Here is a 57671-nt window from a genome sequence, read left to right as displayed (position 1 = left end):
CTGATCCGTGGCGCGGGCGGGCGCCCGTGGCGACCCCGGATCCAGGCGTACGATGCACCGTTCTCGCTCCGCCGGGCCGACTCGTTTCCCCTGCACATCGACGGTAAGGCGAGCTGGATACGCGGGCAGGCCGCAGTGCCTGTGTTCAGCGACGCCCGCAGCTACTACGCCGAGGACCCGGTCAGCGGAATGCGGTACGGCGTCAAGGTGCCCCAGCACGGTGTGCATATCCGAGTGCTGACGGAGGTCGGCACCTCGATGCGAATCCGGGTCACCAGCGGATGAGGACGATGAGGTCGGCGACCTCAATGAACCTTTTTCAACCTCCCCTTGCGGTCCGACGGACCGCAGGGTCGGAGGCGGTGCCTCAGCGCCACGCGGTTCAGGTTGAAAAAGGTTCAATGATCGGGGACACCGACGTCAGTCGCACCCGGTCGACCGCGGCAACGCGGACAGCAACGCGGCCACCCGACCAGCGGCGGTCTCGTTGTCGACCTGGCGGAAGAGTTCGTACGCGGTGGCCCACGCCGCCGCAGCCGCGGCCGTCTCGCCACAGTGTGCGTACGCCTTTCCGAGCGTGCTGAGCGCACGTGCTCGCAGAAACGGGAATCGTAGTTCCCCGAGTAGCTGGATGGCTCGTCGCAGCGACGCGACGGCGTGTTGCGGGCGGTCGTTGGCGAGCTCCAGCTCGCCGATCCCGGACAGGGCGAGGGCTTCCCCGTAGGCGAGGCCGTCGGTCCGGCTGCGATCCAGTGCGACACCCAGCATGTGCCGCGCCACGGCTCGGTCGAGGGTGACGTAGACCTGGCCGAGCCGGGCCAGCGCGTACGTCTCCTGCACCCGGTCGCCGGTTTCGCGAGCCACCGCCAACGCCCGTTCAAGGTGTGCCTTACCGGACGCGGGTTCGCCCAACTCCAGGTGGATCAACCCCAGCAGGGCCAGCGCCATGCCCTCGTCGCGGCGGAAGGCCATCTTGCGAGCGAGGACGAGGTACCGCTCCGCCATCTCCCGTGCGACGGCGTCGCGTCCCTGCTCCCGGACCACGAAGGCCTGCTGAGCCAACGCGTGACACTCACCCAGTTCATAGTTGACGGAGGTGGAGATGGAGAGCGCCTCGGTGGCGAGCGCCAGCGCCTGCTTGTGACGACCGCAACTGCGATGTACATCGGCGCAGAGGTACAGGGCGTCAGCGAGGCCGCGCTTCTCACCGATCTCCCGGAAAATGTCCAGCGCCGCCTCGGCGGCGTCGAGCTTGTCCTGTGGCTCGGCGCCCCGACGGGACGTCCACAGGTCAGCGAGATTGCGTAGCATGACCGCCTCGCCCAGCCGGTCACCAGCCCGCCGGGTCGCCCGCAACGCGGCCTGGTGCGTCCGTTGTGCGTCGTCGTGCAATCCGCCCAGTTCGTAGTATGCCTGCGCGGAGGCGGCCAGTTCCCAGGCCAGGTCGGCCATACCCAGGCCGGCGGCCTGGTGGATGGACGCGGCCAGGGCGACATGCTCCCGGACAAACCAGGCGACCGGGTTCGTGGCGGACGGACGGGGCGCCGGCGAGCGCCAGCGGGTCGCCTGGCCGCGTATCGACGCCACGGTGCTGCCCGGCAGCCTGGCACTGGCGTCCTCCGCCATGCTCAGCCAGGCACCGAACGCCCGCCGGAGCGCCAGGCGCCCGATCTGCTCGCCCTCCTCTTCAGCGGCCTTTTCCCGCGCGAACAGCCGGACCAGGTCGTGCATCCCGTATCGGGCCTCGCCGTCGGCTCCGGGCAGGATGTCGAGCAGGCACGCGTCCGCCAGACTCTCCAGCAGGCCCTCGGCGTCGCGCGGCGCGGCATCGAGCATCGCGGCACCGGCCCAGGCCGGCACATCCGGTGCGTCGAGGAGACTCAGCAGCCGCAGCAGTCTGCGGGCGGGTTCGGGCAGCGCCCGGTAACTGAGGCCGAGGCTTGCCCGCACCTCCAGGCCGTCGGTTGCCAGTTCATCGAGGCGGACCAGTTCGTCACGCAGTCGCTCGGCGAGTAGCGCGGCCCGCCAATGTGGGCGGGCGGCGAGCCGGGCACCCGCAATCCGGATGGCGAGCGGCAGGTGTCCGCACAGCTCTGTGATTTCCGCCAGCGCCTCCCGCTCGGTGTCGGCGCGTGGTGGACCGACGATCCGGACAAGCAGACTGAGGCTTTCCTCCGGCTCGAACGTCCGCAGGGCAAGATGGACGGCCCCCTCCAGCCCGGTCAACCAGTGCCGGCTGGTGATGATGACCGCGCAGGAGGCGCTACCCGGCAGCAACGCGCGGACGTGGGCAGCGGAGACGGCATCATCGATCGCCACGAGCATGGACTTGTCGGCGACGGCGTCACGGAACTGTGCAGAGCGCTCCTCGACGCTGTCGCCCTGTGCGGCGTCCTGCACGCCGACCGCCCGGAGGAGGCGCTTGAGCGCGGTGAACGGTCCGACCGCCTCCGACCAGGTGCCGCGTAGGTCCACGTAGACCTGGCCGTCGGGAAACGCCGGGCGCAGCCGGTGCGCGGCGTACCACGCCAGGCTGGACTTGCCCACACCGGCGGGCCCGGACACCGAGACCACACGCAACTGCGTGGCCGGTCCGGTAAGGATCGCTTCCAGCCGCTCGACCGTGCACTGACGCCCGGTGAAGTCTGCGACCACCGGCGGCAACTGGCGCGGTACCGGTGGGGTCTCCTGGCGGATCATCGTCGCGGGCGTGGACGGTTGGTTCAGGGCGGCGTCGTTGCGCAGGATCGCAGTGTGCAGCCTACGTAGCTCAGGACCCGGATCGAGGCCGATCTCATCGGCGAGCAGGGTGCGCAGCCGCTGGTAGGTGGCGAGCGCCTCGAACTGGCGCCCGGACCGGTACAGCGCCAGCATGAGCTGCCCCACCAGCCGCTCGTTACGCGGATACTCGGCCGTCACCCGGGTCAGCTCGCCGATGATTTCGCGGTGCCGGCTACCGGCAAGCTCGGCCGCGATCAGGTCCTCGACCGCGGTCATGCGTAGCTCGTCCAACTCACCCCCGATCCGCTCGCGCAGCCGTGGCGTGGCGACGTCGGCAAGGAACGGACCACGCCAGAGCGAGAGCGCACGCCGGAGCAGATCCGCCCGCGGCTGCGGCTCGGTCGCCTGCTTCGCCTCATGGACCAGGTCTCGGAAGCGAAGTACATCGACCACATGCCGCTCGACGTGAGCGACGTAGCCGCCCTGGACCGTGCGGAACGTGACCGCCTCGGCGGTCCCGGCGGGGCACAGCCGGCTACGCAGTCGGGACATCGCGGTATGCAGGGTCGCCCGTGCGGAGGGTGGGGCCTCCCCATCCCAGAGCAGGTCGATGAGCCGGTCGGTCGACATGACCACGCCGGGCTGTACCAGTAACAGGCCGAGCAGGCATCGTTCCCGTCGGCGTCCAGGCTCCAGCCGGCGACCGTCGTGGTCAACCTCGACCTGGCCGAGCAGCCGTACCTCCACAGCTTTCACCTCCCTGCGCCGCGGGAATGCACTGGCTGTCGGGTCGGGATGGAGCTTGGCGCGGGCTGGTATGGCTCTGGTAAGGCATCTGGCAAGGAGACCGCCTCATCCTAGGGATGGTCACCTATCGATGGCGGGTTTTCAATGACCCGGCTGCCCTGCGGACGGTCGCGGACGCCGCCGTCGAGCACGCCGACCGCGTTGATGTCGGGGACAAACGGTGACAGGCGCGGCCCGTACCCCGGTGAACAGCTCAAGGTGGGAGAGGATGCACACGAACCGAGCCCCGACGCAGACGCTTTCGTACCCGGTCCCGCCAACCGACGGGTGCGCGGACCCCAGCTTGACGTTTTTCATTCTTGGCCCGTTGCACATGAACCTCGGCCCACGCAAGCTACCCAGGTGTACGCCACGGCAACGGATCGTGCTCGCCGCGCTACTGCTCGAGCGCAACCGCATCCTGTCGACCGAGCGCCTTATCGACGCGTTGTGGCCGATGGACCCGCCGGCGACCGCACGGGCGCAGGTCCACATCTGCGTGTCGGCGCTGCGTCGGATGCTCGCCGACGGCACCGCACGGGAGCGGATCCACACCGTCGCACCGGGCTACCTGCTGGAGGTGCCCGAGGGGCGGGTCGACCTCGACGTGTTCAACCGCCTCATCGCGGCCGCGCGAGCCGATCGGGAGAGAGGGCAGCAGGTCAGTGCGGTGAGCAAGCTTCATTCCGCGTTGCGTCTGTGGCGCGGCCAGCCATTCACCGACGTCGGCAGTGACGTAATCCAGGCGGCGGTCGTCGGGCTCTGCGATACGCGGCTGTCCGCCCTCGAGGAGTGCATGGACCTGGATCTGGCGCTCGGTCGACACGAGGCGGTGGCGCATGCGGCGGCCGGCCTGGTCACCGAACATCCGCTACGCGAGCGGCTGCGCGCCCAGCAGATTCTCGCACTCTACCGGTCAGGCCGCACCGCAGATGCCTTGGCCGCCTATCGTCGTACCCGCGACGACTTTGTCCGCGAGCTGGGCATCGAACCCGGTATGCGGCTGCGCGAACTCGAGCGGGCGATCCTGAACCACGATCCGGCTCTCGCACCGTCCGTCAACCCTGCCCACCAGAAGCCGCATCGGCGGGACGTCCCGGAGACTGTACCGAAGGATCACGAGCTCAGTGGGCGGTCACCGAATCAACTGAACTTCGGCTGGGGACGGCCATCATCCGGGTGAGCCCGTCCCGATCTCCCGGCCGGGCGAACCACCAGCCCCGGGCATTGTCGAAGCCCATCGGGCGCAGCAGTCGGGCCTGCTGCTGGATCTCCGCGCCCTCCGCCGTGCCGGTCAGCGGGGCTACCGGAAGGTCCGGCCGCCACTCCTTTTGATCTTGCGCGCCCGAAGGGATTCGAACCCCTAACCTTCTGATCCGTAGTCCGAAGGGGATTTCCAGTCTCCTCCATACTGCACTCTATCAGAAATCCGTCCGACCGCAACCACTTCAGTCCCGACAAGTCCCATCCCGTCCACGCAGGTCCAGGGCCTGCGGATGTCAGACACAGAGGTCGATCGATAGCTCGGTCCACCTCGCGAACGGCCGAAATCCCGTCGCGTCCCGGAGCGTCCGTGTCAGTTCCCCGACGTCCGAGCACCCACGGAGCACCGTGCGACACGAAGGCGCATGGGAAGGAGTGCGCAACATCGAGGAGGTTCGGCTGATGCCGGAGGTGTAGTTCCAGGCCCGTGTCGATGGCCTGTCCCCAGCCTGACGTGCGTCGCGGGTAACTGCGGGGTGCGGAGCTCAGGTGGTCAAGCCCAAGGGCGCCTGCTCCATCCGGGAGCCACAGGCGAAGGGGAAGACCGAAAGGACGAATGGCGTGAACCCTTGTTGATGCCTCGTGACGTGGAACCCCGCCGATGGGATGCGGTAGCGGGGTTGACAGACAGCCGCTGGAACTGCGGCAGGCGCCGGTGTGGAGAGGTGCTCCAGGCCGGGACGACACCGCCGTCTGCGGGGTAGAGAGGGCGTCCGGCCCGGTCGTGTCTCACTCATGCGCAACGTGACAACCCCGATGGGGTCCACGGCGACGCCGTGGTAAGCCGACCGTGAGGAAGGCCCAATCCCCCAGCGGGCACAGGACGGTTCCAGAAGCGAACGCCAGTGGCCGAAAGGCGACGGGAAACCGGGGCGATCATGGTCGGCTCCTCCGCCGGCCGCCTCGGATAACCGGCCGGATACGGCATGCTGCCGAGCCTGAAAGGGCGCTGACGGGAATCGGGTGAGCCTGTGAACGAAACGGTGACCGCACCGCAGGAACGGAAGGGCAAGTTGGACGCCACGACGACACCGGACACAGGCGCGGCGCACGCCGCCACGGTGGCCGACGCCGAGGTGAACGGACCTTTCGACGAGATTCTCGACTGGCCGTCGATCGACTGGCGGCAGGCCGAGGACACCGTACGGCGGCTGCGGCAACGGATCTTCACGGCGAGTAAGGCAGGCGACCTCAAAAAGGTCCGCAATCTACAGAAGTTGATGCTCCGCTGCCGCGCGAACGCCCTGGTGAGCGTGCGGCGGGTCACGGAGATCAACGCTGGCCGAACGACCCCCGGGATCGACGGCAGGCTGGCGCTGCACTCCGAGGAGAAGGCCGCTCTGGCCGGATGGATGCAGCACCACGCCCAGCCGTGGACACCCCGGCCGGTCAAACGGGTGTATATCAGCAAGGCCAACGGGCGACGCCGCCCGCTCGGCATCCCGGTGATCGCCGACAGGGCATTGCAGGCCCTGACGGTCAACGCGCTGGAGCCGGAGTGGGAAGCCCGGTTCGAGCCGCGATCCTACGGATTCGTGCGCCACGAGGTGCGTGGCATCGAGGGAGGTGGGAGACCTTCCCGCCGCATCGTCGCAGCGGTGCGGTGCAGCTGGGGGCAGCCTGAGCCGGGGAACGCCGGGAAGGGCGGGAAGCAGCCCCGACAACGCCGGGACGGCCTGGTACTGCCAGACGGGCTGGGTTCGGCAAGCGAGATCAGAAGGTGGAACGAGAGTGAACCAGTGGTTGAAGCCCCGTAAGAAGAGTGCCGGCTCAAATCTGGTGGATATGGGCCGGGGTGCAGTGCGTGACCCGTGGGTTGTTGACGCGGGTCAACTCCGAAGCCGAGTGAATCCGTCGGTGGGGAGGCCACGCTGAAGGTCTGCGGCGTAGGCGTGGCGATGCTGTCGGGGTAGAGCTGGCCACCGACTTGGTCAATCGATGTCACGTGAACGTGGGAACTATCCGCGGTCGCCCGTTCCGCTGTCCGTCCAGGACGGTGGTGGGCAGGCTCGTTGCCGGCTGATGGCTGTCGGGTAGGGCGGAGGCTCCGTAGTAGTCCGGGCGCGCGAGAGGCGCGTACATGGCGAAGGGGGCCAGCAAGTCGGCAGGGTGGACGCTGGAATGTCGGGAGGTTCGTCGGTGAATACCGATGAGTTGGAGTCGGCGCTGTTACGCGCCGAGCTTCGGGTACTGAAGATCCAGACCAAGCTGCACCGTTGGGCCGGTGATGGTTCTCATCGCAGGTTCGATGATTTGTTCAATCTCGTCGCCGATCCCGCCTTCCTGTTGGTGGCGTGGGATCGGGTGCGGGGCAACAAAGGGGCACGCACGGCCGGGGTGGATGGGCAAACCGCTGTATCCATCCAGGTCGGGTTGGGTGTCGAGGAGTTCCTCGACGGGCTGCGGACCTCGTTGAAGGACCGCAGTTTCCGCCCGTTGCCGGTGCGGGAGCGGATGATCCCCAAGACCGGCGGCAAGCTGCGTCGGCTGGGGATCGCCACCATCACCGACCGGGTGGTCCAAGCGTCTCTGAAGCTGGTGCTGGAGCCGATTTTCGAGGCGGAGTTCCTCCCGTGTAGTTACGGGTTCCGTCCCGGACGCCGGGCTCACGACGCGATCGCCGAGACGGTCATGTTCGTCAACAACACCTACGAGTGGATTGTCGAAGGTGACATCACGGCATGCTTCGACGAGATCGCGCACGCTCCTCTGCTGGAGCGGGTGCGTCATCGGATCGGAGACAGACGTGTCCTGGCCTTGGTGAAGGCGTTCCTCAAGGCGGGCATCCTCGGTGAGGACGGCGCGCTACGGGACAGTCGCACCGGCGCCCCGCAAGGGGGCATTCTTTCGCCGTTGCTATCGAACGTGGCCCTGTCGGTGCTGGACGAGCACATCGCCCAGCTTCCCGGCGGCCCACGTTCCAACACGGTCGAGCGGGCCAAACGCAAACGTCACGGGCTGAGCAACTACCGTCTGATCAGGTACGCAGACGACTGGCTGCTCCTCGTGACCGGCGGCCGTGAGCATGCGATCAGCGTGCGCGACCAGGTGGCGGAGATACTCGTGCCGATGGGCCTGCGCCTGTCGGTGGAGAAAACGAAGATCACCCACATCGACAAGGGTGTCGACTTTCTGGGGTGGCGCATCCAGCGGCACCGCAAGCGCGGCACCAACCGGCGCTACATCTACTGGTATCCATCCCGGAAGGCCGTCAAGGCCATCACGGGCAAGGTGAAGATGCTGTGCCGGCGAATGGACACGAACGAACCGCTGGATGCCCTGTTACGCCAGCTCAATGCGGCGCTTCGGGGCTGGTGCACCTACTTCCGGCCCGGGCAGTCCGCGCGCACCTTCTGCTATCTCAGCGCCTACCTATGGCAACGAGTGATCGGATGGCTGCGTCGCAAGCACCGCCGGATCACCTGGAAGGAACTCCGTCGCCGCTACTGCGGCGGCAGATGGTGGCCATCCGGCAAGGAACTGGGGATGTTCAACCCCGCCAAGGTGCGCACCACGCGCTACCTCTATCGGGGCGTGATCGGCATCCCCTCGCCCTGGCCGGCTGCGGGATGAGGACCACAACCACCGAGCCCGCAACGGGACTTGTGGAGAGCCCGCTGCGTCGACGAGGCGCACGGCGGGTTCGGGAGGCGGCTCGGGGAAACGGGCTGGTCGAAAGGCCAGCACCGCGCCCCGAGTCGACCTCACCGGCCCGGACGCGGCTGCCACGACGCGATCGCGGCGATCTACAACACCGCCAGCGGCAAGACCGCTAAACGGCTGTGGGTCCTCGACGCGGACCTGGCGGCGGCGTTCGACCAGCTCGACCACACCCACCTGCTCAACCAGCTCGGCGGCTTCCCCGGCCGGGGACTGGTCGCCGGTTGGCTGCGCGCCGGCGCGGTCGAGCGTGGTCGGTTCACCCCCACCGGGCGGGGCAGCCCGCAGGGCGGGGTGATCAGCCCACTGCTGATGAACGTGGCCTTGCACGGCATGGAACAGGCCGCCGGGGTCCGCTACTACGCTGGTGCCCCCACCAACGAGACAGCACGCGGTGCACCGGTCCTGGTCCGCTACGCCGACGACCTGCTCGCCCTGTGCCACAGCCGGCAGCAGGCCGAACAGGTCAAGACGCGGCTCGCCGCCTGGCTCGCGCCCAGGGGTCTGGCCTTCAACGACGACAAGACGGCGATCCGTCACCTCGACACCGAAGGCTGCGACTTCCTCGGCTACAGCATCCGCCGCCACCGCGGCAAACTGCTGATCAAACCGAGCACCACGGCCACACGACGGATCCGGAAACGGCTCACCACCGAGGTCAAGGCCCTACGCGGCGCCAACGCCTCTGCGGTGATCGGCACGCTCAACCCGATCATCCGGGGATGGGCGGCCTACTACCGGAACGTGGTCTCCAGCAGAGCGTTCGCCCTGCTCGACGACCACCTGTGGCGGCTGACCTACAAGTGGGCCGGCCGTCGCCACGCGAACAAGCCGAAGTACTGGGTCACCGCCCGCTACTTCGGCCGGTTCCACCCGTCCCGGCAGGACCACTGGGTCTTCGGCGACCGCGACAGCGGCGCCTACCTGGCCAAGTTCTCCTGGACAAAGATCGTCCGACACACCCTGGTCAACGCCGACGCCTCACCCGACGACCCGGCGCTGGCCGACTACTGGGCACAACGGCGTCGCAGGAACCCACCCCGCCTGGACCGCACCACCCTGCGCCAACTCCTGACGCAACAGGGCCGGTGCCACGCCTGCGGAGGACTGCTCCTGCACGCCGACCACGAACCACACAGCCCACACGAATGGGAACAATGGTTCAAAGTCATCCGCAAAGCGATCCGCCACCAAGCGATCCTCACGGATGCCGGCCCCAGCCCGGACGACCCCGTCGTACCCCGCCTCATACACGCCCACTGCCAGCAACACCCACCGGCAAGGGCCCAGCACCACAGATCGCCTTACCCGCCATCAGGGCTTGCTTGAGCCGTGTGCGGTTGGCGCCGCACGCACGGTTCTGAGGGAGCGGGAGCGCAGCAATGCGCTCCCGCTACCCGACCACCATCGCCGCTCCCGGTGGGCAGCCCAACGACCTACTCCAGACTGTCAGGTTCGTAGCGTGCCGCTGCGGCGACCGCGCGCCGGCACCTTTTGCCTCCAGCCGCAGGTCTTCGATCTCGAATCGGCTGGGGAGGTCGGCGCGGGAGCGTAGCAGCGCCAGTGCCAGCCGTCCTTGACATAGAGCCGTAGGTCAACCATGACGCTTCCGCACTTGCCGCACCTGGGCGGCGGCGCCGCAAGGTCGTTGGCGCGCTCGTGTTCAAGCAGTTTCCGAGCGAAGTGGCTGCCCTTCATTACGAGCATGACTTCGCGACTCTGTTTCTGCGAGAGCACGTTGAGGCTGCCAAGAAGCACGGTGTGCTCGTCGATGACGACGATCTTCTGGTGCATTTCGTGGATCTCGACAACTCGCTGCACCGTGGCGCGGAGTGCTGCCAGGTACTGCTGCGACTGTGCCTTGCCCTGTTGATGGTCGGTGGGGTCGCGGACGAAGACGACCACCGTGACGCCCCGTTTGACCGCCACCTCGAGTTCGGGCAAAACTTTCTGCATACGGGTTGCGGTCCAGGTCGCCCAGATCCAGATCGTTCGGCGTGCTGACCGCAGGTGCTCGGCGAACGTCACGTAGAACTGCCGCTCGTCTTGGATGTCTGTGACGGTGACCTGCTGGGCAAGCAGGTCAGCGAGTTCGCTGCCGAAGGGGCCGAGTAGTGGCCGGTCAGGCTCCGGGACGGACGGCGCGGTGATCAGACTTCGGGCGGAGACGGTCCTGATTGTGCTGCCGAGCAGGCGCCTGAGGTGTGCGAACGGTGTGCCGGGTTTGGCGGTGCTGATGCGGGTACGGCTGCCGATCAGGTACAGGCGGTTCTTGGTACGGGTGACCGCGACGTTGAACAGGCGGACACCTTCGCGTGTGAATGAGGTCCCGTCTAGGGTGGCTTGCGCCATCCACCGTCGCCCCAGATGGTCTTCCACGAGGTCGAAGACGACGATGTCGAACTCGCGGCCCTGGAACCGGTGGGCGGTGCCGACCTCGGTCGGTAGGGTGTCCGAGTTCTCCTGGTCGCGCAGCGCTTCCAGCGTTGCCTCGGCCTGGTCGCTGTAAGGCGTGACGACTCCGACGTCTTCGCTGCGTGCGTGGTGGTAGTCGGCGAGGGCTCGGCTGAGTAGGGCTCCGGCCGGCCACCAGCCCTTGGTCGCGCCGGTTGATCGCACGGTCGCGAGGTCGCCGAGGCCGTCGGTATCTATCAGGACGATCTCCGGATCCTCGTTCGAGTCTCGTGGTCGGATGCCGGGACCGGCGGTCAGCAGCCCGTCGTAGGCGATTGCGTTGGCGAGGCCCATCACGTCATGACCGAACCGGTGTTGCTCGTCCAGGGCGGTGCAGCCGGGGTGGGCTCGTGCGTGGGCGGCGGTGGTGATGCCGCACAGCTCGAACACGTCGGTGTTCAGCCACCGTCGCACGTCGGGGCGGTCAATCTCCTTGACTGCCTTGGGTAGCACTGGCCCGAGTTGCATGAAGTCACCGAGCAGGACTGCGGTGCTTCGGGCTCGGGACACCGCCAGCAACGCCTCGGGGACGGTGGCGGCGCCGACCTCGTCGATGAGCACGACGTCGTACGGACCGTCGAGTAGGACCTTAGCGGTGCGTAGCCGGGCCAGGGTGGTGGCGACCGCTCGGGCGTTACGAATGATTTCGCCTTCGGCGTCTCTACGGAGTTTGTCGAACTCGTCCTGCACCTTCGCGTGTTCTCGTTCTAGCTGAGCACGCGCCGGGGCTTCCGCAGCCACGCGGGCGCGCAACGACAGCACCGATCGGTGCTTCACCAGCAGGTCACGCCGCTCGACACGGTCGACCAGAGCTCGTTGCTGGTCGGTAAGGCGGGGTGCCCCCTCAGCAGCTAGCAGGCTCTTCTGCAGGTTCTCCTGGCCGGTTAGGGCATCGGCCAGTCTGCCGGCAGATGCGGCGTGCGTTCGTTGAGCGGCGGCCGCCATGGTCTCGCGGGCGGTAATCTGCTCACGGGTGAAACTAACCCGCGTGGACAGGGCTGCGGTCTGGGTGTCGACGGCGCGCCGGAACCGCTCGACCAGCTCGCGGTCGCTACGTTCGCGTTGCTCTAGCTCCGCCACGCCGTGCTCTGCCGTGCCCAGCTCGACCTGTAGTCGCTTGACCGTACGGCGGTTGCGTAGCCGCGTCATTCCTGTGGCAGCTTCGGCGGCACGGAGCTCGTCGTTGATCCGGTTTCGCTCGTCGCGGCGGGCCAGCAGCTGCGCGCCGGTGCGATCGACGGCGTCCGCTGCGGCTGCGGCTTCCTTGTGTAGCCGGTCGATTTCGTCGAGCGCAGTGCGGGACCTGGCGGTTTCGCCGAGCGCGGCGCGGGCGGTCGTGGCCGCAGCGGCAGCTCGATCTGCTTCCTCCCGGCAGGCATGCACATGCTTCCCGGCGGTGTCCAGCCGCGCGGCGAGCTGCGGAATCCGATCTGCCTCGTCGATCAGCTTTCGCGCCCGCGCATACTCGTCCGGGTCGAACCCCGTGACCAGATCCTCAAGTGTGGCGAGTTCATCGAGCGTGTCCCGCATTGTGACCAGCCGTTGCTCCAGCGCCTGCCGCCGCTGCTTCACCTCGGCCAACCGGCTGCTCGCCAGGTGTGTCAAGCTCACGGCTGGGTCTTCTGCGATCTGCCGTAGGTGAGGTGTGCCGACTCGGACGAGATCGCCTGGGCGGTGCCGGCGGTGCCGCACGACGCCGGCGAGGGCGTTGTCCACGGCGATGTTCGTCGAGGACGCCAACAGGACACGCTTGCCGGCCGTAACCAGGTCGGCGATCGCTTCGCTGAGCACCCGCGTCTTGCCGGTGCCGGGCGGTCCCCAGATCAGCCGCACCCCTCGGGTGAAACAGGAGTCGTACGCCTCACGTTGGGCCGGGGTGAACCCGGCAATGTCCGCGACGTGGCGCGGCTTCGGCGCAAGTCGTCCCGCCGCCAGATCGTGCGCCAGGCTGGCATCGGCCACCGCCGCGAGCCCTTCGCACAGCTTTGTCAACAGATGCGTCGCCGACTGCTTGTACTGCCACAGGTGGGCGTCGGCGATGTCGACGAACTCCGGGACGCGCACCCGCAGTAGCTGTCCTTCCTGCAGCACCTCTAGCAGCGGGTAGCCGTCATCCGCGCCCGGCTCGCGCGAGCCGGATATGCGCAGGTTGTCAATCTGGTCCGGGTCGGTTCGTGAACCACGGGTGTCAACGGAGTACCAGCCCCGCTCCCCCTCAGCACGTGCGGGCCCTACACAGACCCACCCCGCGCGACCAGACCGCCCCTCGGCGCTGATCCAAAGGTTCACCGCAGCGCAGACTTCATCACGCCAGTCCGGCAACACGACCCCCAGCCGCCACCACAGCCGTTGCAACGGAGAGCCTATCGTCCACGACTGCCCGTGACGAGGCCCTGATCGCTGCCCCTATTAGCCAGGGCAGCCAAAGCCCGGCCTCGCGGGGAATCGCTGGCAACACTGGCGGGCTCATGCGTCTAACAGGACGTCGAGTGCGGTGGCTTCCGGCATATCGGCGCGGAGCCGACGGGCGGAATGACGCCATGCGACAGCACAGGAGGAGGTGCCAGCAAGAGGACAGGGCGTGGCAGGCCGTTCAGTGCTGTTTGACTCCCTGGGGCCACAGCCGACTTCACTCACTGAACTTCGTTCGGCCTACGCCGCCGGCTGCACAGCGCGGTGGCGCACTGGCAGCGGGCGGCGCGGCGGCTGGCTGGTCATAGGGCTCCTTGTAGTGACCTCCATGCCCGGGTGATCACCGGTTCTGGTGTCCATCGCCCATCGACGTCGCTCTGGTGCATCACGTCGAGCATCTGCAGGATTCCTGCGGTGCGCTCCGGATCGGTGCCTGCTTCAGCGCACAGCTGGACCAGTTCCTCCGAGGTGACGGGATCGTCGTATTCAACCAGAAGTTGGAAGGCGGCTTCGACGCGTGAGTCCGTCCGCAGCCCGGTAGCAGCGACAAGTTCACTGGCGCCATCCACCGTCGCAAGAGACGCGGTGATGTGATCACAGATCCGTCGTGGTCGGCTGATCTCACGTGCCTTATCAGCGACATGGTCGAGCAGTAGCAGCCACCCTCCGGTTGCCGCCATCAACTCCGTGTGACTGGCGACGTCGCTAAATGGCGCCAGCAGGTCGTTGTCCGACAACCAGGACCGCAGGCCGACACCCGACACCCGACGCAAGGTCATCACATCGTCGCTGTTGATTGAAGTGCCCGGGCCGGTCAGGGCGTCGAGGATTCCCTCCGCAGTGGCGTCGACGACCACCACCACGGTTCGGGTTGTCCCGGCAGCGGGCTGCATTCGCACCGCCTTGGCAATGGAGTCGATCACCGTTTCGACCTTCGCGGTGGTCAGCGGGCTCAGGACAACGCGGTGCACGCCGCCCGGCTCACCGATCCGTAAGGCGCGCTGGTAGGCGGACGGTCTGTTCGAGACGGCGAGGTCGAACCGCGCGCCGAATCCCTTGTGGGCCTCCTCCAACAACGTACGGACCCGTTCGACGCCAGTGGCGGGAGTACCGACGACGACCCGCACGGAGTTGCCGCTAACGCGGCCCACAAGGCGGGAGATTTGCTGCTCAGTGCACGGCGAGATGAGCCCGCCGTCGAGCCGGCGCCGCGCCTGTTCTGCCGACAGTTTCGTGACCGTGGTGCGCCACTGCGGGCTGCACAGCTCTTCCCAAATTTCGGTCGCCGAACCGAGCAGCCGCAGGACGTTGCTGGACCGTAGCCGCCACTGCCAGCCCGCCGTGACGGCCAGGACACCAAGGTCACGCATCTCCTCCAACAGGGACCTGAACTCATCGGCCCCTTGGCCGGCAAACCCCTCCGGCCACCAGCCCTGACATTCTTCCCGCAGCTTTGACGTGCTCATGGTGCGGTCGGCGCCGTGCTCGAGCGCGGCAAGCGCGACGACGAGGGCGATGAGCTTGTACCGAGAATCGAGGTCGAGAGTCAGATGGACCGTCTGCCGCACACGCCACTGTAGGTCCTCCGATCCGATCACCTGGTCGAGATCATCCTCGCTGATCTCGTAGGGGGGACCACCACGGCGGCGCGACAGCGCCGAGGCCACCAGGGCCTGGCCGACCAGCTGGAGCAATTTCGGCTGATAGTTGCAGTAAGCCAGCACGCGGTGAATCAGTTTGTCGGCAGCGAACCGGATACCCAGAGTCTCCAACGGGATGAACAACAACTGATAGGCGGGCTCCGGACTCAGCGGGCCGATCGCGATCTGCTCGCCTAGGTGCGCGCCGGCCAGTGGCTGGTTGGGCAGGTGCGCGAACCGCTGGACTTGGTGCAAACCGGCGAATACCGGCTTGAACCGGCGGTCGGTACGATCCCGGAGATCGCGCAGCTGCGCGACATGCAGGAATCCTGTCGCAGCATCGGCATCGAAGAACCCGTCGCATTCGTCGATGAGCAGGAGCATCCGGCGGGTGGCATCACCGTCAAGCCAGGCGGTCACCGCTGTGGTAACGTCCTTGGCGGGGTCATGGGTCTTACGTGGTCGCATAATCTTGAGTTCGGTCAGCTTCTCCGCAATCTTCTCCCACAAGACGACGGGGTTGACACGGGTACCGATAGCGTTGGGCAGGGACACGTAGACCGCTACCTGCTTGTCGACGCGCTCGAAACGGCGGGCGGCGTCCTGCAGCAGAGCCGTCTTGCCGAGCTGCCGTCCGCCGTAAAGCAGGTTCGGGCCGTTCGAGGCAATGATCCGGTTACGTTCCGATTTGCGGCCGAAGAACATCTCCGACGGCAGGGCCCCGAGACCTTCCGGGGAATACGGATTCGTGGCAGCGAACGGCAGCAGGATCCGGGCCGTGGCGGTGAACTGGAGGCCACCGTGCATCACAAGATACACCAGGGCGATGTCGTCGAGGACGATGACGGGTTTCTCGCTGCGCTGCGCGCACTCGACCGCCAGCGTGGTGCGCTGGGCGGCCGTCATCGGGGCGAACATCAACACGATGACCGGGTGATCGGTACCGGGGTCCTGAGCGATCCAGCCGAACATGGCACGCACGTCAGGGTCACCCCAGCAGAGCATGATGCGCTGGCGGTCGGCAGCCGCCGACCCGAACTGCGGCACCAGCGTTTCGCCGATGCGACGGACGCCGGTCAAATCCCACCACGCCCGCCGAGAACTGGCCGGTGGGTCCTGCAACTGCCGCAGGGTAAAGAACTCGATCCCGGCCAGACGCAGCGCTGCGGCCAGTGCGCTCTTCTGGACTTTGCTATGGCGAACATCGCGCATGTCGAGCCACACCTGCAGGCCCTCGGCGGCACCAGCTCGTTGCGTGGACGACAGCACGGCGAGGTCAAGTCCGGCGAAGGGTTTCCCTGCGCGGACAGCAGCGATCAGTTCGCGGGTGATCCCACCGGGCATCTGTTCGATCAGCCGAATGAAGTGGCCGAGATCTGCGGAGGGTTCCGCCGTGGGCGGCGCTTCCCCGTGCACGGCCGCGAGCAGGTACTCCTCGGCGGTGGCCAGATCACCAGCATCGATGCGCTCACGGATGGCGGCCAGCAGACCCTCGCTCTCCTCGTCGACAGTCACCTCGTTGTCGACGCGCTTGTGTAGAGCTTCCTGGGCCTCCTGCAGGTACTTCGGCAGGCTCGCGCGAACGTCGAGCAGGTGACCCCTGAGCACTCCGAGGTTCTGGGTCTCCGGCGGGCCGGCAAGCTGGGCGACGTTGGCGGCCTCCAGCAGGCTGCCCACCGTGCTGCTAGCGGTCTCGTTGAGCTGCCCGAGACGGGCGGCCCGGGCAACTTCACCGGCGACGTCGCGGTGCAGCGCCTCCAACTCGGTGTTGGTCCGAGCGGCCGCGGTCGTGAGCCGATCATGCAGGGCACGGGCGCGAGCCGGATCGGTGACAGCGTCGATTATCAAGCCCGCGGTGGCGTACTCTTCGCCGGCCAATCGCCCCTCGAGTGCCTCCTCCCAGCGAGTGGCAGCCGCCGTCCGGACGTCGTCGACGGTGATCGGACGTGCTGGCGTGCCGGCGCTGGTGAACGCTAAGGCCGTGCAGCGCAGAAGATCCTGGTGGAGCACGACGTCGGGATCACGGTCGGCGCCGGCCAGCTCGATTCCATCGAGCATGTCGACGGTGCGCTGCATGTTGTCGCGGCATGCTTGCGCTGCCTCGGCACGCAGCATCGACGGCCCTCCGGACGCTATTTCGAGCAGTTCCTGCTCGGCGGCGGGCCACTGTGCTTTTACCTCCTGGCGCAACGCGGACAGGTGGGCCGGCACGGGCCCCTGGCCGTCGCGGGTCCGCTGGTTGGCACGGACGGCGTCAACCCACTCGCGGACGACGTTCACGGAGGTGTATGCCATCTCCCTCAGCTTGCGCCGGACCTGGCCCTGCAGCGGTCGGCTGCTGTGCGCGCGCAGCCGCGCGTCCTCGCGGGTCAGCAGGTCGTCCAGGTGCTGGCGCTTGGCAAATTTGCGTAGTTCCTCGGTCACCGATTCGAGCTCGGCTCTGCGGTCGTGGGCAGCCGCGTCCAACAGCCGCCCGATGAGGCCGGTACGCGACCACCACATCTCCGCGATATGGTTCGCTGGTACGAACTCCAGTGTGCGGCGGCGGTCCCGTTCGTACTTCGCCGCATCGACTGTCGCAGCGATGTCGTTGTCCGCGCCGGCGAGCGGTGCAAGCGCGGTGAGCACCGCCGGGTCGGACAGCCATCCGTGCGCCGAGGCGTTGCCGATCGTGGCGCACATCGTGGCGAGGCTGGGAAACTGGGGCAGCACCCGGATGAGGGCCAGGACGATTTCTCCGCTGAACGCCTCGGCGGTCACCAGGCACGCCCGGACGGCTCCGGCGAGTAGCAGCAACTGGGCTGCCGGATCGCCGGACGGGATGTTGTTCTGTTCGGTCTCTAGTGCGGTTCGGAGGGCGCCGGCCGTGGGCGCTGTCTCGCTGCGGACGGCGTCGGCGAGGGCCAGAATGCGGAGGGCGTCGGCACGCCGGCGGTCCCCGCATGCAGCTGCGGCGTGGAAGGCGAGGCTCAACCGACCTGCGCCGAGTAGCTCCCGGACCAACTCGCGGCCGGCGGCGTGGTCGATGGTGTCGGCCTGCCCGTCGTCGGGCTCGGCATCGTTCGGTTGAGCGCTGTCGGTATGCCCGTTACCCGCATGCGACTCGGGTGCCGGCGCCAGCGGCTGCGGCGGTCCGCCGGTCACCGATGGGGCCCGTACGGTAACGGATGTGGGGGCGGGTGCGGGTGCCGGATCCGGGGGTGTGAGCGGTTCATTAGTCCGGGTGATGACGGGCGCGTCTGCTGGATCGCTTGCGGGATCCGGTGCCGACACGATCTCCTGTTGAGGTAGGTTTGCCGGGCTGGGCTCGATCACGCCAACGGTGCCGAGCGGTCCGACATGTAGCTGGCCGACCAGGGCCGCGAACCGCAGCTTTTCGAGGTTGTCCGGCAGGTTCTGCTCGGCAGCGGTGAGGGCGGTAGCCAGCGCTTGCGAGTCCTTGGCAGCGACCGCAGCGACCAGGTCCAGTAACGCTTGTAGACCTGCAGCGTACTGCTGTTGCTCGGTAGTCCATGTCGGGGCTGCCGTCAGCGCGGTGGCCAGTGCGGCCGCGTCAGCGAGGCGGGTACGTTCGGTCTCAGGTCCGGTGAGAGCGGCGAACGCGGCGATCCGGGCGCGCTGGTCGCTGAGCTGGAGGGCGTTGGCGGCGGCGGTGAGTTCGCTAAGCAGGTGTTCGACGGTGAGCGGGCCGGGTACGGACCGACCCGTCTGGATGAGCAGGTCCCGCACCGCGTAGGCCGCATGTATGAACGTGGTGATCGGCCGTAGTGTGTCCAGGTCGGGCACTTTTCCGCTGCTGATCGAGGCCGCGAGGGTGGTGGCCGCCTGCCGTGCGGCGTACTGCTGCTCGGTTAGGGCCGTAGCGGCGTCGGTCAACTCCTGTTCTTTTGTTGCGGCACTCTCACTGGGGGCGCTGTCGCTGGGTTCGTGGGTAGGTTGACTGGACACGTTGGCGGGTCCTTGGGGTGTCGGCGCAGCGCTGGTGGTGGGCGACGCTAGCGAGTCGGGGTTGCTGGTGTTCTCGCGGACCGGGTTGTCGTCGAGGTTTTCGTCAAAGGATGATGGCTCACGGGTGTCCTGGTGGAGAGCGGCGGCGACGTGTGCCCAAACGTCTTCCAGCTGACGACATGCAGCGGTTATGCCGCTCAGTACCGCCTGGGGCCAGCTTGGTAGGGCTAGGCCGTTGTCGATGCCAAGGCGCAGCGCGACGGTCATGGCCCAGGAGTCGTGGCCGTATGACAGTAACGCCAGGCGCATCGCGGTGGCCTGGTTTGGGTCTTGTGTCACGGCCGCCTGCACGGCGTGTTCCCGGTCCTGTTCGTCCTGCGCGGCGTGCCACGCGGCTTCAATGCCGTTGGCGACGATGGCGGTCAGGAATCGTCCCGCCCGGACTCGATTGGCCTCCGGCCATCTGCACAGCTTCGCCAGGCCCATTCGGGCCGCAACGGTCGTGGGCCGTTTCACTGCGGGAACGCCCAGATCGGTCAGGAATTTGGTGCGGTCGGGGTTGGGTGTCTGCCATACCAGGCCGGTGAACTCCTCGCTCGTGAGGGATTCGAATATCTCGGCTATCGGATCGCCGAGATTTGCCAGCTCATCGTTGAGATTCTTGATTGCGGCGCTGCGGGCGGCGACTAGTTCGGGCTCCAGGTTTCCAGAGCAGGCCGGGCAGTCGTCGTGGTGGGGGCGCTGGCGTCGACGGTGACGCCGCCCGGAGGCAACCATCGTGTGTGGCCTCGCTCTCGGTACTCGGGCTCGGCACGGGCGGTGCGAGCAGACGGGCATCTGCGTATGCCTGGTCGGCTAACGGCTGCCACCTCAGGGTTGCGGTGCCGTATCAGCGAGCCGGAGCAGGCTGTGCTGGTCCGAGGAGCCCCGCAAGGCGCCGCGTACGAACGTGTAACCCTCGATCAGGGTGGTGTCCGCATCCGGTCCCCGGATTTTGGTGATCCACTCGGCGTATGCCTGCCGGGCTTGGTCACTGGCCTGATGCCCGGCCGGCAGGGTTCGGAGGAACGGCGGTACCCAGTACTCGCGGACGTGGCCAACCAGCACCTGGCGCCGGTGGGCGGCGGCGCTGTGTTGCTCGGCCTGCCGGCGCGCGGTGTGGTTGGGCCACCAGACGTAGGTGTCCGGGCCGCCGCTTCCGGGCCGGTCCGGGTCGCCGACGTTGCGTTCGCATGTTAGCCGTCCGGCATCGACTAGTCGGTCGCATGTGTAGATCACCTCCCACATCAGGGGCGGCGCCACGAGATCGGGGCCGAAGAGCGCGGCGAAAAGCTGCGGGCCGGTGAGGCGACGCGCTCCGAACGCTCCTGTCGTGCCGTGTCGGCGCAGCGCGGCGATGACCAGACCGCGCAGTTGGGTGACGCCTCGGTGCCGATCCGGAACGGATGCCTGCGGTACGTCGTCCGGTTCCGCCGGTCGCGGAATGGCGTCGTCCGGCTCCTCAGCGCCAAGAGCGGCGGCGAGTATACGCAGGTTGGCGTCCCATCGGTACTGGTCGCCAAAGGTTAAGGGTTGCTCGAGCAGGGTGGTGGTGGCCGCGATGCGGGTCGCGTCCCGGGTTACCGCCACGGTGACCTTGATCCCGGGGTAGAAGCTCCATGGCCAGTCGACACCGTGCAGGACGATGCCGTCGCGGACAACGTGCTGGACCTGTTCGGCGTCGTCCAGGGGTTCACCGTCGTGGTGCAGTTCGAGAATCAGCGGTCCACTGGTGGCCAGAACGGCGGCCGCGGGCTCTGCCAGCGGGAGTTCGCCAGAGTCCCAGTGGGTTTCGTTTAGGGCGATCGTGTAGACGACGAGGCTGTCGTGGACCACCGTTAATTCGGTCAGGTCAAGGGTGTTCGCCGCCTGGGTCTGCTCGTTGTGCTGAGGTGGTTCGTCTGGCTCTGGTGCCGCCTGGCGATGGGCGTGCGGCTCGGGTTGGAACTCATCGTCGCGGTCATTGGACGGCGGTGTTCGCATGGCTTGCTGGTAGCCCAGGCCGAGCGGTGTGCGTGGGTCGGTTGTCTGCACAGTGGCGGGCAGCGGGCAGCGTTGAGCTCGCCACAGCCCGCCGGCTTGCCAGGTGTCGTCGATACGCAGGTGGGTGCCGCCGGGCAGTACGCCGTCCGTGGCGTCGGCAGCGAGGTCCGCCGCGACCAGATTGGCGTGGAGCACGATGTCAGCGGCGCCGACCTGGTCGAGTGGATCTTCGTCGGCGTCATTCCTGCTGTCGGCGCGGGTGGACAGCAGCGGCCAGACGCCGGTATAGCGCGGCTGGTCAGCGGTACGGCTGAGGGTGTGGACGATGTCATCGATGTCGATGTCGGTGGTGGGCGAGCCGGCCCGGCGGTACTGGTCGAACCGTGATCGCGGGGTGGCGTACTCGTGCCAGCGACGCAGCGTGTCGGCACGGTCGAGCAGGGTGTTGATGGTGTCCATTGCCTGCTGCAGGGCGGCGGCAAGCACCTGGTTGTCGTCGGCGTTGGTGAGCAGACCGCCGAGTGGCCCGCCGAGCAGCAATGCTCGTGCCGGGCCGAGCAGGTACTGCGTGTAAAGAGCCATGTCGTCGCGGCTGTCCGGGCCGTGAGGTGGATACTGGACCAGCCCGGTGAGGTGGCCCCGCCGATCCAGCAGCGTCCCTCGCCGCTTTAGACGGTACAGCTCGGTGTACTCGGCGGGTGTGAGTGGGGCACCGAAGGCCTCCACATCGACGATGATCCGCTCCGGCACGACCCGGCCGCCGTCGCCGTCGGCGCTTGGCTGCCCGGGTGGGGCGCCGGAGAGTGCGGCGGGGGCCCACCCGTCGTCGTCTATCGCGGGGTCGGCGCCGTAACGGGCGACGACCTCGGCCCATAAGGAGCGCCGGCCGCCGCGGTCGATGCGTACGAACGTGCCGACAGGCAGTACGGGCAGCTGCTGCCCGGCGCTCAGGAGTACGAATAGCTCCGGGTCCAGGACCTCGGCCCGGTAGCCGTGCGTCTGTAGGTCGAAGCCGAAGTACAGGGCGTTGAAGGCGGTGCAGGTGTGCAACGGCGCGCGGCGGGCCCCGGCCACCTGCGTGAGGTAGTCGACGATCCGGGCACTCAGGCCGTCGGGGACGACGCCGGGCCCCAGCAGCAGTTCCGGCACGAACAGCGGCTCGTCGTGGAAGGGCCGCCACACCTTGGCTGCGGTCACTGTCACGGGGCCACCGTCCGATTCGCCGTTGCGCGGGCCGCGTCGCGTTCGACGTGGCGGCGCAGCCGCCACACTCTGCCGTTCGCCACGAGCTCGCTGCGGGCGGCGAGTTGCGTGACGGCTTCTTCTACGTGGCCGATTTGGATGCCGGGGTCGACGCCGCGCAGGCGGTGATAGAGCAGGCTTGGCCACAGGGGCCGGCGGCGGCCAGATTGCGCCGATAGGTAGGTCTCGTCGCCGTGCAGCACCCGGTGGATCATGCCGACGGTCAGCCCGCGGTGGTTGTCCCACAGCAGGGACCGCACGTACCGCTGGACCGCGTCGCGGTAGGGGGCGGCGTCACGGCGTGCTGTGGGCCGCGGCCGTGGCGTGTTCAGGGCGGCGAGCAGTGCCGGGGTAGCGTTCTGTTCGCTGCTGGTCGACCAACAGCTGGAGCAGCGGCAGGCTGTGGTGGAGCAGACGCCGTCGGACAGCGACGGCGCGCCTGTAAGCGAGAAGTAGGCGGCGAAGCCGGTGTTGGCGCAGTCGGTCGCGGCGTACCAGGTGCGCAGATCTTGTAAGTCGTGGATCAGGCGGTCGCGGTGGCCGGTCATCCGGCGGTAGTAGTCGTCCGGCAGCGTCGCGGTGCCGCGGCGTGGCTGGACGGAGATCAGGGTGCGGTTGTTGCCGGCCTGGGAGATGTCCGCGATACCGAAGTCGTGCAGGGTGGCCAGCACCGCCCAGGTCTGTGCCGGGTCGTCGGCGACGAGTCGGTAGCCGGGCACCTGGTTGGTGAGCCGGAGGTGCAGGTCGACGACCCGGTGCCGGCCCGGCTGCTCGGCCGCCAAGCCGGTAACCGTGGACGCGGCGGCGGTCAGGATGTGCTCGTCGCAGCGGGCCGGATCGTCGATCGGCGTCAGCACCACCGTCGCGGGAAAGTCGCCATTGTCGTCGACGACTCCGAGGTCGGCGAGGACGGTCAGTGCCCGGATGACAGTGGCCCGGTATTGCGACACGGTCGCCGGGCGTCGCGCGGCGTCGCGGGTAAGCCGCCTGGCGGCGAAGTCTGCGCCGATGCAGGCGTCGGTGACACGATCAGGGTCCAGGACACCGCCGGCGCGGGCCGCTGTCAACACGGCTCTGCCGATCGCGCGCAGGCTCGCCGCCGGTAGCCCTTGGGCAGCCATCCACGCCACGGTCCGGAACCCGCGGCCGGTGCCCAGGGCCAGTCCGTAGGACGCGGCGGTGAGCTGCGCGGGGTGACGGCCGGCCTGGTCTCGGCCGGCCCGACCGAGCTGCTGGTAGAGGGCGGCCAGATCGGTGGGCGGCGATACCACGAACACGCAGCGGATATCGCGGCGGTTGACGCCCAGGCCGAAGGCGCTGGTCGCGATGATCAGCAACGGCGCGTATCCCTCTTCGTGTTTGGCTGGGGCGTCACGGAACTCGGTGAGCACTGCGGCTTTCTCGGTCTCGGAGAGCCGGCCGTGAAAGCGGCGCACCCGGTGTGTTCCGTCGCCGACGAACTCGCGCAAGTGGGCGTAGACCGCGTCGACCTCCTTGACGGTGAGGCAGTAGAAGATGGCGTGTTCGTCGCAGGCGGACGCGATCGCTTCGGTCAGCCCTGCGACCGCGTTCGGGCCGGCGGCCTGCAGGGTGCGTCGGTAGATCGCCAGTTCGGGCCGCAGCGGGTCCGCGGCGACCGTAACCAAGGTTTCGTCGGAGCTGGGCGTGGCGGGCAAGCCGAGCAGGCCGACCCGCAGCCCTTCCCGCACTGCTCGGTTCGCGGTGGCGGTTACTGCGGTGACGCGCACGCCGTGTCGGGTGCGCAGCTCGGCTAGCAGCTGCGCCGCCCGCCGGAAGCTGGGCCGGAAGTCGTCGCCCCACTGTACGAAGGTGTGCGCCTCGTCGACCGCGACCCGCTTCACGATCCCGGCGGCAGCGGCCGTCCGCAACAGTTCCTGGAAACGCCGGTTACCCAGCCGCTCCGGCGACACGTAAACAATCTTGATACCGCGCTCGGCGGTGCCGGTGAGTTCCTCGGCGACCTCGGTCTTGCCGCGCCGGCTGTTCGACTCGGTCATCGGGCCCACCAGTGCCCGGACCGCGCCTCCGATGGTGGCGTTGAGTTCCAGCGCCTGATCGGCCATCAACGCGACCAGCGGTGACACGACCACGGTGACACCTGGCAGCGCCAGGGCCGGCAGTTGGAACGTGTAGGACTTGCCGAAGCCGGTTGGCAGCAGCGCCAGCACATCGTGTCCGGCGGCGACGGCACGGACGACTTGCTCCTGTTGTGGCCGCAATGACAGCGGAGCGTCACGGAACCGCAGGTAGCCGCCGATCGCGGCGCAGCGGTCCACGAGTAGCTGCGGCAGTGTGCCGTCGGCACGAGCTGCCTCCTCCTGCTCCGGGCTCAGCTGCGCCTGCCGGATCTTTCGGGTAGCTGGCAGCAGCGTGTGCTCGGCTAACGCTTCGGGCTGGCACAGCCGGCTCACGCGATCGGCGGACAACACGCCACCGTCGCCGAGGAACTGCCAGATCCGGGCCCAGCCGTCGGCCATCGTCGTCAGGTTCGCGCCAGCGGCTTCGCCGGTATCCGGGTCGGGGAGCAGCAGCGCCGGGTCGAGTGACTCAAGGAAGACGCGCCGGTAGCTGCGACGCAGCGCGGTCCGGCCGGCCAGCTTCCGATCGCTGATCACGATCACGCCGCGGTGGTGCCGGGAACGGATCAGCCGGCCCACCGCCTGGCGCAGGTCCATTGCCGCCAGCGGCAGATAGTAGGCCTCGGTCGCGATCCGGTCGGGGTCGGGATGCCCGGCATCGTCGGCACGGCGGGCGACGGCGGCGCGGCGCGCGGCGATGACCGGGTCCGCGAACGGCGCGAACGGCAGCTTGTTGATCCATACCAGGGACAGCCGGTTGGCCGGGAAGTCCACGCCTTGCCACATGCCGCGGGTCGCGACGCAGAAGCCGCCGGATTCGGTGAAGGCGCGGGCCGCGCGGGCGTTACCAAGCAGCGGCGCGGACGCCACCGGAACGTCCGGCGAGACTGTCGACAACTGCTCCTGCAACCGTTCGGTTATCGCCGCCGCAGCCCGGGTTGCGGTGGTCAGCACCAGCGCCCCACGGGTAAACGCGGCATCGTAGAGGCCCGCGTGGTCCGGGTCGGGACGGACAATTTCCCGTGCGTAGCCCGCTAGCTGGTGGGCGACGGTACGCACCGCGCCGTCGGCCTGCTCCGCCCAGCTCGGAAAATCAGTGAAACAGACCAGCCTGGCCTGACGGGCCAGATCGAACGGCCCAGGCAGCGAGTGGGCATCGACGTCTGCACCGAGGCCGAGCCGTTCCCGGATGTACGACCATCGCCCGGCCACCTGCAGCGTCGCCGACACGTAGAAGATCCGCGCGAAACGCTGCCGCGTCGACAGCCACCGCGGGTCCCGGGCCAGCTCGATCGGTGCCGAGGCCAGCGAGAAGCCGTACCGGCGCACGGATGTGCTGACACCAGCGATGTCGTGCTCGACGGCATACACCACCCGGTTGCCCAGCTCTACCGCGAGCAGCGGAATCTGCGTGCCATCCAGCACGTCGTCGTCTGCGTCGAGCTGCTCTTCGTCGGCCCCGACGGCACCGGCGACTTCCCCGTCCGCGTCGTCGGTGCCGTCGGCGTTGTCCTCATCACGACCGAGATCGGGGTCAACGGTCGCGGCCGAGTCCGGCGTGGCAGGCGGATCCAGAATGCTCCGGGCGTCGCCGATGATGCGGGTAGCCGCGTCGGCTAGCCGCGCGACCCGGGTTGCAAGAGCACCGGCCCGCTCCCGTTCCCACCACGACGCGGACCGCATTTCGGGCGATTGCAGGTGGCCGGCCATCTGTCGGTGTACGCGTTCGGCGAGCGTCGCCACCGTAGCCAGGCGCGACAACAGCTGCCGGGCGGGCGCGTCACCGCCCAGGCCACCGAATGGACTCGCCAGCGTCGCCGCCCGGCTACCGGGCTCACCACCAGCAGTGTCGAAGACCGCCTGTCCTGCGCGGGGCAAGATCTCGGTGTCGAGGTGAGCCTCCAGGTCGGTGATCAACTCGCCCAACGACCGGAGCGCGGCCGACTGTTCACTCAACCAGCGGCGCAGGTCGGTGACCAGATTCTCCAGCAGCCGGTACTCCACCACCGCGCTGGCCGCAGCGGTGACGGCCTGCTCCAGCGAATGCGCCTCGTCAACAATCAGCAGCGTCGTCTCGCCGAACACGTCCGGCCGGCTCATCAGCAGAGCGTGGTTGGCGACGACGAGGCGATGCCCAGCCAGCGCCTCACCCACCGTGTCGGTCATCGCCGCCAGCGGCGACCCGGAGGCACGGCCGTAGTCGTCGGCGTCCTGGCTGACACTACGCAACCAGGAGGACAGCACCGGCCCGTACGACGCCTCGATGTACTCCGTCAGGAATACGGGCAGGTCGACCGGGTCCGCGCTGCGAGCCAGCCAACCCTGCGGCGCCGTGGTCGGGGTGACGAGCCGGTGCGCCAGGTAGACAAGCAGCTCACGGTAGCCCGGTTGCGTGGCGAACCGAGTCCGACCCAGCCGGCTCCGCGGCGGGACGGCCTGGGCCGCCCCGGCGGCGTCGGTGAGTGCGGCGACCAGCCCGCGCAGCGACAGCCGGTTCGCCGCGCCCTTGACGAGATCCGCCATGTCATCGAGTCCGACGATTACATCGGCGAGCCGGTCAATATCGCCAGCCAGCTGCGTCTGCAATGCCTTGGTATAGGTCGCGATGACCACCCGTCGGCGCGGGTCGCCGCTAAGCCATTGCAGCGCGGTCGCGAGCACCGCGAAACTCTTGCCAGTGCCTGTCGGTGCCTCGCATAACGCGTCACGCCCGGCACGGATCTGCCCGGCCAGCAGAGCCGACATCTGCTGCTGTGCGGCCCGCCGCTCCACCCTGCCGGACACGGCGGCCTGCGCCAACGCGTGCGGATCGACGTCACCGTCGCTGCCACGCACCGCGTCGGGAAGGCGCAACGCTGCCCGTCGGCGGCCCCGCCGTATCGGCTCGTAACCGCCGCCAGCCGCATTGAGGCCGGTCAGGGCATCGGCGAGGGTCTGCGCCACCGTCAGGTCGTCGATGGCCGGAGGGGTGGACCGCTCGGGAAGCAGCGATGTAATCAGATCCCAGGCGGCGGAACCTGCGCCGATGGCGCACAGCAGATGCCGCAGCCCCGGGTCCCAGCCCAGCACGGTGTCGGCTGCCTGCCGCAGCAGCCGGGCGGTGAGCTCGGCATCGTCGACAGCGTCGTGCCACCGCAGGCCGCCGCGTTCGACCCCGACGGCGTCGGCGATTTCAGCCAACCGGTACGAGCCGGCCTGAGGCCAGACCGTGTGAGCGAGGTAGAGCGCGTCGGCCCGGCGGGGACCGCCGAACGGGGGTTGCTCGGCCCGGGCGGCGGCATCATCAAGCATCGGGAAGTCTGCGCCGCTGCCGTTGTAGGCAATCAGAACGTCAACGTCGGCGAGATAGTGACGCAACGCAACGAGCGCTTCGGCTGGCTCGACCGCAGCGTCCACGTACCGTTTGAGGATCTCGGCCGAACGTACCTGCTGTTCCCAATCCGGACCCGGCAGCTTCATCCACACCTCGAAGCAAGGGTCCGCGCTCGCCCAGGCCTTGTCGGCGGACAACCGGACGGCACCTAGCTGATAGATCCGTCGGTCGCCCTGCGGGTGGTCTGCGCTCGCCCGAACCACGGCTTCCACATCTACGATCACCGCCCGCAGGGGCCCGGGCTGACGCTGCGCCGCAGCAGTCTGGATGGGTGTATCGGTTGCGGGGCCAACTGCGGACAGCGTCCCGCCGTCGTCGCGGATCAAGCCACCTGCGACTGCCCTCGCTAGAACACTCTGAACGCGGGAAACCGTTGCGCCCGCCCACTGACGTTGCGCGGCAGCCACCAGGCTGCCGCTGTCGCAGGGCCCGATGTGCCGCAGCAACGCCTGCAACTGCTGCTCGCGCGTGCCTGCCTTGTTCGTACAACCACCCCATCGACTCGATGCGGAATGTGTCCCCCCGCTGCCCTACCGTTCGAAGGTAGGGCCCGCCGATCTATAGGTGAGGTGCCGCCGATGGCGCTGGCGGCTTGCGACAGTTTTCCGTTGTGTCGCCTGGATGTCGAACCCGTGTCGGACAATTGACAGAACCTGCAGGGCCTTATTCTTGATCCTTAGCTGTCGCGCTGCCCGTCCGGACCTCACCCTCCGTGCAGAGACAACAGGCCACCGATCTCGGGGCCTCAGGTCAAGCCGGATTCGAGGCCACGCCGGCGTAGGCCAAGATCGCTCCAGACTAAGTTCGTACCGTACCGTCATATCGCCGCCCGCCGCAGTCCCCGGTCAACCTGCGACGGAATGGCTTGTCAGGCTCGGGTCGGCTATCAACTCGCCATCACGATCCCCCTCGAGCAGTAGCTTGATTCATATCTACCTACCGCGACGAAGATCGACCTCGGTCCGACGGCCCTTTCAGTGCGGCCAGCGAACCGCGCGAGACGGCGTGCGGCCGACCTACCCCGGGTGATTCGAACCTCCTACTCCGGCTACCCGTCTGGCCGCTCTCGGCCTGGCGAATACCACACCTGGCCGGACAGGCAACGTCCAATGCCTGAAATCATGATCCCGCAGCTCTCGCCTTGAAGCCGCCGAAGTAGGGGGCGCCCAGGGTTTCCGGTTGGCGCTCTCGTCAACAAGCGGGCTGAACTGGACCAACTCACCGAAGCGGTGCCACGACCGCCCGAGGCCACGACCCCTGATCACCGCTTGGAAGCCCTCGCTATCCACCATGAATGACCCTTACTCGACGGATAACGAGTATTCCTGTCAAACACGGTCATGTACCCCTTTCGGCTTCGCGACCATAGGCCCACACCAGATCTAGGGGGAGATCATGAACAGTCAGGGTGTGATCGTGAAGCGGTGCCGGTGTGTGGATCCGGTGACGGGCCGGGCGCGGGGTAGGTCCTGTCCGCAGTTGTTGGAGCGTGGGCATGGCACCTGGTATTTCCACTGCTCGATTCGGGATCTGCTCGGGCAGGTGGGGCGGGTGCGTCGGGGTGGCTTTCCGTCGGAGGCGGCGGCCCGGCGGGCGCGTGACGAGTTGCTGGCGCTGTCCCGGGAGGAGCAGGCGGGCCGGTCGTGGACGGTTGCCCGCTGGTTGCGGTACTGGCTGTCGACCAGGAGCCGGATCCGGCCGACGACCCGGATGCACTACACCCGCGATGTCGAGCATTTCCTGATCCCGCACATCGGCCAGCTGATCCTCGGCGAGTTGACGTCGCGGCAGCTCAACACGGCGTTCACGCAGATCGCGTCGACGCGGAACCGGTCCGGGCAGCCGCAGACCGCCTGCACCCTGCAGCACGTCCACACCACGCTGCGGGCGGCGCTGTCCGCCGCGGTCCGCGAAGGTCTGATCGTCGACAACCCGGCCCGGCGGGTGGAACTACCCGCCCGCCCACGCCCGCATGCCCTGGTGTGGACCGAGGCCCGCGTCGCCGAATGGCAGGCCACCGGGCAGCGGCCCACCGTCGCGGTCTGGACACCCACCCAGTTGGCGAGCTTTCTCGACTACGTCCGGGACGACAACCTGTTCGCCCTGTGGTGGCTGATCGCCCTGCGCGGGCTGCGCAGGGGTGAGGCCGCCGGCCTGCGCTGGACCGAGGTCGACCTGCACGAGGGCCAACTGTCGGTGGTGCGGCAGCGGACCACCGCCGGCTACGACGTACACGAAGGGCCACCGAAGTCGGCGTCCAGCCGGCGGTCCGTCGCCCTGGACCAGCACACCGTCCGGGTACTACGCCAACACCGCGACCGGCAGCGCCAGCGGCGGGCCGCGCGGGCCGAGGCGGGGAAGGTGTGTCACGACAGCGGTTACGTGTTTACCGGCCCCGACGGGCTGCCAATCCACCCCGGTTACCTCACCCAACGCCTACGGCTGCTCGTCGATCGGGCGGGACTGCCGCCGATCCGGCTGCACGACCTGCGGCACGGCGCCGCCACCTTGGCCTGCGCCGCCGGCGCCGACCTGAAAGGGGTCCAGGACCAGCTCGGCCACGCCACCATCGTGCTGACCGCCGACACCTACACCAGCGTCCTGCCCGAGTCACAGCGTGCGGCGGCCGAAGCCACCGCCCGCCTCGTCCTCGACGCCGGCAAACCCAGCGAAGAGATCCGACGTCAACTGCGCCACGGCCGGGACACACCGCAGGAGCCTGCCGTGGCCGCGCAGGAGCGGCCGGCAGGTGGATGCCGGCCGCGCTGGAGGCCGTCTCGGGCTTCGGGGGCGGCCGGGCTTCGGGCTTCGTACCGTCGCCGGGCCGGTCGGGCACACGGATCCGGTTGACCGTACGCGTTCCTCGGACCCTGGCCGTTCTGGTAACGGTGGTGCGGGAACGTGGGTGTGGGCCGTAGGCTCCGGTCCTCGGTCGCCTGGCCTTGAGTTGTCGGGCGCGGGCGGAGGAGCGGTGCGGGTGGCCCAGTTGGAAGACCTTGTGTCGCAGGTGTGGAGTCCGAGCACCCGGCCGCTGGTCGAGGAGGCGTGGCGCTGCTACAACTCCGGCGCGATCCGGGCCAGCATCGCGGCCACGTGGACCGCCGTCACCGCGGACATCATCACCAAACTCACCCGGCTCGCCGACGACGGTGACAACGCGGCCGTCCCGTTCCGCGACGAGGTCGCCAGAGCCCGGGCCAACGGCCTGACCAGAGAAGGCGTACGGGCCATGCAGAACATCGAGGCGACGCTGCTGGACAAGGCCGCCAGCTTGGAGCTGATCGACACGATCGGCGTGCGCGAGTTGGAGCGGATCCGTGAGGACCGCAACCTTTGCGTGCATCCGTCGCTACGCGGAGATGGGGACGTGTACGAACCGCGACCAGAGGTCGCCCGCGGGCACCTCGCGGTGGCCCTGACGACGCTGCTGACCCACCCGCCAATCCAGGGCGGCAAGGTCCTGGAGGCGTTCACCGCCTACATCTGCGACCCGTTGTTCGTGCCGACGCTGCCACACATTCGGGCCACGTTCTTTGACCGCGTCCGGGTCGCCACCCGGCGGACCCTGGCCCGGTTCGCCGCCAAGCACGCGGTACTCGAGATCGGGCCGATCGGTCAACTTCCGGCGGCCGAGCACGCCGACCGGATGGCCGCAGCGCTCAGGGCGTTCGCAGGACGGGACCGCGAGCTGGTGCGCGAGGTGGTCGCGGAACAACGTGACAAGTTCCATGTGCTCGGCGGCGGTCCACAGCTTCGAGCGCTGACCCGGCTCGGCGACCAGGACTACTTCTGGGGCCTCGTGGACGAGCCTCTCACCGAGCGGCTACGAGAGATGCTGGTAGCTCCGGCCCCAGTCGCCTGGGAACCACTTCCGGTCGACGTCACCGCCAGTCTCGCCCTGGTCCGCAGCCCGTACGTCCGCGAACGGATACCGAGCCTGGTGACCCGCTTCGACGCCTTGTCGACGTTCCACCGGATGGCGGTCGTTGAGGCAAGTCCGGACCCGTACTTCGTCCCCATGGTCGCCGCGCTCCTCAAGGAGGCGGTCAACTACCGCATGGGCGAGCGAGCCGGTCGGATCCTCGTGCAGCACGCGCCGTTCCTCACGGTCGAGGCACTCGGGGCGGCGCTCGCCGCATGGTACGACAACAAGGAGTGCCGGCACGCCACCGACATGCCGGAGTTCGCCGTCGCGCTGTTCCACGGCACAACGCACCTCGGTCCGGCCGGAGCAGCAGCCTTCGTCGCGTTCCTAACCAAGGTGCAGGAGCATGAGGAACCAGGCACCTACTACAGCTATCCAGGGCTCGACACGGCCCTTCAAACGGCCGGATATCCACCGCCGCATCGGCCGATGGCACCTCGGCCGCCGCTCCAACCCAGCTCCGATCGCAGTTGAGGGAGAAAGATGGCCGGATCAGCCGCGTCAGGAGGCTCGTTCAGCGGATCGACGGATGTCGCCGCACGCCATCTGTCGGTGCTGCGGCGGTTCACGTTGCGGGCCCGGCGGGTGGAGGGGCATTCGCTCGCCTCGGACAGGGAGAGGATCCTGGTTTGGGCCAAGGGCACGGGTACGTTGACGTTCGAGCCGGCGTCGGGCAAAGCGGTGGCCAGGTGGGACCTGCCCGACGAGGAAGCGTTTGACTCGCTCGCGGCCCGATGCCGCCCCTTCCTCCTCAACCGTGATCCGGTCTATCACGGCAAGGTGATGAACGCCCTCGGGTTCTTTCTTCAGAGCGCGCCCGACGACCTCCAGCAGCAGCATCAGACACTCCGCGCAGGCTGGCGGCTGCTAGACCTTGCGGACCTAGGCACCCTCGGCTACGAGTCACGAGCCAGCTCAGTTACGGGGCCGTTGGGCGAACTGGTGACGGACAAGAAGTTGGCTTACGCCTGGCTCTACGGCGACCTCGTGCACGCCGACGAGGCGACGGAGGATCGTGTACACGGCCACGACATCGACGCCCGCTTCCAGGCGGGGGTCCTCCTCATCACCAACGTCGCAGTCAAGGCGATCATGACTCTCAGCTTCCTCAAGCAGGTGCGGTCGGAGGGGTTCGTCGGCCTCGAAGAGGAGGTTCTCACTGAACGAGTTGTCGCGCGGCCTCAACGGGATTTGACGATCACGAAGTTCGCTACCGCTCCTGTCGGAACGCCAACGGCTGCCATCGAAGCCCTTCTGGACCGGAGTGCTACTCGTGCTGACGGCGACAGTGCCGAGGTGACGTGACGCGGGATCGGCGTCACGGTCGAATGCCGGCTTCCGTCACTCGTCGGGCTTCGGGCAGCGCGTGTATGAGAAGAGTCGCGGCCGGGACAGTAGCTCCCATCAGTGCGTAGACGAGGCCCTTCAAGGCGGTGGCGGGGCCGGGGCGGGTGGTCGCCCGAGGTCGGCCGGCCGGGCCGGCTGATTCGCGGCTCGATCCCCTTGGATGCGGTGACCAGGCACGACGTGACCCTTGGACTGGCCAAGAAAGCGCTCGATATGACGCGAATAGCTCTGGGTCGTGTCCTGATTGTTCTCGTCAGCCGTCTTGTTGGCGCCAGTCCGCGATCGGCAGAGTCAATACCCCGCTTGCACGATCTTCCTTCGGATCGGTCTGCGGCGCGTCTACCTCCGACAGCTGTTGGTTTGTGGTGGGGCGACGTGCGGTTGCCATATCGAAGAAGGAGATGGGGACGCGTGCTTGGTCGGCCAAGGTGCGGGCGGGGTAGCCTGCCGCTGCGAGGAGTTCGACGCTTCTAGGCAGCAGCGACGGCAGCTCGGGCGCCGTTCCTTCGCCGGGTTCCTGTCGACGCCATCCGCGGGCCGACAGTGTCACCATCGCCTTCTGGTAGGTCGAGTCGCTCATCACGTTGAGTTGGCGCGAACGCATGAGAAGCGCCTGCAGGCTAACTCCCCAGCGCTCCTTGAGGGAGAACAGGCGCTGCCAGTCCGCTCGCGCCGGCAACTCGTCGATGATTCCCGCCGCAGGCATTAGGAACTCGGACGCGAAGCGGTGCGCTTGATCCTCGACGAGCTTGCTTCCGGGTTCCGAGTCCCCGTGCATGACGAGATGCCCGAGCTCATGGGCGACATCGAACCGCTGCCGGTAGTAGTCCTCCTTGACCGGGTTCAGCAGGATGATAGGGCGATCGACCGCTTCGATCGAGAACGCGTCCACGGCGGCGGTCTGCGGCAGCGAGAAGACAACGAGCACCCCGTTGTTCTCCAGCAGTCGAATAAGGTGTCCTGTGATTCCAGTTCCCATGCCCCATACGGTACGAACGTGAGTGGCGGCGTCTACCGCTTCTTCGAAGGCCACCTCGTCCGGCGGAACCGGTCGTCGTGGTACATGGCGCTGTGGTAGTTCGACGTACTTCTCCAGCGAGGCCGCCACGTCGGCGACGAGACACCCGTAGGCGTGTGCCTGGTCGCGAACGAGTTGGGTCGTGGACCTCAAGGACCGGAAGTGCGGTGTTGGGATCGTGGTGTCAGGCGCGTTGGCGGCGATGAAAAACGACGGTTCGACCTTGAGAGTCAGTGCGAGTTGGGCCACCGTGGCGGGCGCCGGGCGCTTCGTCCCGTTCTCGTATCCAGCTACGGCGGTTGGGGTCTTGCCGATACGTTCCGCGAGGCCGTTTTTTCGTAGCCCGGCGACCTGCCTGGCTAGGGTCAGCCGTCGTCCGCTGAACAGCCGCGCGGCGTCGGCGAGCCGCGCGGCTGTAGTCGCGGTGGTGGGGCTTCTCATCGCCCTGACGACTCCACAGCAGATTCCTTGCCGGCGACACTGGGTCGCAGTCGCACGGGCGCGTCCGGCACATCGGCGTCACGAACGGGGCCGGTCGGCACGGGCGCCTCTGGCTTCACCCCGGAACCCGTACCGCCGTCGCCGCTGAGCAGGGACCGCAGCCACACCCACGGCCGGCCGCCGTCGACGTTGAGCCTCGGCTTGCCGACGTACAACTCGGCGGCTCCGCTGTGCGGATCGATGCTGTGGGCAAGGACGATGTTGACGACCGAGTCACGCTCGTTCGCCTGGAGCAACTCGCGCAGGGTGACGGTGTTGAGGGTCTGCCCGAGCGGTTCCTCGTAGGTGCCTGGCAGAACGAACTGATCGAGATTGTCCGTACCGGTCTGCGCGGCGATCTTCCGCTTCGTGGGACTCTTCCGTCCCCAAGCAATGTCGTGAACCTTCCCGTACTCGAACGAGGACAGGAACCATCGGTACCGCCCATGCCGCCAGGCTGGCGAGTTGTTCAGGTCAGCCCTCTCGACTCCGGCGACGGCGGGCAGCGAGTCATGCTCGACGGGAAGCAGTCCCGCGACCAGCAGGTCCCGGTCCCGACCGTCGTCCTTGGCGATGTACCGCTCCAGCCGGAACACCCGGTCCTGCCGATCGACCAGAAGGGTGTGCGTCGCGATACCGAGCACGGTCTGGTTGTGCCCCGTCTCCGGGTCGAAGTCAGCCCAGGCCCGCCTGTGCGCGGACGCCGCCGCCCAGCGGAGCGCCTCGACGATCCCACCATCGGCCATCTCACCGATGACCTTCTCATCCTCGGTCACGGCGCGAACTGTAGCATCGACACGAAGTTGATGTAAAAAACTGAACCGCGTGGCGGAACTCGGCCTCACCCGCGAACCCCAGCGGCTCACGACGCCCGTACCGCCCCGGCCAGCCGTCGATCCGGCCATCCGCCCGACCAGCGCCGGCCTGTCTCCATCGCGGCAGTCGTCGACCTATGCGGATCGGGGGCACGGCACCTTGGTACTTCGACTGTTCCGCCACCGACGCGTTCGGCGAGCCCGCCCGGGCGTGCCGAGGCGGCTCCCCGTCCAAGGCCGCCGCCAGACGCGCGCGAAACGAGTGGCTCAACCGCACCGGCGAGGAACGCACCGCGCAGGGGTGGACCCTGGAACGGTGGCTACGGTACTGGCGACCGTGGTCGGTCGGCGCCAGGCCCTACTTGTGTCGCGCACCCGACAACTAGTGATCCGTTCGGGCGGTGTTGCGCAGTGAACGGTTCGGCCAATCTCAGTCGGGACGATTATCGATCGCGACCATGATGAAACCGCTCAACAGCGGAAAGTGGAGACCGATGAAACGCGAAACTCTGCTGTTGCTCATCGCTGGCGCGCTGCTCGCGGCCGGGCTCTTAATCGGCTACGTTCCAGTGCATTCCTCGAGCGGGCAGGACTGCGGCAGCCCGTTCGCTTCCAATGTCAAGACTCTGCGCCTGGCCGGCTCCCTGACGAAGTTGGGCGGCGCATACAGCGGCAACGGCTACGGCGACCTGGGGTTCGGTGACGCCGTAGCCGAGTGCGAGGCCAAGCACAACGGCACGCGGCCAATTGCGATCCTGCTCCTGGCCCTGGGCGGCACTGGCATGCTAGCCGGGTTCGTCGGCTACACCGTCACAAGGCGGCAAAATCCCTCGGCGCAGGCACCGTTTCCGGGCGGCTGACTACTAGCGGTAGTTTGTCGGCTTCCTAACTTCGTATGGTCTGTGGCGTTGCGTTCGGCAGATGGTTGTCGAGCGATGGGGTGCTGGGTGGTTCGTGCGGTGTGTCCGCCGGCTGCGGGTCCGTTGGAGGACTACGCGGCCTGTTTCGACGAGTTGTTTTCCCGGCTGACGCAGCGGCGCGGGTTTCGTGACTATCTAACCGGTCTGCTGGCGCCGCGGGACCGCAACAAGACGCTGACCGGGCTGGCCGGGTCTGAACCGGTCAAGGGAGCTCAACACGCTCCGGTGCAACGGCTGCAGCACTTCCTGTCCCAGTCCACATGGGATCCCGATGAGGTCAACCGTCGACGGTTGGAACTGCTGATCAACGACCCGGCGACAGCACCGCACGGGTGTGGTGTGATCGCGATTGACGATTCCGGTGACCGTAAAGACGGGACCGCCACGGCGCATGTCGGGCGGCAGTGGCTGGGCCGGTACGGCAAGACCGACAACGGCATCGTCACCGTGACGACGGTGTGGGCCGATGAGCGCGTGTACTACCCGTTACACGCCGAGTCCTATACCCCGGCATCACTGGTCGGCCGGCCGAGTCGCCGGACTGATACCGTCCGCCGACGACGGCGACCGGTGGAGCGCAGCTGTCGCCGCCGCCGTCACCGCCTGTGTTCACCTCGACCGGCGTCGTCGGTCACCGTCGACTGACCGAGCTGGATCGTCGCAGTGCGGCTCTTGGCGGCACCGATCGCGTACGACGACAGCCAGGTCGCCCGGCCGGCCCTGATCCTGCCCCGTCGCCCGGGCCTTGCTCGCCGGTTACCGGGTCGCGTTTCCATTCCTCGATCTCCAGTGTCAAAATCTTCTACCGCTTCAACTCCGGCACCTTCATCCCGCCGATGTCATGGAGAGATCGTGAGCGACAGCAACCGACCGCCAGCCGGCGAAGAGATCTCCCCCACCGGTACCGACAGGGCCGGACCGGCGCCCGGCCAGGCCGAACAGCACGACACCGTCGCCCAGGCCGGCCGGCGCGACCAGCTCCAGCTTCCCGGCTGGATGACCCGGGCAGCGCCAAACCCGGATCCCCGGCGGCGGCATCGGATGCGGGCCTGGCTGGACGACCGCGGGCTCAAAGTGCTGGCGATCGGAATCGTGGTCGCCCTCTTCGTACCGTTCGGCCTGATGATCCGGGACGTCTGGTTGGCACCGCCCGGCACGCCCAGCTACGTCAGCGCGGTGAACGTGTACGCCGGCACGGACGCGGCCAGATACCGGGAGGGCGTGGCCGGGGTCGAGCTTCCGGAGGCTCACCCCACCACCGGCTTCACCGCCGAGCAGGTCGGCACGGCGTTGGGCGTCGTCCGGCAGGCGTTGGCCGCCTCCCGACTGGACGACCGGATGCTCACCGGGCACGACCCCGGCGCGTTCCTCGACCTCCTGGCCCCAGCCGACCGAGCGGCCCGACATGCGGACTTCGCCGACGGGCCGGTGCCGTTCTACGCCACACAGATCTCGGCACGGATTCCGCTCGCCGAGGTGGAGCCCCGGGTGCAGGGCGAGATCACCTATCAGGGGATCACCCTCGCCGGGGCGCCGGTGCTGGAGGTGGTCACCCGGTTCACCTGGGTGTACGCGTTCGACGTCCAGCAGGCGGGGCGCGGCCGGCACCTGGTGACGGTCACCGACGGGCTGGTCTGGCACGTCGTACCGGCGACACACACCGATGCGTCCGCACGCGGACTGCACCTGTTCGACGGCGCGTCTCGAGCAGAGAACGCGGAGTGTGAAGCGTATCGGAAGGGCCGGATCACCCCGGCCGGACGCGTTGCCACCCCGTGCGCTCGGTGACCACGACGAACTCGAGCCGCTGCCGCCTGGCCACAACCTGCGGGGTGAACGACGCGCCCCGATCGCGGGGCAGTGGCTGACAAAGAATCAGGTAACCGAACGACAGGATCATGCCCCCGCAGCATGCCGCCAGTCATCAATTCCACAGCGGACAAAGTCGCACGTCAGCGCCTGCGACCGAGTTTCCGAACAGTACACGCTCGGGCACGCAGATCCGGCTGACGGTGCGCGTTCAGGGAACGCCGTCCGGCTGACCACCGAACTACGCGAACGCGGCTACCGCGGCAGCACCCGCACGGTGTGCCGGCTGCTGCAGGGCTGGCGGGACGGCACGATCAAACCGACCGCCGTGACCGCGGTCGCGCCGAAACCCAGGGAAGTGACCGGCTGGATCATCCGGCCCGCCAGCGAGCGCAGCGACGACGAGCAGCGCGGCCTGGCCCGCATCCTCGCCCGGTGTGACAGCCTGAGCACCGTCGAGCAGCTGGTCAGCGACTTCACCGGCATGCTGCGCCAACGTCAGGGCCAGCACCTGGACACCTGGGTCGCCCAGGCCAAGGCCAGCGGCGTCGCGCAGCTGGCCGGCTTCGCCGCCGGCCTGCTCAAGGACTACGACGCTATCCGCAACCGCCTCACCCTGCGCTGCAGCAGCGGCGCGGTCGAGGGCAACGTCTGCCGATTGATTCTGTGAGCGAGTCCAGATCGCGCAGCCGAGCGTGGCTGGCGTCGGTGCTGACATGCACTGGCCACGGCCCGATGCTGAGGGTGCTGTTGAGCTGCCATTCCAGGTGTGCCTCCACACGACCATCATGCACCGCTGTCGCGTGGGTAGGGGCGTCAGGCGCTGGGTGCAGGCAAAACGGTCAGGGGCAACAGTTTGCCGGGTTCGGCGCGTAGCTGGTTCGGCGTCGGGCCGGCTGGGGTGGCGACGTCGGCGAGGCCTTGCAGGAGACGGTCGACGGCGGCGTGGTCGTTATCGGCCGCGGCGCGTTCGTCGTCGGTGAGCGGGATGCCGACCAGCAAGCATCAGATCAACCGGGCGGGGCTGCCGCCGATCCGGCTGCACGACCTGCGACACGGCGCCGCCACCCTGGCATGCGCCGCCGGCGCCGACCTGAAAGCGGTCCAGGACCAGCTCGGCCACGCCACCATTATGATGACCGCGGACACCTACACCAGCGTCCTACCCGAGTCGCAACGGGCAGCGGCCGAAGCCACCGCCCGCCTCGTCCTCGACGCCGGCAAACCCGGCAAGGAAATCCGGCGTCAGCTGCGCCGCAACCAGGACACACCGCAGGAGCCTGCCGTGGCCACGCAGGTACGGTCAGCAGCAGCATGCCGACCGCGGTGGAAGCCGTCTCGGGATGCGGGGGCAGCCGGACTTCGAGCGTCACACCGCCGCCGGGCCGGTCAGGCACGCGGATCCGGCTGACCGTACGCGTTCCTCGGACCCGGGCCGTTCTGGTAACGGTGGTGCGGCGACGTGGGTGTGCGTCGTAGGCTCCGGTACTCGGTCGCCTGGCCGTGGGTCGTCGGGCGCGCGGGCGGAGGATTGGTGCGGGTGGCGCAGCTGGAAACCCTTGTGTCGCAGGTGTGGAGTCCGAGTAGCCGGCCGTTGGTCGAGGAGGCGTGGCGCTGCTACAAACTCCGGCGCGATCCGGGCCAGCATCGCGGTGACGTGGATCGTTGTCACCGCGGACATCATCACCAAACTCACCCGCCTCGCCGACGACGGTGACAACGCGGCCGTCCCGTTCCGCGACGAGTTCGCAAGGGCCCAAGCCAAGGGCTTGACCAGAGAGGGCGTGCGTGCGATGCAGACCATTGAGGCGACGCTGCTGGACAAGGCCGCCAGCTTGGAGTTGATCGACTCGATCGGTGTACGCGAGTTGGAGCGGATCCGTGAGGACCGCAACCTGTGCGTGCATCCGTCGCTACGTGGTCATGGGGACGTGTACGAGCCGCGATCGGAGGTCGCCCGGGGACACCTCGCGGTGGCCCTGACGATGCTGCTGACCCACCCGCCGATCCAGGGCGGCAAGGTCCTCGAGGCGTCCACCGCCTACATCTGCGACCCGTTGTCCGTCCCGACGCTGCCGCAAATCCAGGCGACGTTCTTCGACCGGGTCCGGGTCGCGACCCGGCGGACCCTGGCCAGGTTCGCCGCCAAGCACGCGGTACTCGAGATCGATCCAGGCGGGCAACTCCCGGCAGCCGAGCGCGCCGACCGGATGGCCGCGGCGCTCAGGGCGTTCGCGGAACGGGACCGCGAACTGGTGCGCGAGGTGGTCGCGGAGTAACGTGACAGGTTCCATGTGCTCGGCGGCGGTCCGCGGCTTCGGGCGCTGACCCGGCTTGGCAACCAGGACTACCCTGGAGCCTCGTGGATGAGCCTAATGAGGCCGACCTCGCCCGCCACCTACACGTGCTGCGCAGCGCGGTCGTGCTCGGCGCCCAAGCCACCGCCGCCCGCGCCAGCAAACTGGAACGCAAACACCACGCCCTGTTCATGCGGCTCCGCGACCGCCGCGACGACTACCTGCGCTTCGTCACCAACCCCGCCGTCCCGTTCGACAACAATCCGGCGGAGCGCACCATCCGCATGCCGAAACTGAGGATGCCTCCGGCAGCATGCGGACCCTGACCGGAGCCGAACACTTCGCCGCGATCCGCAGCTACACCGCCACCGCCACCCGGGACGGCATCAACACGCTCGACGCCCTCATCACCGCCGCCACCGGCAACCCCTGGATCCCCACCACCGCCTGACCACCAGGACTCCCACACGGCTCCCACGCGACCTCGATTCAGGGACCTATCCAGTTCCCCCATCACGAGATGTCAAGAAGCATCAGAAAGGTAGCGATATTCGGCGCGACCTGCCGCCATCGTCCATTCTGGGCGAAAAATACCACGTCTGGATCTGAAATTGATCTGGAGTAGTCAAGCGCAAAAGGCCGCTCTATGCCCAGATCGCCGATAAGCACAGTGCGATTGACAGTTATGGCTCCGGGCTGATCAACGCCATCATCGCCACCCAGGTACCAAGTCAGAATATCAGCGTCGAGACTGAATAGACCTTCGGTCTGCTCGGCCATAGCCTTCAAACTGTAAAATGCCGGATAGTCCGGCTCCTCGCCGAAAACTGCGTACATTAGCCGGCTGTCAGCCGGGGGAGCCCAACGCCCACTCTCAACCACCTCGACCAGAACGGGTGGCACAGGAAGCCGATTAACAGCAATCACAAACCCGGCTCCTTGTCCCACACTTTCCGACCGGTTGCGGCAGAGACGGCATCTCTAACCTGTTGCCGATATTCATGAGGCGCATAGCGGTTCCCGAAGTTTCTACCATTCAGTCCAGATCCCCACTTAATGGACAGCCCACCCTCCTCGAGAATAATAGTGAACGCCACAGTCCGCTTTGACATATTGAAGTGTTCGAAATTGATCTGACCGTGCCCGCCCTGCCGCAGAACGATGTTCGGGGAATCATCAGGCGAGCGGTCCTCTACGCTCCGCTGCGCTCGGAAGAGTCCGGTCTCCAGATCATACACCCCAGGGAAACCTGCACCATCTTTATGGCCTCCGAGGGCGCCGCTATTATCATATCCCTCGGCATTACTAATCAAGTCATTGCAGTTGTGTACGAGAATGGGTGCGTTGCCGGCCTCTACATAGTACGTGTGGATGTCGTCGACGGTCAGGTTGTAAACAGTGGTGATCTCGGTCCAGCGCTTGATTGCGGTGATCTGAACCCAAGTGCCGGCCGCGGTCTGGACGAGTTGGCCAACCTGCAACTCAGTCGCCGGCAGCCACGCCTTCAGCTCCGGCAGCCAGAACGGATGTCCTGCGGTCGCCACTACCGCGCCAGTGGCCCCGCCAGCCGCACCGTCGAGATCAACGGAGATCTCGACCAGGTTCTTCACACCTTGGCCAACGATCGTGGCCACAACTGTCTTGACCGCCGTCTCTCCGGTCTCCGGGTCGGTTGCGACGACTTGGTCGCCGACCTTTACCTCATCGATCGGTTTTGAGGTCCCGTCGGCCATCCGCACTCGACTGCCGCCGGTGAAGCTGTTGCTCTCGCACGAGCCACCACTCTTGCCGCCTTTTCGGCCCCCGCTCTTGCCGCCTGCTCCTCGACCAGAGCCGGTGCCGAATTCCTCCGCGTTCGCAATAGCATGCAGCTTGATTATCTGCCATTCATAATCGCCGCAATCCATTGCGCCACAAGCAATCATAAGGACACTAGTAGCATCCCATGAACATTCGAAGTTGCAATAGTCGCCACCATACATCCGGTAGTACGTACCCTTGGCCTCCCGGTATGCCTCTTCGAGGCCCGGAGGCGCCCCCGGCGGAATCCGCAAGCCGTCGAACGGCACGGGCACCTTCGTTTCAGCCCGGTCCTGGCGCCAGGTGGCCTCGCGAAGCCGCCGCTTCTGCTCGTTGATCCGCTCCCGCCGCTTCCGATCCCGCTCCGCGGCGATCTTGGCACCGTTCCGGTAGTGCTTCTTGTACGGGCTGTTCGAGTATGACGCCGCCTCCAGCGAGCCGATCCGACCGGCGTACACGTCGTCGGGCAGCAAGCCTGTCGGGTCGGAACGGGTGACCGGGTCGTTGTTGGCATAGCTGTAGCCGTTCCACTGCTGCGGATCCATCAGGTCCTGCACGGGGTCGACGCTGATGAACCGGCCGATCGCCGGGTCGTACTCCCGGGCGCCGAGGTGCGTGAGACCCGTGGTGGAGTCCTGGGTGCCGCCGACGAAGCCCTTCTCCGTCGGCCAGCTCGTGCTCGGTGGCTGCACGCCGCGCGGACCGCCGAACGGCGTCGACCGGCGGTGAATGATGCTCCCGTCCTCGGCCACCACCGCCTGCCCGGTACCGTGCTGATCCGCGGCCAGGTACGACAGCCCGTCGGCCTTGCGTACGATCGAACCACCGCCCGGCACCGGGTAGTACCGGGTACCGTCGACCGCCCTCGTCGCGTGGTCGAGCCGCAACTCCATCCCCGGCAGGTAGAGCGTTGTGGCGTCCGGCTCCTTGCGCAGTATCCGACCACCGTCCACGTCGTAGACGAAGCTGGTGGTCCGGCCGGCCTCGGTGACCGACTCGACCCGCCCCTCCGGGTTCCAGACAAGCTCCTGGTCTTCGCCGACGGCGGTACGCCGGGTCGTGTTGCCCGCGTCGTCGTACTCGTAGGTATACAGCCGATCTCCGGCCGAGGTCCGCTCGGTCACCTGGGTCAGCGTGTGTGGCTGCGGCTGGCCCGGTTCCGGGTACTCGTATTCGCGCTCGACGAGGGACGAGCCGCCCGCCGGATGTTGGGTCTCGGTTGTCCGGTTGCCGACCACGTCGTAGGTGTAGGAGTGGTGGTACGGCGCGACCCCACCGACCCCACTGGTCGCCGGTCCCCCGGCGCACGGATCGGTCGCGGTGCTGGCCGTGGCCCACGCCTGGACGAGCTGGCGCAGGTAGTCGTAGTTAAAGCATTGGATGTCGCGGATCCCGCTGGGCGTGTCCGCGATCGACGTGACATTGCCCGCCGGATCGTAGCCGTAGCGCGCATCGATGTCGACGACCGGTGCGGTGCTCCGGTCCAACCGGTGCCGGCTAAGCCGCTTCGAGCCCTGCTCGTACTCGTACGTCGACCACACCAGCCCCGACCCGAGCGCGATCTGCGACTGGAGTACCTCGCCGGTCGACGTGTAGTCGACGGCGGTCAGGTACGGCACGACACCCTCGGTGCCGATCAGCCGCCGCAGGCTGTCGTACTCGTTCACGACGACCTCAAACGGTAGGCCGCCGCCGTCGGTCATGCCGACCGACTGGACCGTGCCGTCCCAGTTGTATTCCGTACCGAAGCCGTAGGACCCGGCCAGTTCCGCGCCGGCCGCCGCAGGCACGTCGTACCAGGTCTGGTGCGGCCGATAGAACTCGTCGTAGTCCGTGTAGTAGGTGGTGTACTCGGCACCGTCGGCGTATCGGGTGGTGCTCGCGAGTTGCCCCAGCGTCGGGTCGTCGTATCGCCACTGGCTGAGTAGTTCACCGGTCTCGGCCGCGCCGTGGTAGGTGGCGGTCTTGCGGCCGATCTCGTCAAAGGTGTGGCTGATCGTCTTGCCGGTGCCGTTGGTGCTGCTGACCAGCCGGTCGAGGTCGTCGTAACGGTAGGTCGAGGTGCCGGCGTCCGGGTCGACCGTCTCGATCTTCCGGCCCCGCTGGTCGTATGTGTGGCGCCAGATGTTGCCCGCCGGGTCCTTCATCGTCGCGAGGTGGCCGGCCGACGTGTAGGTGTACTCGGTCTTGTCGGCGTCGCCGGACGGTCCGCTGCCCTTGTACTGCCGAATCTCCACGACCTTGCCGAGGGCGTTGGTGAACGTGGTGCGCGGCGTTCCGCCTTCCGGCGGGTCGACGGAAACCCAGTCACCTCCGTAGGTCGTCGTCGTGCGCCATTTCTCCACTCCGGCGACGGCGAAGATCTCATGCGCGACCCGGTCCGCGCCGTCGTAGACGAAGAGGGTCTGTCCGTCCACGTCGCCGTTGTTGACTGGAAGTATCTCGGCGCGTGGGGCACCGACCGCCGGGTATGGGTCGTAGGTCTTGTCGACCTGCCCGGTAGGCGTGTAGAAGGTGTCGGCGACCAGGCGGAGCGTGCCCGGTCCCTCGGTCTGGGACTGCCTGGCCCGCAGGAACCCGTCGTACAACTGGTAGCTGACCCGGTAGGTGGCGTCGACGCGCCGCTCCTCCGACCTGACCGCGACCGCCTTGTCAGCCTCGATCAGATAGGTGTACTTGAAGTTGGGCGCCAGTCCCGGCACCGTGCTGGTGTTTGGAAGCCACACCTTCGCCAGCCGGCCGAGCGGGTCGTACTCCGAAAGCGTCTTGTAGTCGTTCGGATCCTGCACGCTGATCTGGGTGCCCCAGGCCGGGTGGTAGTCGGTGACGGTCTCATGTTCCAGCGGATTGACCTGGACAACCTTCGTCGTCAGGCCGTGCGTCTCGGTATAGGTGGTGCGGGTTACCTCACCGAGCGCGTTGGTCGCGATCAGTGGCCGACCGTAGCTGTCGAACGTCCCTTCGGCGACCCGCAAGTAGGTTGGAGTGGTGCCGTCGTGGCTGGCGAGCCGTTCGGACCGGGTGGGATTGCCCGTCGTCGGCGGGACCCCGTAGGCCTTGCCGTCGTACCAGGTCCGGATGTCGTTGAGGACCTGCGTCCGGCGGTCCGGTGTGGCCGAGCACAGTACCGACACCGTCTCGGTCCGAGCGATGAGGGAATAGAGGTGGACCGCTGGGTTGTCCACGTAGGTCGACCGGGTGCAGTCCTCGTCACCGTCCTTGCTGACGTCGCCCTCGTTCTCGCTCTGTACGATCCGGCCGTAGGTCGTTTCGAAGACCGAGGAACTCCTGGTCTCCCGCCACTGGCCGGAGCCCAGTGCGGTCAGGCTACGGGTGGCGGTGGTGTTGACGAAGTACGCCCGCTTGGTCATCCCGCTGTGCGACTCGGTCGCGGTGTTGTGTCGCCACGGCGTGCCGAGCGACTTCGTGACCTCGGTCGCACCGTCGAACGACTTGCTCTCGTACTCGAAGCCGGAGTACTCGTCGTGGTCGACGTGGGCGGTCCCGGTCGAGTCGGTGACGGTGACCGAGCGGGTTCCGCCGGCCGGGTTCTTGTCGCCGTGCATGCCGCGCAGGTAGTAGTACTCGTTCCTGGTGGTCATGGTCTGGCCGCTGCCGCTGGTCACCTCGACCCGGCCGTAGCCGCGCCACTCGCTCCAGGTCAGGTCCTCGGCCTTGGTGATCCCGTCTGGCTCGCTGTGCCGCCAGGCCGCGTCGCCGTGGTACTTGTAGCGGGTGACCATGTCCGGGGCGCCACCGGTCCGGTCGGTGCCGATCACCTCGGCGACAACGTACTTGTGGAACCAGTCGGTGATGTCGTTCTCGGTACCGGTCGGATCCCACTTCACCGGATAGCAGCGTCGGGTGCTGTTGCCCGGGGTCGGGAGGTTGCCCTCGTTGCAGTCCTCGTCCGCGTAGGTGATGTCGATCTGACCACCGGTGTCGGTGTAGACGGTCGCCAGCCGGAACCGGACCAGCGGCGCGACCTGGTCCCCGGTCTTGTCGATCCGGTTCGGCTTCTGTAGGCCGGCGAACTCGATGTACGGCATGTCGATGCTGCCGTTGACCAACCCGGTATGAGTCAGCTTGTAGAGCCAGAGGGTCCGACTGCCGTCGCCGTTGTCGGTGAACAGGTGCTCAAGCTTCCACCGGTCGACCGGCGTCCACCCGCTGGCCCCCCGGACCTCCGTCGTGACGGCGGTAAGCCGCTTCCGGGTCCAGAACGTCGGACTGACCTGGTCCAGCTTGCACTTGGTGTCCTTGACGCAGTTGCGGTCCCACGGCACGTCGTGCCAGCGTGCGGCGGTGGCGTCGGTCAGGTCTTCTGGATCGCAGTCGGCGGGAGCGGCCAGGCACCGCTCCGCGGTGTCGAACCGGACCCGCGCAGGAGCGTTGCTGCTGTAGACGGCGCCGTCCCGCTGGCCGTAGTCGATCCGCTTGAGCCAGCCGCCCCGGTGGTATTCGTCGCCGTTGACGTCGGTACGCCCGCCACGCGCGTAGTAGTTGCTCTCCCGGCCGTAGAAGTACGAGACGACCTGTCCGTTGCGGTCCTTGACGTAGTCGAGGTTCCACCGCCATGCCTGGTCGCAGTATGACTCCGCGAAGGTGGGCTTCTTGCAGGGCTCGTCGACGCCGTTGACGGTGTCGTCTCCGTAGACCGGCACGGTCCAGGTGGAGAGGGTTTCCTCCTTGTTCGCGGACCAGCCGGGCAGCCGGTTCAGCCCGAAGTAGTACTGGATCCCGTCGACCGTGGTGATCCGCCAGTACTCGCCGTCGTCGTCGCCGTTCGTCGCGCCGGTCAGCTTCTCGATCTTGGAGCCGTCGTCACTGGCCGGCCGCCAGGTGTTGCCGTCCCTGACCAGTTCGGTGGAGGATCCGTTGAGCAGCATCGTGGCGTTGTCGTACGCCCAGCACTGGTCGGCGGACTGGTCATGGCCGTCGTCCTTGCACGACTTGTACCGCCGCTCGATGTGGCCCGGCTCGTAGCTGAACCCCTCACCGATCCAGGAGCCCTGGTTGTTGGTCGTCGCGGTCCGCCCGTCGACCGCCTGCGACGAGTACGACAGCCCGACGTTGGGTCCGCCCTCACCGGGGACCGGCGGCATCCGCAACGGATACGACCAGGTGAATCCGCCGCTGGACGCCGAGACCGACCACTTGGCCGACGGGGAGAGTTGGGTGGCTGCGTAGGAGCCTTGCGAAGAGGAGTCCTCGGCGACCATCGCGTAGAGACCGCCGCCGGTCGGGGTGGTCGCCTCGGCGGTGAGGGTGCGGTCCTCGCCATTGTTGCGGGTGGGCACCGGCTCGGGCGCGCACTCTGCCCGGTCCGGCGTGCTCAGCGCGCACTCGGGGAGCCGGGTCAGGCGCAGCCGGGCACCGAAGTCACCGCCGTAGAGGTTGGCGATCCCCTCGTACCCGACAGTCAGCCCGACCTTGGCGGCGGACCGTTGCCCGTCAGCGCGGCCGAGCCGGAAGACCGGGCCGTCGACCCTGGCCCGTTGGGATGCCGCGCGGTCCAGCACCTCGACCCGGACCCGCCCCGGACTCGTGACGTCGCCCCCCGCCCTGTCCTCGCTGGCCGGCGTCGCGGCCGGGGTGACCGAGACGGTGAGCCCACCAGCCTTCACACCGGCGGCCGATGCGGCCCGGCCGGCAGGTGCGGTGGCGACGGGAATGTCCGCCGAGCCCGGCGCCGGCCAGGAGACCGGCGCGGATTCCTGGACTGCGGCCTCGAACGCCTCGTTCCGCTTCCGGTCCTTGACTGCCAGCGCAGAACGCTCCGGGACCTTCCGGGCTGGGTCAACGACCTCCGGCTTCTCCCGAGCAGCCGGTGCGGCCGAGGCCGGCGGGCTGGCCAACTCGGCCAGGCCGACGCACATCACCCCGGCCATCACCCAACAGAGCGGCCGGACGACCCGGCGCTGGAACGCACCGGACGCGACCAAGACTCGGGAGAACATCGATTCCTCCAGGACGGGTAGTCAGGGGCATCGTCGGCCAGTGGGACGGCCGGCGGGCCCGGACAGAGACCCGTTGACCGTCCCGGTCGTCAATAGGTCGGTTGTTCCCGGAGCGGGTTGGTTATCCGCTGAACCAGGGTCCGGTCGGCGACACCGCTGTAGATTCGGACGTCGTCGATGGCGCCGGACAGGTGCTCGCCGTACGCGTTGTCGGCAAAGGCCCGGCCGACTTGCAAGCCCCCGGTCGCCTGGAACGGCGAGACCAGATCGATCGACTCGACCACCTCGCCGTTGAGGTAGAACAGCATCTCCCGGGTATAGCCGTTGTAGACCACGGCGACGTGGTCGCCCCGGCCGTTCGTCTTCGGTGCCTGCTCCGAGTCCCGAACGATCGGTTCAGCGTCCGCCACGTCATTGTCGCGTACCGCCAGTTGCCATTGGCCTTCAGCGCTGCACCGCACGCTGACGGCGGTGTTGTGCGCCCCCTTGAGCGACAGCACGGTCATCGGGGTGCCGAAACAGCTGCTCCCCAGCCGGACCCGGGCGGCGATCGTGAAGCTGCCCGCCGTGTCGGCGTTGGCCGTTGTGCTGGCGTACGAGGCGGGCTCGCCGCTCAGCGACAGGTGGCCGCCGCCGAGCAGTGCCGTCGCCGGATGGCGGAAGATGGACGCCTCGGTGCCGAGGGTCTGGCCGGCGCCACCGTCGTACTCCGGACTCGTCGTTCCAGTCACGGCGTTGAGCTGCCAGTACGCCGTCCGGCGCGGAGCCGTCTTCTTCAGCCCGTCGACCTCGCCGGCCTGGACCAGGCGGTCGAAAACGGAGACATCCGCCAGGTCCCCGCCCCAGTAGTCGGTGTAGCCGTGCTTGGTCAGCCGGCGGCCCAACTGCACCGCGCCCCGGGATTTGCTCTGGGAACGGCGCTGCGCGGTCACCGGCGCCGCGTCGCCCACCTGGAGCGACATCACCCGCTGTACGCCGTCGTAGCTCGCGGCCAGGAACGTCCACCCGGTGGTCGCCCCGGCGACGGAGACCTTCCACTCACCCAACGAGACGACGTCGTTGACCGGCATCCGGAAGACCCATGCGCCGCCCTCGACGCCGAGACTGAAGCCCGGTTCGCCGGAGCCGTCCTGGCTGACCGCCACCTGCCGCCGGTTGACGTCGGTCACCTTCACCCAGGCGGTCACCGCGAAACTGTTCGCGGTATCGGTCAGCACGTTCTCCTCTGTGGCGAGATAGCCGTTCGCGGTGCCGTCGAGCCGGGCCGCCGTGTCGGCGGACCCACCGGGACCCGGCACCCCGAACGTCACCCCGGTGCCGACCGAGGCGTTGAAGCCGCCGTACGCGTCACCCGCGTCGCGCGCCCCCGCCACCTCGGTCAGCGCCCACTGCGCCGTCGGCGGGCGCTTGCCGACCCGGAAGGTACAGGTGGCGATGCTGCTGGACCGACCACCCCGGTCGAAGGCCTGGACGGTGACGAACCGCGGTCCCTCCCGGTCCGGCAGCCACTGCACCGTCACCGGTCCGCCTGCCACGGACGGCACCACCCTGTTCTCAGGCAACGGGTTGGTGTTGAACCCGTACTCGTACGCGACCACGTCGGTGGCGGCCGAGTCGAAGGTGAAGCTGCTGTGAACGCCGATCGAGCCGCGCCACTCGTCGTCGGACAGGCACAGGTGCGCGTCGGGCGTACCATTGTCGGCCGCGTCAAGCGGCAGGAACTGCGGCGAGTCGACGTCCGGCGCGCTGGGGCTGGTCTTGTCGAAGATGAACTCGCAGCGGCTGCGACCCGTCGAACTCCACCCACCCCAGGTGGTGTTGTCGCTCGCCCGGACGTCCCAGGAGATCACCACGTCCTGCGGAATGTCGGCCGGAACCACGTATTCGAACCTGGAGCCACTGGACTTCAGACCGGTGACGTAGGTACGGGTCTGCGCGGTGCCGCCCTGCGGTGTCCAGGTCACCCGGAACTCGCCCTTGACCTGCTCCGCGTGCGCCGAGGAGTGGTCCGGATCGCGCAGCACCGCAGTGAGCCTCGGCGGGGTGTCGACGTACGGGCGGCTGGCCCCGGAGAGGCAGTCACCGCCCGGGGACTGCTTCAGATCAGCCAGGTTCGGCATCGACGGGGCCCGGTTGTACCGGACTGAGAGCACCGCGTTGTCGCAGAACCGCTTGCTGTGCTGTGAGTTGGTTTCGTTGGTGGCCTTCAAGCCGAGGGTGATCGATGCCGTGCCGCGCGCGGCGGCGAGATCCACCGCCTCCTTGACGTTCCAGCCGGCGTTCTGGTTGGTTGACGTACACGTCGACTGGGTGCCGGTCGGTGACCTGGTGTCCAGCAGGTTGGCGCCGGAGTCCCAGTTTGCTCCGCCCGGCTGGTTGCCCCAGTTCGTCGAGGAGCTGATCCCTCTCGGCATCAGGTAGATCGAAGCCGCCCGCGCCGTGGAGTTCCAGGCGTGCTGCATGGTCACCCGGAACTCCGCACTGAGGATCGTCTTGCCGGAGTACGGGGTGGCCAGGGTGTAGAGCAGTCGCTTCACTTTGGAGCTGTTGCACGAGTCCGGGCAGAGCCCGATCCGCTCGTGCCGCTTGCCGTCGAACTTCCAGTACTCCTCGCTCGGGTAACCGCTGTCCACCATCGCCCAGGAACTGTTGGTGGTCGCCTGCCAGACCGGGTCGAGGTAGACGGGCCAGTTCGTGGCCGGGTCGGCCAGCATTGCCGCGTCCGGAGTCAGCGTGAGCACGCCGTCGGCGAGGGTCAGGTCGACCGGCGCCACAGTGGCACCCTCCGGCGGGCCCCAGGTCGACTCGTAGTCGGACTGGCCGCTCCGGGCCGCTCCGACGGTCTCCGGCTCGCCGCTGTCCCACATGATCGGGGCGTTCGCTTCGAAGACCGGGTTCCCGGTTGCCGGATCGAGCGCCGCGACACCGCCCTCCTCGGTCTCCTGCACCGTGAAACCCACGGCCGAGACCCCGAGTTCCAGGTCCTGCAACTCGGGCAGGTTCGCCGCTTCCGGGGTCTTCAGGACGATGACGTGCGCGAAGCCCTCGATCGTCGCGTTGACCACCAGGTCGACGTCCGGGAAGACCTCCGGATAGACGGCCTGGTCACCGTTGAGCGTCGGCGCGGGCAGCGGATACGGCCACTGGAGGGTCATCGACCGGTTCTCCCGGGTCACCACCGCCAGCGGCGCGGCGCCCCCGCCGGAGAACCGTACGTCGATCAGCGCGGCGGTCGGCGTGATGCTGCCGTCGGGCTGGTGCACCAGCGTCGCGTCGGCCGGGACCCAGGTGTCGCCCTGGATGACCCGGACCGGTTGGGCGTGGTCGTTGGCCACCAGGCTGCCGTCCGGTTGGGCGAAGACGTCGCGGTACTCGCTGCGGTAGGCGAGCACCTCCACCGGCTGGTTGAGGGCCGCCGCCGCCACAATGGCCTCGGCCTCGGTGTCTCGGACCAACTCCTCCTCGACCGCCACCGGTGCGGCCCGCAGCGCCGCGTCCGGCTCCGGCGCGAGCACCGCCGGAGAGAGCAGACCGGCTAGGCCGGCCAGCAGGCCGAGCAGAAGGAACCGACTCCGCCGTCGCGTCCGACCCGCCACTGTGACGCCCTTCCCCGTGGAGATGTGCATGTCCATCCGTCCCGTCACCCGATCGCCGCGCCGAAGGCGACCTCGTCGGCGGGAAGGCCGCCCTCGCCGGGGCGCCACAGCCGGACTGGTGTGCTGAGGCCAGCGACCAGATCCGACCAGGCCAGCGCGGCGACAGAGCCATCGCCGTACGGGCTGGCCAGGTAAAGGTGCTGCGACGAGCCGCCCAGGGAGAGACCCAGCAGTTCCCGACCGGTCGGGCTGCCCGGCAGCGTGCCGCCGCGCTGTAGGAGCAGCGAGCCGGTGTTCGGGTTCGCCGCGCCGCCGAAGATCTGCACGAGGCCGGCGTCCGGCGTGCCGGCAATGTCCTGCCCCGGCGCGCCCACGGCGGCCAGCAGTGTTTGTGCGGTCGCCACCTCGTCCGGAGCGGTGTTCACCAGGAACACCCGCTCGCCGAAGTAGTCGCCCTCCTCTGCCTGGCCGGCCAACCCCTCGAAGCCCTCCGTGACTCCGTTGACCCCCGAGGCACCGGTGGCGGTTAGGTGGTAGCGGTGTACCTTGCCGGCATCCGCTGACGTCCCGACGTCGGCGCCCGGCTCGCCGACCAGCAGGAACGAGTCCGGCTGCCCGATCGGCGCACCGGTGGGCCGGTAGCTGGCCACCGCCACCGACTTGCCGTAGTTCGCGTTCGCGAAGCCTGCTCCACCGGTCTTGTCCGCGAGCCACTTCGGCCGGCCGGAGACCAGCTCGTGCGAGTAGACCGTGATCGCTCCGGCGAACTGCGCGCCGTTCGGCGTCGTCTCGCCCGGCCGGCCCGCCGCTATGTGGTGCGCCGAGCCGGTGACCGAGTAGCCGAACCGGTCGTCGGTCTCGTTGCTATCGGTGGAGCCGGTCACCGCCTGGTCGAGTACCACGTTGACCGCGCCGCGCAGATAGTGGACCAGGCCGGCGTCGACCGCCGTGCCGAGGTCCTCCCCCGGTGCGCCGATCAGCAGATACGGCTCACCCGAGGCGGTCCGGCCGCCGGCGACTGAGTAGCCGAACCAGTCCTCCGCCTCTAGGGCGTCCGGGGTGCTGCCGACGTCCTGGTGATAGGTCAGCGACGCGGGTCCCATGGTCAGCCCGGCCGGCGAGCCCAGCAGCAGGTACACCACGCCCACGTCGGCGAGGTTGTTCAGGTCCTCGTACGGGACCCCGACGGCGAGGTCGGTGCAGCCGTCGTTGTTGGCGTCGTAGCTGGAGATCGAGGTGCCGAAGCCGTCACCGGCCTCCGCCCCGCCGGAGACCCTCGCGTTGTTCTCGTGCAGGGTCTGCACGGCGCCGGTGCCGCCGTAGCTGACGTGGATCTGCCCGGCTTTCGCGAAACCGTTCACCGTCGCCTCCGGATCAGCGATCGCGATGTCGGCCACCCCGTCACCGTTGAAGTCGCTCTCGGTACTTCCTGCGCAACCGACGGCCGGCGGCGCGGTGACGTAGACGGTCATTTCGCAGAACGACGACCAGACGTCGCTGCCGGCCACGCCGTCCGCCGCCTTCACCCGCCACCGGTACGTGCCGCCCTCGACGAACGCCCCCACCGGCACGGTCACCGATGCGGTGGCCCCGGATGCGACCCCGGTGAAAGTGCTGGTACCGATCGGGACGCTGGCGTTCATCGCCCACCACTCGAAGGTCACCGACATCGCCGTACCGTCACCGTCGGACACGGTGGCCCGCAGTTGCGGGGTGAGCGTGTTGACGAGTGGCCGCCCCGCTCCGGTCGCACATGTCGAGGCCGGTACCGTCGCCCGGGCCGTGACCGTCGGCCAGGAGTTGTATGTCACCGACGCCTTCGGGGCCTCCGCGGCGACGCCACCCTCCCGGGACCGGAACTGCTTGAAGCCGGCCGGCACCGTCTCGTCGGTGGCCCGGATGCCCATCCCGGCCCGGGTACTGCCGGCGGTAGCGGCCCGCTGGAAGAAGCTCTTCCCGTCGATCGTCGCCCAGGCGTCGACGCAGTCGGTCGACCCGTGCGTCGCCAGGGAGGTCGCCTCCTGCTGGTGCCAGGTGGGCTGGCTGGTGAACCGGGTGCTGTAGGTGGACGGATCGGTCGACCAGATCTCCCACGAGGTGGGGGTGCAGGTGTGCGACCAGAAGTTCCACAACGAGACCGTCGCGGAGTTGATCTGCTTGCCGGCCAGCACCGTCGTGTCCCAGGTGATGAACGAGCGGGCCAGCGTCGGTGGGGTGGTGGCCAGCAGGCCGATCTGGAGGTCCGGCTCCTGGTTCTGGTCGGTGTTCACCGTCTCCCGCACGTAGGTGTCGAAGGTCGTGCCGAGCGGGTTCACCGTCGGGTCGATGGTGACCGGAAACGCCGTCGACGGGTTGCGCAGCCAGGCCCTGTCAGGGGTCAGGGTCAGTTCGACCCGGTCGCCCCGCTCCGTGACATCGGTCCGAACCGGCCGGCGCGACGCCGGAGCACCAGTGATGTCCCTTTTCGCGTCCCACATCAACGGGGCCGGAATCCGCGCGGTGGCGGTACCCGCCCGGTCGGTCAGCGTGATGGCACCGTCCGGCTCACGGCGGGAGGCCGCGACTCCGGAACCGGTCAGCGGAAACCGGACCTGCGTGACCCGCTCGATCGCGGCCCGCGTCTTGACCAGGAGGAACTGCTCGAAGCCGAGCCGGGTCGCCTCGACGACCAGGTCCACGCCGGGCAGCGCGTCGACGTACGTGGCGCGGTGGCCGTCCAACGTCGGAGTCGGTAGCGCGCCCGACCAGAGCATCGCGACGCGATTGTCTCCCCCACCGATCGCTGCCAACTCGTGCTCACCGGTGCCCCGCGCCCCGGCGATCCGAAGTCCGTTCGGATGGCCCGCCGGCTGCACCGTGCCGTCGGCGCTCGGCCGCAGGCTGAGGTCGACCGGTATCCAGTCGGCACCCCGCCGGAACCGCTGCACCCCGCTGGCGATCTCGGCCCGGAACTGGCCGTCGGGCAGCGCCCACACCTGCGTGGTTTCCGAGGTCAGGCTATTGACCTGCACCGGCGCGCCGGACTCCCGAGCGACTCGCAGGGAGCGGGCCTCGTCAGACCGGTTCGGGACCCCACCAGAGACACCGTCCGGACCGGCCGCGAGATAGCGGGCCGGCTCTCCTGGTACGCCGATCAGGGCAGCCGCCGTGGCCAGAGCCAGGCAGGACCGTACAACCGCAGCCAGCGAGCCCGCCACGTCCACTCCCCCGTGTCAATCTGTGATGTGCACGGAACTCTATGGATTCGTCACGGAGCACACAAGCGAAATTACTAACCGTGAGGACGGATCAGCCAAAGTGGACAAGACAACCGTCATGATCACTTCTGGGTAATCGGGAATCCGCCGCGAGCCGGAGCTCTGGGTGCAGACACATCACCAACCACCCCAGGAGCACCTCGTTGGCACACGCGGTCCGAGCGCGGCGGTGACGGCCTCGACTTCCGGCCGGCGGCGGTCATCAAGTTCACTGGCGACAACGTGCTGCTCCTCCCCACATGCGTCCGTCTTTGGATGCCCCGCCGAACAGGGCCACCGGTGGCCGACGGCTACCGGCGACCCTCTGGGCCCGCTCGGCGTCGAAACGCGCGCGACGTCAGCGAGTCACGCCTGGGACGCGCCCTCCAGCGACATACGGACCTTCGCGTGGGACAGCAGCAACGCCGCGGTGGCCCGCACCGCCTCCTTCGCCATCTTCTTGAATATGTAGATGTAGGTTTCCGCCGTGGTCACCGGGCTGGCGTGCCCCATGTCGTGCTGGATCATCGTCAGGTCCACCCCAGCGGCCGAGGCCAGTCCGGCAGCGGCGTGCCGCAGGTCGTGCAACCGCACCGGTGGCAACCCGAGTTGCTTGACCAGCTTCGCGAACCGGCGGGTCACCCAATCGGGGCTGACCGGACGGCCATTCGCGTGCACGAAGACCCGTCCCTTCGGTGTCGCTCCGCCGTTACGGCGCCGCTGCTCGTGCCACAACTCCCACAGCAGCTTCACGGTCGCCTCGTCGAGAGCCAGGGTTCGCACCCCGGCCGCCGACTTGGGCGGACCGATGTGCTCTCTCCCGCCGATGACGATGACCTGTTCCCTGATCGTCAGCTCCCCAGCGGCCAGGTCGATGTCCTCCCAGCGCAGGCCCGCCATCTCGCCCCGACGTGGGCCGCGCAGCGCCACCAGCCACCACAGCACGAACATCGGATCGTCGCGTACCGCCTCCAGGAACTGCGCCAGGTTGTTCAGGTCCCACACGGCCACCCGCGGACGCAGGCCGGTCTCACGCCAGACCGCCTCGTGCTCGTCATCCCAGACCACCGCATGCGGACGCGCCCCGTTCGGTAGCCGCAGGTTCCGGGCAGGGTTGTAACCGACAATGTCCTGCCGTTTCGCCTCCGACAACGCGCTGCGCAGGACGGCCCGGATCCGGCTCACGCTGCCCGGCGAGATCAGCCGGCCGCCACGTACAACCTGGCGACAGATCGCGTCCATCGCCCGCTGAACGGTCTTTGTGCGCAGCTTGCTCAACCGGAAGTAGCCCAGGTGCGGGATCAGGTACTTCTCCACGATGCTGCGGTAGTTGAGCACCGTCGTGGGCCGTAACCGGCCGTCAAGCTCGGACAACCAGAAGCGCAGCCAGCGTCGCACCGTCCACGTCCGCCCCACCGCCTCCGGCCCCGGCACCTGCGCCAGTTCCCAGCAGGCCCGCTCCGCCTCAGCCAGGGTGGCGAATCCACCCCTGCGCGCCCGTTCACGACCGCCGTCGGGCCCGGGTACCTGTAAAGCGAAGTACCAGCGGCCGTGGCTGAAATCTGCCAGCCGAGCGCAGCCGGTCCCGAACTGCTTACCGGTCATCTCGTCACGGCAGCCGCACCGTCGGTATACCCGACCCGGCCCTTCGGAGACGCGCATCACTGACACCGCCCGAAGGCGTCGCCGCGCCTATCAAGGAGACGTCCCTGCCCCCTTGGCTTGATCGGGTCTTTAGCGACCCGGCCCGAGGAACGGACATTACGCTCGTAGCCTTTGATTCCATAGCTTAGTTGCAAAGTCTATCCCAACAGTTAGATATACATCTAACTAGGGATCAAAGGCTAGAGATCGAACTCTCTTCGCACGCACCTTCTCGATCCGCTGCTCGCTGGCGCGATCGACCAGCTCAGCGGGGCCACACAGAGCCTTGTACGTGAGTCACAGGCGTGACTCACACGTGACTCACATTGCCCTAGGGAAGATAGCCGATCGACTATCTTCCCTGTTCATGAAGGCGCGCCCGAAGGGATTCGAACCCCTAACCTTCTGATCCGTAGTCAGATGCTCTATCCGTTGAGCTACGGGCGCAGCTGCCGGGTCAGTCTACACACCAACCTCAGCGCGGAGACTCCGGGATTCGAACCCGGGAGGGGCTTTAAGACCCCAACCGCATTAGCAGTGCGGCGCCATAGACCAGACTAGGCGAAGTCTCCCTGTGGTCTCACCAGACCACGTCGGTCGAGGATACAGGGCAGCGACCCGGCGGGGCAAAACGACTTCCCGGTGCGGGCCGTGACCCGCACGGTCCGACCCGCCACGCCCCGCACGGCCGGCGCCGCGACGGCCGTCACGACCGCCGCCGATTCCTGTTCTGTGTCGATCCGCCACCGAGACTAGGCTCACGTGATATGGAGGAGCAGTCGCCCACCGAGCCGCCACGTCGCCGCCCGGAGCCGAAGTCGACGCGCCGCTCCGGCCCGACCAAGGCCGCCTTCACCTCCCCTCCGGACCCTGAGACGGAGACGGCCGGCCAACCTCCCGCGCCGCCCCGGCCGCGCGCCCGTAAGACCCCTCCGACGGTGCTCTTCCAGCCACCTGCCGAACCCGAGCCGCTGCCACCCGTGCGGCCGGGCGCTCCCCCCGAGCAGCCGCCCGGAGCGGTTACCCAGCCCGGCCCCGCCACGCCGCCCTCGGGCACAGGGCCGACCGATCGGGTTCCACCGGCGCTGACGACACCGCGCCACCCACAGACCGCCGAAACCGACCCGGCTCCGGCTCCGGCTCCGGCTCCGGCTCCGGCTCCGGCTCCGGCTCCGGCTCCGGCTCCGGCTCCGGCTCCGGCTCC

The 57671-nt window shown here is 68.0% G+C and carries 29 protein-coding genes and 2 tRNA genes (1 of these 31 running past the window's edge); 16 read left to right on the top strand and 15 right to left on the bottom strand.

The annotated features are described in order from the left end of the window. Positions 1-285, top strand: the 3' portion of a protein-coding gene (locus Pma05_RS23940; RefSeq protein WP_203859709.1) for an immune inhibitor A domain-containing protein. Its footprint begins 2079 nt before the window's first position; the window shows 285 of its 2364 coding nt (coding positions 2080-2364); the start codon falls outside the window, past its left edge; the stop codon is at positions 283-285. 135 nt (positions 286-420) lie between these two features. On the opposite strand, the gene Pma05_RS23935 is transcribed toward Pma05_RS23940, so the two are convergent. Next, the gene (locus Pma05_RS23935) at positions 421-3468 is read right to left on the bottom strand and encodes an AfsR/SARP family transcriptional regulator (protein ID WP_203859708.1); all 3048 of its coding nucleotides are present in this window, start codon (positions 3466-3468) and stop codon (positions 421-423) included. A 343-nt stretch (positions 3469-3811) separates the two neighbouring features. Between Pma05_RS23935 and Pma05_RS23930 the strand changes: the two genes are divergently transcribed. From Pma05_RS23930 to Pma05_RS23910, 4 genes are all read left to right on the top strand, one after another. Next, on the top strand, positions 3812-4690 hold the full coding sequence (locus tag Pma05_RS23930; RefSeq protein ID WP_203859707.1) for an AfsR/SARP family transcriptional regulator: 879 nt from the start codon (positions 3812-3814) through the stop codon (positions 4688-4690). A 1051-nt stretch (positions 4691-5741) separates the two neighbouring features. Further along, positions 5742-6527: a reverse transcriptase N-terminal domain-containing protein gene (locus Pma05_RS42715; RefSeq protein ID WP_239312979.1), complete on the top strand. Its 786-nt coding sequence runs from the start codon at positions 5742-5744 to the stop codon at positions 6525-6527. A gap of 382 nt (positions 6528-6909) precedes the next feature. Beyond that, on the top strand, positions 6910-8343 hold the full coding sequence (gene ltrA, locus Pma05_RS23915) for a group II intron reverse transcriptase/maturase (RefSeq protein ID WP_203859706.1): 1434 nt from the start codon (positions 6910-6912) through the stop codon (positions 8341-8343). 30 nt (positions 8344-8373) lie between these two features. Next, positions 8374-9759, top strand: a complete 1386-nt coding sequence (locus Pma05_RS23910) for a reverse transcriptase domain-containing protein (RefSeq protein ID WP_203859705.1) — start codon at positions 8374-8376, stop codon at positions 9757-9759. 120 nt (positions 9760-9879) lie between these two features. Here the strand turns inward: Pma05_RS23910 and Pma05_RS23905 are convergent, their stop codons facing one another. From Pma05_RS23905 to Pma05_RS23890, 4 genes are all read right to left on the bottom strand, one after another. After that, on the bottom strand, positions 9880-13239 hold the full coding sequence (locus Pma05_RS23905) for an AAA domain-containing protein (RefSeq protein ID WP_239312976.1): 3360 nt from the start codon (positions 13237-13239) through the stop codon (positions 9880-9882). Positions 13240-13598: 359 nt separating this feature from the next. Further along, positions 13599-19661, bottom strand: a complete 6063-nt coding sequence (locus Pma05_RS23900; protein ID WP_203859704.1) for an alpha-amylase family protein — start codon at positions 19659-19661, stop codon at positions 13599-13601. 93 nt (positions 19662-19754) lie between these two features. Then, a complete protein-coding gene (locus Pma05_RS23895; RefSeq protein ID WP_203859703.1) occupies positions 19755-22109 on the bottom strand; it encodes a hypothetical protein in 2355 nt (784 codons plus the stop codon). Then, on the bottom strand, positions 22106-27946 hold the full coding sequence (locus Pma05_RS23890) for a DEAD/DEAH box helicase (protein WP_239312973.1): 5841 nt from the start codon (positions 27944-27946) through the stop codon (positions 22106-22108). Before Pma05_RS23890 ends, Pma05_RS23895 begins: the two co-directional genes overlap by 4 nt. A gap of 1153 nt (positions 27947-29099) precedes the next feature. On the opposite strand from Pma05_RS23890, the gene Pma05_RS23885 reads away from it, so the two are divergent. The 3 genes from Pma05_RS23885 to Pma05_RS23875 all read left to right on the top strand — a co-directional run bounded on the left by Pma05_RS23885 (position 29100) and on the right by Pma05_RS23875 (position 32850). Then, positions 29100-30470 carry a site-specific integrase gene (locus Pma05_RS23885; protein WP_239312971.1) on the top strand — a complete coding sequence of 457 codons (1371 nt, stop codon included), beginning with the start codon at positions 29100-29102 and terminating at the stop codon, positions 30468-30470. Positions 30471-30597: 127 nt separating this feature from the next. Further along, complete coding sequence (locus Pma05_RS23880; RefSeq protein WP_203859701.1) at positions 30598-32019, top strand: hypothetical protein; 1422 nt, start codon at positions 30598-30600, stop codon at positions 32017-32019. A gap of 9 nt (positions 32020-32028) precedes the next feature. Continuing rightward, positions 32029-32850 (top strand): hypothetical protein, encoded by an 822-nt coding sequence (locus Pma05_RS23875; protein ID WP_203859700.1) that lies wholly within the window; start codon positions 32029-32031, stop codon positions 32848-32850. 295 nt (positions 32851-33145) lie between these two features. Here Pma05_RS23875 and Pma05_RS23870 read toward each other — a convergent pair whose 3' ends face one another. Further along, positions 33146-34351, bottom strand: coding sequence for an XRE family transcriptional regulator (locus Pma05_RS23870; RefSeq protein ID WP_203859699.1), 1206 nt, complete (start codon positions 34349-34351; stop codon positions 33146-33148). Then, the gene (locus tag Pma05_RS23865) at positions 34348-35166 is read right to left on the bottom strand and encodes a hypothetical protein (protein ID WP_203859698.1); all 819 of its coding nucleotides are present in this window, start codon (positions 35164-35166) and stop codon (positions 34348-34350) included. Before Pma05_RS23865 ends, Pma05_RS23870 begins: the two co-directional genes overlap by 4 nt. 497 nt (positions 35167-35663) lie before the next feature. On the opposite strand from Pma05_RS23865, the gene Pma05_RS23860 reads away from it, so the two are divergent. The 4 genes from Pma05_RS23860 (at position 35664) to Pma05_RS23845 (ending at position 38604) form a co-directional block, all read left to right on the top strand. Further along, positions 35664-36065, top strand: coding sequence for a hypothetical protein (locus tag Pma05_RS23860; RefSeq protein ID WP_203859697.1), 402 nt, complete (start codon positions 35664-35666; stop codon positions 36063-36065). A 123-nt stretch (positions 36066-36188) separates the two neighbouring features. Next, positions 36189-36770, top strand: a complete 582-nt coding sequence (locus Pma05_RS23855; protein WP_203859696.1) for an IS701 family transposase — start codon at positions 36189-36191, stop codon at positions 36768-36770. Between the two features lie 207 nt (positions 36771-36977). After that, positions 36978-37913, top strand: a complete 936-nt coding sequence (locus tag Pma05_RS23850) for a hypothetical protein (protein WP_203859695.1) — start codon at positions 36978-36980, stop codon at positions 37911-37913. Positions 37914-38211: 298 nt separating this feature from the next. Continuing rightward, positions 38212-38604, top strand: a complete 393-nt coding sequence (locus Pma05_RS23845) for a transposase (RefSeq protein ID WP_203859694.1) — start codon at positions 38212-38214, stop codon at positions 38602-38604. 146 nt (positions 38605-38750) lie between these two features. Here the strand turns inward: Pma05_RS23845 and Pma05_RS23840 are convergent, their stop codons facing one another. After that, on the bottom strand, positions 38751-38936 hold the full coding sequence (locus tag Pma05_RS23840; RefSeq protein ID WP_203859693.1) for a hypothetical protein: 186 nt from the start codon (positions 38934-38936) through the stop codon (positions 38751-38753). Between Pma05_RS23840 and Pma05_RS23835 the strand changes: the two genes are divergently transcribed. From Pma05_RS23835 to Pma05_RS23820, 4 genes are all read left to right on the top strand, one after another. Further along, the gene (locus Pma05_RS23835; RefSeq protein ID WP_203859692.1) at positions 38923-39345 is read left to right on the top strand and encodes a tyrosine-type recombinase/integrase; all 423 of its coding nucleotides are present in this window, start codon (positions 38923-38925) and stop codon (positions 39343-39345) included. The two genes, Pma05_RS23840 and Pma05_RS23835, sit on opposite strands and share 14 nt — an antisense overlap. 241 nt (positions 39346-39586) lie before the next feature. Next, entirely contained in the window at positions 39587-40213 is a 627-nt protein-coding gene (locus Pma05_RS23830; protein ID WP_203859691.1) for a hypothetical protein, read from the top strand. 83 nt (positions 40214-40296) lie between these two features. Next, positions 40297-40557: an IS66 family transposase gene (locus Pma05_RS23825; protein ID WP_203859690.1), complete on the top strand. Its 261-nt coding sequence runs from the start codon at positions 40297-40299 to the stop codon at positions 40555-40557. After that, the gene (locus Pma05_RS23820) at positions 40545-40682 is read left to right on the top strand and encodes a hypothetical protein (protein ID WP_203859689.1); all 138 of its coding nucleotides are present in this window, start codon (positions 40545-40547) and stop codon (positions 40680-40682) included. Before Pma05_RS23825 ends, Pma05_RS23820 begins: the two co-directional genes overlap by 13 nt. A gap of 62 nt (positions 40683-40744) precedes the next feature. On the opposite strand, the gene Pma05_RS42705 is transcribed toward Pma05_RS23820, so the two are convergent. The 7 genes from Pma05_RS42705 to Pma05_RS23785 form a co-directional block, all read right to left on the bottom strand. Beyond that, the gene (locus Pma05_RS42705) at positions 40745-41011 is read right to left on the bottom strand and encodes a hypothetical protein (protein WP_239312969.1); all 267 of its coding nucleotides are present in this window, start codon (positions 41009-41011) and stop codon (positions 40745-40747) included. A 143-nt stretch (positions 41012-41154) separates the two neighbouring features. Continuing rightward, the gene (locus tag Pma05_RS23810) at positions 41155-47991 is read right to left on the bottom strand and encodes a polymorphic toxin-type HINT domain-containing protein (RefSeq protein WP_203859687.1); all 6837 of its coding nucleotides are present in this window, start codon (positions 47989-47991) and stop codon (positions 41155-41157) included. Between the two features lie 89 nt (positions 47992-48080). Further along, positions 48081-51539 carry a LamG-like jellyroll fold domain-containing protein gene (locus Pma05_RS23805; protein WP_203859714.1) on the bottom strand — a complete coding sequence of 1153 codons (3459 nt, stop codon included), beginning with the start codon at positions 51537-51539 and terminating at the stop codon, positions 48081-48083. Between the two features lie 92 nt (positions 51540-51631). Further along, on the bottom strand, positions 51632-54784 hold the full coding sequence (locus Pma05_RS23800; protein ID WP_239312967.1) for a DNRLRE domain-containing protein: 3153 nt from the start codon (positions 54782-54784) through the stop codon (positions 51632-51634). 405 nt (positions 54785-55189) lie between these two features. Beyond that, on the bottom strand, positions 55190-56428 hold the full coding sequence (locus tag Pma05_RS23795; protein WP_239312965.1) for a site-specific integrase: 1239 nt from the start codon (positions 56426-56428) through the stop codon (positions 55190-55192). 413 nt (positions 56429-56841) lie between these two features. Then, a tRNA-Arg gene (locus Pma05_RS23790) sits at positions 56842-56914 on the bottom strand. A 34-nt stretch (positions 56915-56948) separates the two neighbouring features. After that, a tRNA-Ser gene (locus tag Pma05_RS23785) sits at positions 56949-57039 on the bottom strand. Positions 57040-57671 lie beyond the last annotated feature (632 nt).

It is taken from the genome of Plantactinospora mayteni (genome assembly GCF_016862935.1).
Classification (GTDB): Bacteria; Actinomycetota; Actinomycetes; order Mycobacteriales; family Micromonosporaceae; genus Plantactinospora; species Plantactinospora mayteni.
This window is presented reverse-complemented; position numbering and strand designations above follow the sequence as displayed.

Coding starts and splice junctions, on each gene's coding strand:
- Pma05_RS23810 (WP_203859687.1), bottom strand. CDS start 47,991: ATGTTCTCCCGAGTCTTGGTCGCGTCCGGTGCGTTCCAGCGCCGGGTC.
- Pma05_RS23875 (WP_203859700.1), top strand. CDS start 32,029: ATGGCCGGATCAGCCGCGTCAGGAGGCTCGTTCAGCGGATCGACGGAT.
- Pma05_RS23860 (WP_203859697.1), top strand. CDS start 35,664: ATGATGAAACCGCTCAACAGCGGAAAGTGGAGACCGATGAAACGCGAA.
- Pma05_RS42705 (WP_239312969.1), bottom strand. CDS start 41,011: ATGGCCGAGCAGACCGAAGGTCTATTCAGTCTCGACGCTGATATTCTG.
- Pma05_RS23870 (WP_203859699.1), bottom strand. CDS start 34,351: ATGAGAAGCCCCACCACCGCGACTACAGCCGCGCGGCTCGCCGACGCC.
- Pma05_RS23820 (WP_203859689.1), top strand. CDS start 40,545: ATGCGGACCCTGACCGGAGCCGAACACTTCGCCGCGATCCGCAGCTAC.
- Pma05_RS23835 (WP_203859692.1), top strand. CDS start 38,923: ATGCCGACCAGCAAGCATCAGATCAACCGGGCGGGGCTGCCGCCGATC.
- Pma05_RS23900 (WP_203859704.1), bottom strand. CDS start 19,661: ATGGTTGCCTCCGGGCGGCGTCACCGTCGACGCCAGCGCCCCCACCAC.
- Pma05_RS23795 (WP_239312965.1), bottom strand. CDS start 56,428: ATGACCGGTAAGCAGTTCGGGACCGGCTGCGCTCGGCTGGCAGATTTC.